At 61.7% G+C, this 56,754-nt stretch carries 57 protein-coding genes and 1 pseudogene (1 of these 58 only partly in view); 31 read left to right on the top strand and 27 right to left on the bottom strand.

The features are described 5' to 3' along the window. On the top strand, nt 1-782 hold the 3' portion of the coding sequence (locus HBA54_RS23370; RefSeq protein ID WP_205944869.1) for an Acg family FMN-binding oxidoreductase. The gene continues 379 nt to the left of window position 1, outside the view; only the last 782 of its 1,161 coding nucleotides appear in the window; the start codon falls outside the window, past its left edge; the stop codon is at nt 780-782. A gap of 6 nt (nt 783-788) precedes the next feature. Here HBA54_RS23370 and HBA54_RS23365 read toward each other — a convergent pair whose 3' ends face one another. The 4 genes from HBA54_RS23365 to HBA54_RS23350 form a co-directional block, all read right to left on the bottom strand. Beyond that, nucleotides 789-1,721 carry a TraB/GumN family protein gene (locus tag HBA54_RS23365; RefSeq protein ID WP_167229253.1) on the bottom strand — a complete coding sequence of 311 codons (933 nt, stop codon included), beginning with the start codon at nt 1,719-1,721 and terminating at the stop codon, nt 789-791. 255 nt (nt 1,722-1,976) lie between these two features. Next, a complete protein-coding gene (locus HBA54_RS23360; protein ID WP_167229251.1) occupies nt 1,977-2,900 on the bottom strand; it encodes a TraB/GumN family protein in 924 nt (307 codons plus the stop codon). Between the two features lie 2 nt (nt 2,901-2,902). Next, a complete protein-coding gene (locus HBA54_RS23355; RefSeq protein WP_167229249.1) occupies nt 2,903-3,757 on the bottom strand; it encodes an ABC transporter permease in 855 nt (284 codons plus the stop codon). Further along, nucleotides 3,754-4,569, bottom strand: coding sequence for an ABC transporter permease (locus HBA54_RS23350; RefSeq protein WP_167229247.1), 816 nt, complete (start codon nt 4,567-4,569; stop codon nt 3,754-3,756). Before HBA54_RS23350 ends, HBA54_RS23355 begins: the two co-directional genes overlap by 4 nt. Before the next feature lie 99 nt (nt 4,570-4,668). Between HBA54_RS23350 and HBA54_RS23345 the strand changes: the two genes are divergently transcribed. The 3 genes from HBA54_RS23345 to HBA54_RS23335 all read left to right on the top strand — a co-directional run bounded on the left by HBA54_RS23345 (nt 4,669) and on the right by HBA54_RS23335 (nt 6,611). Further along, nucleotides 4,669-5,265, top strand: coding sequence for a regulatory protein RecX (locus tag HBA54_RS23345; protein WP_167229245.1), 597 nt, complete (start codon nt 4,669-4,671; stop codon nt 5,263-5,265). A gap of 129 nt (nt 5,266-5,394) precedes the next feature. Beyond that, nucleotides 5,395-5,964, top strand: a complete 570-nt coding sequence (locus tag HBA54_RS23340; RefSeq protein WP_167229336.1) for a glutathione peroxidase — start codon at nt 5,395-5,397, stop codon at nt 5,962-5,964. Nucleotides 5,965-6,140: 176 nt separating this feature from the next. Next, the gene (locus HBA54_RS23335; protein ID WP_167229243.1) at nt 6,141-6,611 is read left to right on the top strand and encodes a tetratricopeptide repeat protein; all 471 of its coding nucleotides are present in this window, start codon (nt 6,141-6,143) and stop codon (nt 6,609-6,611) included. Here the strand turns inward: HBA54_RS23335 and HBA54_RS23330 are convergent. Then, nucleotides 6,608-8,317 carry an adenylate/guanylate cyclase domain-containing protein gene (locus HBA54_RS23330; protein ID WP_167229241.1) on the bottom strand — a complete coding sequence of 570 codons (1,710 nt, stop codon included), beginning with the start codon at nt 8,315-8,317 and terminating at the stop codon, nt 6,608-6,610. The two genes, HBA54_RS23335 and HBA54_RS23330, sit on opposite strands and share 4 nt — an antisense overlap. Nucleotides 8,318-8,585: 268 nt before the next feature. On the opposite strand from HBA54_RS23330, the gene HBA54_RS29515 reads away from it, so the two are divergent. After that, nucleotides 8,586-8,891, top strand: coding sequence for a DUF1289 domain-containing protein (locus HBA54_RS29515; protein ID WP_205944868.1), 306 nt, complete (start codon nt 8,586-8,588; stop codon nt 8,889-8,891). A 38-nt stretch (nt 8,892-8,929) separates the two neighbouring features. Here HBA54_RS29515 and HBA54_RS23320 read toward each other — a convergent pair whose 3' ends face one another. After that, on the bottom strand, nt 8,930-9,262 hold the full coding sequence (locus HBA54_RS23320) for a hypothetical protein (protein WP_167229238.1): 333 nt from the start codon (nt 9,260-9,262) through the stop codon (nt 8,930-8,932). A 193-nt stretch (nt 9,263-9,455) separates the two neighbouring features. Then, nucleotides 9,456-9,674 carry a hypothetical protein gene (locus HBA54_RS23315; protein ID WP_167229236.1) on the bottom strand — a complete coding sequence of 73 codons (219 nt, stop codon included), beginning with the start codon at nt 9,672-9,674 and terminating at the stop codon, nt 9,456-9,458. Nucleotides 9,675-10,194: 520 nt separating this feature from the next. On the opposite strand from HBA54_RS23315, the gene HBA54_RS23310 reads away from it, so the two are divergent. Beyond that, nucleotides 10,195-10,443, top strand: a complete 249-nt coding sequence (locus tag HBA54_RS23310) for a hypothetical protein (RefSeq protein ID WP_167229234.1) — start codon at nt 10,195-10,197, stop codon at nt 10,441-10,443. A gap of 274 nt (nt 10,444-10,717) precedes the next feature. On the opposite strand, the gene HBA54_RS23305 is transcribed toward HBA54_RS23310, so the two are convergent. Next, complete coding sequence (locus HBA54_RS23305; RefSeq protein ID WP_205944867.1) at nt 10,718-11,413, bottom strand: TetR/AcrR family transcriptional regulator; 696 nt, start codon at nt 11,411-11,413, stop codon at nt 10,718-10,720. 254 nt (nt 11,414-11,667) lie between these two features. On the opposite strand from HBA54_RS23305, the gene HBA54_RS23300 reads away from it, so the two are divergent. From HBA54_RS23300 to HBA54_RS23265, 8 genes are all read left to right on the top strand, one after another. Beyond that, nucleotides 11,668-12,531 carry an FAD binding domain-containing protein gene (locus HBA54_RS23300; protein WP_167229232.1) on the top strand — a complete coding sequence of 288 codons (864 nt, stop codon included), beginning with the start codon at nt 11,668-11,670 and terminating at the stop codon, nt 12,529-12,531. A gap of 3 nt (nt 12,532-12,534) precedes the next feature. Then, on the top strand, nt 12,535-13,020 hold the full coding sequence (locus tag HBA54_RS23295) for a (2Fe-2S)-binding protein (protein ID WP_167229230.1): 486 nt from the start codon (nt 12,535-12,537) through the stop codon (nt 13,018-13,020). Next, on the top strand, nt 13,017-15,398 hold the full coding sequence (locus tag HBA54_RS23290) for a xanthine dehydrogenase family protein molybdopterin-binding subunit (RefSeq protein ID WP_167229228.1): 2,382 nt from the start codon (nt 13,017-13,019) through the stop codon (nt 15,396-15,398). Before HBA54_RS23295 ends, HBA54_RS23290 begins: the two co-directional genes overlap by 4 nt. Nucleotides 15,399-15,475: 77 nt before the next feature. Beyond that, a complete protein-coding gene (locus tag HBA54_RS23285) occupies nt 15,476-16,750 on the top strand; it encodes an ABC transporter substrate-binding protein (RefSeq protein WP_167229225.1) in 1,275 nt (424 codons plus the stop codon). A gap of 118 nt (nt 16,751-16,868) precedes the next feature. Then, nucleotides 16,869-17,756, top strand: coding sequence for a branched-chain amino acid ABC transporter permease (locus tag HBA54_RS23280; RefSeq protein WP_205944866.1), 888 nt, complete (start codon nt 16,869-16,871; stop codon nt 17,754-17,756). Beyond that, nucleotides 17,753-18,745, top strand: coding sequence for a branched-chain amino acid ABC transporter permease (locus HBA54_RS23275; protein WP_167229223.1), 993 nt, complete (start codon nt 17,753-17,755; stop codon nt 18,743-18,745). The genes HBA54_RS23280 and HBA54_RS23275 overlap by 4 nt, the downstream gene beginning before the upstream one ends. A gap of 12 nt (nt 18,746-18,757) precedes the next feature. Continuing rightward, nucleotides 18,758-19,525, top strand: coding sequence for an ABC transporter ATP-binding protein (locus HBA54_RS23270; RefSeq protein ID WP_205944865.1), 768 nt, complete (start codon nt 18,758-18,760; stop codon nt 19,523-19,525). Continuing rightward, nucleotides 19,525-20,232 carry an ABC transporter ATP-binding protein gene (locus tag HBA54_RS23265; RefSeq protein ID WP_167229221.1) on the top strand — a complete coding sequence of 236 codons (708 nt, stop codon included), beginning with the start codon at nt 19,525-19,527 and terminating at the stop codon, nt 20,230-20,232. The genes HBA54_RS23270 and HBA54_RS23265 overlap by 1 nt, the downstream gene beginning before the upstream one ends. Nucleotides 20,233-20,455: 223 nt before the next feature. Here the strand turns inward: HBA54_RS23265 and HBA54_RS23260 are convergent, their stop codons facing one another. Together HBA54_RS23260 and HBA54_RS23255 are read right to left on the bottom strand one after the other, a co-directional pair. Next, nucleotides 20,456-20,680, bottom strand: coding sequence for a hypothetical protein (locus HBA54_RS23260; RefSeq protein WP_167229219.1), 225 nt, complete (start codon nt 20,678-20,680; stop codon nt 20,456-20,458). Between the two features lie 191 nt (nt 20,681-20,871). Then, entirely contained in the window at nt 20,872-21,444 is a 573-nt protein-coding gene (locus HBA54_RS23255; RefSeq protein WP_167229217.1) for a hypothetical protein, read from the bottom strand. Nucleotides 21,445-21,765: 321 nt separating this feature from the next. Between HBA54_RS23255 and HBA54_RS23250 the strand changes: the two genes are divergently transcribed. Then, nucleotides 21,766-23,484: an ABC transporter ATP-binding protein gene (locus HBA54_RS23250; RefSeq protein WP_167229215.1), complete on the top strand. Its 1,719-nt coding sequence runs from the start codon at nt 21,766-21,768 to the stop codon at nt 23,482-23,484. Nucleotides 23,485-23,517: 33 nt separating this feature from the next. On the opposite strand, the gene HBA54_RS23245 is transcribed toward HBA54_RS23250, so the two are convergent. The 5 genes from HBA54_RS23245 to HBA54_RS23225 form a co-directional block, all read right to left on the bottom strand. Next, the gene (locus HBA54_RS23245; protein WP_167229213.1) at nt 23,518-24,264 is read right to left on the bottom strand and encodes a hypothetical protein; all 747 of its coding nucleotides are present in this window, start codon (nt 24,262-24,264) and stop codon (nt 23,518-23,520) included. Further along, nucleotides 24,258-25,115 (bottom strand): FkbM family methyltransferase, encoded by an 858-nt coding sequence (locus HBA54_RS23240; RefSeq protein WP_167229211.1) that lies wholly within the window; start codon nt 25,113-25,115, stop codon nt 24,258-24,260. The genes HBA54_RS23245 and HBA54_RS23240 overlap by 7 nt, the downstream gene beginning before the upstream one ends. A gap of 30 nt (nt 25,116-25,145) precedes the next feature. Continuing rightward, complete coding sequence (locus tag HBA54_RS23235) at nt 25,146-26,549, bottom strand: hypothetical protein (protein WP_167229209.1); 1,404 nt, start codon at nt 26,547-26,549, stop codon at nt 25,146-25,148. 227 nt (nt 26,550-26,776) lie between these two features. Next, nucleotides 26,777-28,141 (bottom strand): hypothetical protein, encoded by a 1,365-nt coding sequence (locus HBA54_RS23230; RefSeq protein ID WP_167229207.1) that lies wholly within the window; start codon nt 28,139-28,141, stop codon nt 26,777-26,779. Between the two features lie 2 nt (nt 28,142-28,143). Beyond that, a complete protein-coding gene (locus HBA54_RS23225; RefSeq protein WP_167229204.1) occupies nt 28,144-29,304 on the bottom strand; it encodes a mitochondrial fission ELM1 family protein in 1,161 nt (386 codons plus the stop codon). 137 nt (nt 29,305-29,441) lie between these two features. Between HBA54_RS23225 and HBA54_RS23220 the strand changes: the two genes are divergently transcribed. The 4 genes from HBA54_RS23220 to HBA54_RS23205 all read left to right on the top strand — a co-directional run bounded on the left by HBA54_RS23220 (nt 29,442) and on the right by HBA54_RS23205 (nt 33,118). Then, nucleotides 29,442-30,200, top strand: a complete 759-nt coding sequence (locus HBA54_RS23220) for a 2,3-bisphosphoglycerate-dependent phosphoglycerate mutase (RefSeq protein ID WP_167229202.1) — start codon at nt 29,442-29,444, stop codon at nt 30,198-30,200. Nucleotides 30,201-30,301: 101 nt separating this feature from the next. After that, nucleotides 30,302-31,066: a sterol desaturase family protein gene (locus HBA54_RS23215; RefSeq protein WP_322096101.1), complete on the top strand. Its 765-nt coding sequence runs from the start codon at nt 30,302-30,304 to the stop codon at nt 31,064-31,066. 85 nt (nt 31,067-31,151) lie between these two features. Then, entirely contained in the window at nt 31,152-32,309 is a 1,158-nt protein-coding gene (locus HBA54_RS23210) for an N-acetyltransferase (RefSeq protein ID WP_167229200.1), read from the top strand. After that, nucleotides 32,306-33,118 carry a nucleotidyltransferase family protein gene (locus HBA54_RS23205; protein WP_167229198.1) on the top strand — a complete coding sequence of 271 codons (813 nt, stop codon included), beginning with the start codon at nt 32,306-32,308 and terminating at the stop codon, nt 33,116-33,118. The genes HBA54_RS23210 and HBA54_RS23205 overlap by 4 nt, the downstream gene beginning before the upstream one ends. Here the strand turns inward: HBA54_RS23205 and HBA54_RS23200 are convergent. Then, nucleotides 33,101-33,874 (bottom strand): phosphocholine cytidylyltransferase family protein, encoded by a 774-nt coding sequence (locus HBA54_RS23200; protein ID WP_167229196.1) that lies wholly within the window; start codon nt 33,872-33,874, stop codon nt 33,101-33,103. The genes HBA54_RS23205 and HBA54_RS23200 overlap by 18 nt on opposite strands. 58 nt (nt 33,875-33,932) lie before the next feature. On the opposite strand from HBA54_RS23200, the gene HBA54_RS23195 reads away from it, so the two are divergent. Further along, nucleotides 33,933-34,901 (top strand): metallophosphoesterase family protein, encoded by a 969-nt coding sequence (locus HBA54_RS23195; RefSeq protein WP_277345422.1) that lies wholly within the window; start codon nt 33,933-33,935, stop codon nt 34,899-34,901. Nucleotides 34,902-34,936: 35 nt separating this feature from the next. On the opposite strand, the gene HBA54_RS23190 is transcribed toward HBA54_RS23195, so the two are convergent. Then, nucleotides 34,937-35,479 carry a DUF2141 domain-containing protein gene (locus HBA54_RS23190; RefSeq protein WP_205944864.1) on the bottom strand — a complete coding sequence of 181 codons (543 nt, stop codon included), beginning with the start codon at nt 35,477-35,479 and terminating at the stop codon, nt 34,937-34,939. 114 nt (nt 35,480-35,593) lie between these two features. On the opposite strand from HBA54_RS23190, the gene HBA54_RS23185 reads away from it, so the two are divergent. The 6 genes from HBA54_RS23185 to HBA54_RS23160 all read left to right on the top strand — a co-directional run bounded on the left by HBA54_RS23185 (nt 35,594) and on the right by HBA54_RS23160 (nt 41,669). Further along, entirely contained in the window at nt 35,594-36,052 is a 459-nt protein-coding gene (locus HBA54_RS23185; RefSeq protein WP_322096100.1) for an HIT family protein, read from the top strand. 27 nt (nt 36,053-36,079) lie between these two features. Beyond that, the gene (locus HBA54_RS23180) at nt 36,080-37,294 is read left to right on the top strand and encodes an LptF/LptG family permease (protein ID WP_167229192.1); all 1,215 of its coding nucleotides are present in this window, start codon (nt 36,080-36,082) and stop codon (nt 37,292-37,294) included. Further along, nucleotides 37,291-38,379, top strand: coding sequence for an LptF/LptG family permease (locus HBA54_RS23175; RefSeq protein ID WP_167229190.1), 1,089 nt, complete (start codon nt 37,291-37,293; stop codon nt 38,377-38,379). Before HBA54_RS23180 ends, HBA54_RS23175 begins: the two co-directional genes overlap by 4 nt. Nucleotides 38,380-38,570: 191 nt before the next feature. Next, nucleotides 38,571-39,713, top strand: a complete 1,143-nt coding sequence (locus HBA54_RS23170) for a CDP-alcohol phosphatidyltransferase family protein (protein ID WP_167229188.1) — start codon at nt 38,571-38,573, stop codon at nt 39,711-39,713. 2 nt (nt 39,714-39,715) lie between these two features. After that, entirely contained in the window at nt 39,716-40,708 is a 993-nt protein-coding gene (locus tag HBA54_RS23165; RefSeq protein ID WP_167229186.1) for a diacylglycerol/lipid kinase family protein, read from the top strand. A 4-nt stretch (nt 40,709-40,712) separates the two neighbouring features. After that, the gene (locus tag HBA54_RS23160) at nt 40,713-41,669 is read left to right on the top strand and encodes a hypothetical protein (RefSeq protein WP_167229184.1); all 957 of its coding nucleotides are present in this window, start codon (nt 40,713-40,715) and stop codon (nt 41,667-41,669) included. A gap of 18 nt (nt 41,670-41,687) precedes the next feature. On the opposite strand, the gene spt is transcribed toward HBA54_RS23160, so the two are convergent. The 4 genes from spt to HBA54_RS23140 form a co-directional block, all read right to left on the bottom strand. Then, nucleotides 41,688-42,902, bottom strand: a complete 1,215-nt coding sequence (spt, locus tag HBA54_RS23155; RefSeq protein ID WP_167229182.1) for a serine palmitoyltransferase — start codon at nt 42,900-42,902, stop codon at nt 41,688-41,690. Next, nucleotides 42,886-43,158: an acyl carrier protein gene (locus HBA54_RS23150; protein WP_167229180.1), complete on the bottom strand. Its 273-nt coding sequence runs from the start codon at nt 43,156-43,158 to the stop codon at nt 42,886-42,888. The genes spt and HBA54_RS23150 overlap by 17 nt, the downstream gene beginning before the upstream one ends. Nucleotides 43,159-43,267: 109 nt before the next feature. Next, nucleotides 43,268-44,227 carry an NAD-dependent epimerase/dehydratase family protein gene (locus HBA54_RS23145; protein ID WP_167229178.1) on the bottom strand — a complete coding sequence of 320 codons (960 nt, stop codon included), beginning with the start codon at nt 44,225-44,227 and terminating at the stop codon, nt 43,268-43,270. 87 nt (nt 44,228-44,314) lie between these two features. Next, nucleotides 44,315-46,099 carry a fatty acyl-AMP ligase gene (locus HBA54_RS23140; protein WP_167229176.1) on the bottom strand — a complete coding sequence of 595 codons (1,785 nt, stop codon included), beginning with the start codon at nt 46,097-46,099 and terminating at the stop codon, nt 44,315-44,317. A gap of 665 nt (nt 46,100-46,764) precedes the next feature. Between HBA54_RS23140 and HBA54_RS23135 the strand changes: the two genes are divergently transcribed. Continuing rightward, nucleotides 46,765-47,484, top strand: coding sequence for an IS6 family transposase (locus HBA54_RS23135; protein WP_205944863.1), 720 nt, complete (start codon nt 46,765-46,767; stop codon nt 47,482-47,484). Between the two features lie 106 nt (nt 47,485-47,590). Here the strand turns inward: HBA54_RS23135 and HBA54_RS23130 are convergent, their stop codons facing one another. From HBA54_RS23130 to HBA54_RS23110, 5 genes are all read right to left on the bottom strand, one after another. Continuing rightward, entirely contained in the window at nt 47,591-48,691 is a 1,101-nt protein-coding gene (locus tag HBA54_RS23130; RefSeq protein ID WP_167229174.1) for a mandelate racemase/muconate lactonizing enzyme family protein, read from the bottom strand. Next, complete coding sequence (locus HBA54_RS23125; protein ID WP_167229172.1) at nt 48,691-50,184, bottom strand: tripartite tricarboxylate transporter permease; 1,494 nt, start codon at nt 50,182-50,184, stop codon at nt 48,691-48,693. Before HBA54_RS23125 ends, HBA54_RS23130 begins: the two co-directional genes overlap by 1 nt. A 49-nt stretch (nt 50,185-50,233) precedes the next feature. Further along, nucleotides 50,234-50,740 carry a tripartite tricarboxylate transporter TctB family protein gene (locus HBA54_RS23120; protein ID WP_167229170.1) on the bottom strand — a complete coding sequence of 169 codons (507 nt, stop codon included), beginning with the start codon at nt 50,738-50,740 and terminating at the stop codon, nt 50,234-50,236. Continuing rightward, on the bottom strand, nt 50,740-51,735 hold the full coding sequence (locus tag HBA54_RS23115; protein ID WP_167229168.1) for a Bug family tripartite tricarboxylate transporter substrate binding protein: 996 nt from the start codon (nt 51,733-51,735) through the stop codon (nt 50,740-50,742). The genes HBA54_RS23120 and HBA54_RS23115 overlap by 1 nt, the downstream gene beginning before the upstream one ends. An 86-nt stretch (nt 51,736-51,821) precedes the next feature. Further along, entirely contained in the window at nt 51,822-52,541 is a 720-nt protein-coding gene (locus HBA54_RS23110) for a GntR family transcriptional regulator (protein WP_205944862.1), read from the bottom strand. A gap of 226 nt (nt 52,542-52,767) precedes the next feature. Here HBA54_RS23110 and HBA54_RS23105 point away from each other — a divergent pair, with 226 nt between their 5' ends. The 4 genes from HBA54_RS23105 to HBA54_RS23090 are packed head-to-tail and all read left to right on the top strand — an operon-like array spanning nt 52,768 to nt 56,456. Continuing rightward, nucleotides 52,768-53,916, top strand: coding sequence for a CaiB/BaiF CoA transferase family protein (locus HBA54_RS23105; RefSeq protein WP_322096104.1), 1,149 nt, complete (start codon nt 52,768-52,770; stop codon nt 53,914-53,916). 15 nt (nt 53,917-53,931) lie between these two features. Continuing rightward, the gene (locus HBA54_RS23100; protein WP_167229162.1) at nt 53,932-54,717 is read left to right on the top strand and encodes an enoyl-CoA hydratase; all 786 of its coding nucleotides are present in this window, start codon (nt 53,932-53,934) and stop codon (nt 54,715-54,717) included. After that, nucleotides 54,714-55,178: a PaaI family thioesterase gene (locus tag HBA54_RS23095; RefSeq protein WP_167229160.1), complete on the top strand. Its 465-nt coding sequence runs from the start codon at nt 54,714-54,716 to the stop codon at nt 55,176-55,178. Before HBA54_RS23100 ends, HBA54_RS23095 begins: the two co-directional genes overlap by 4 nt. 27 nt (nt 55,179-55,205) lie before the next feature. Next, a complete protein-coding gene (locus tag HBA54_RS23090) occupies nt 55,206-56,456 on the top strand; it encodes an aminotransferase class V-fold PLP-dependent enzyme (protein WP_167229158.1) in 1,251 nt (416 codons plus the stop codon). A gap of 183 nt (nt 56,457-56,639) precedes the next feature. On the opposite strand, the pseudogene HBA54_RS23085 reads toward HBA54_RS23090, so the two are convergent. Next, nucleotides 56,640-56,754, bottom strand: a pseudogene (locus tag HBA54_RS23085) (IS5/IS1182 family transposase); the annotation flags it as partial.

The raw sequence follows: 56,754 nt of genomic DNA, 5'->3' as shown, positions 1-56,754 counted from the left end.
GCGCTGCGGAAAACCTGGCCATCGCGGCAAAAGCCAGGGGCATGGCCGGCGACGTCATCTTCGAGAGCATTGGACAAGGCCATATCTCGGTCGACCTCTCGCCAGCGCCGCGCGAAGAGACAGGCCTCTTCGCGGCGATACCGGCCCGGCAGTGCAGCCGCGCCGCCTATGACGGCAAAGCGGTACCGGGCGCGATACTGGATCGGCTCCCCCTTGCGGCGAAAAGATACGCGGTGGAGACGATCCTGCTTACCGATGACAAAAGCCGAGAGGACATCCTGGCCCTGGTCATCGAAGGCAACAGCCGCCAGATGGATGACCCGGCCTTCCTGGCCGAACTGAAGCACTGGATCCGCTTCAATCCCGGCCACGCCCTTGCCGCAGGAGACGGTATTTACAGCGCGACCTCAGGCAATCCGGAATTGCCGCGCTGGATCGGGGCGCCTTTGTTCGACCTGTTTTTCGACAAGGATTCGGAGAACGACAAATACGCCGCACAGATCCGCTCCTCCGCCGGCGTCGCCGTTTTCGTCGCGCGCACCGACGACCGGGAAGGCTGGTTCAATGCCGGCCGCGCTTATCAGCGTTTCGCCCTGCAGGCAACCGCGGACGGACTGAAGCAGGCCTTCGTCAATCAAGCCGTCGAGGTTCCGGCTGTGCGCGGCGAACTGCAGACACTGCTCAGGATCGGCGGTCGGCGGCCGAACCTCGTCGTGCGTTTCGGCTACGGCCCGCGCCTGCCGAAATCGCTACGCCGCCCGTTGGAGGCCGTGATCGCCTGACAGTCGTCAGTGGAGCCGCGTTACCCGGTAGCCCTGCTGTTCCAAGAGGTGGAGAATGCCCTCGTCGCCCGGCATATGCAGGGCCCCGACGGCAACGAAGGCCTTGCCGCGCTTCAGTAACGGCAACATACGCTCGACCATGGTGCGGTTGCGCAGATCGAGGAAGGCCTCCTTGAAGGCGCGGGTGCCGGGTTCGCTATCCTCCCACGCCATCTTTTCGACCCGTCGGTAGGCCATCGCCATGTTGCCGGCCAGATACTGTTCCACCAGGGCGGCATGAGCCCCCGGATCTTCGTCCAACTGCGCCAGAACCTCGCGCAGCATCGCGGTCTGATCGCTGGACTGGGCGGACTCCAAAGCGGCGACCTGCTCCTCGACTTTCTCCAGGGCCACGACCTGCATGCCGAGGTCGTAAGCCCACTGGATGAGCCAGCGGTCCAGGATGAGGTCGCCATCCAGGCGCCTTTTGGCTTCCTCCGGCGGTGTCTGAAAGAGCAGCGCCAGGGCCCAAGGCTGCATGCGCTCCAGATCTCTTTTCGCGATGCCATACTGCGCCGCCAGGGAAACGACTTTCTCGTAAGTCTCCCGGTCCAACAGCTTGGCCAGCGGCTTTTGCGCCGGCAGTTGCTGGGCCCGGCTGATGGCCTGGCTTTCCTCCGGATCGAACAGCAGCTCAAAGGCGGCTTGCTCGGAGGACTCAAAGGCTTTGCGGATCGGCGCCGGCAGATCACGCACCCGCGGATCGGTGACGTGGATGGTGCCCATGACATGGCTTGGCGGCGCGTCGGCACGCTCGATCCGCCAGAGGCGGCCCTCGCCATGCCTGACCGGATGGTCGTCGGAAGCGGCGGCCAGACCCGACCAGAACACCACGAAAAGTGCCAGGAACGGCGCGCCGAAGGTGGTGCAAAGCGGCTTTACCGGTCGATTTCCAGTCATGGCGGATTCCCGATTGTCAGACGATGCGCAAACCCGGCGATCGATCCCCCGGGATCGTCCGCCGGTTACACCCAGTCTGGGCCGGAAATCTTAAGATTCGGGCAAACCGTTTAGGGCCTCTGGAACGTTTTCGACTTACGTCGAAGCGGTTCCAGTCCGCTCCCCTCGCGGCCACCCCCAATATCCCATGGGTCGATTATCCCAATGGGTGGCCGGGAGGGGGAGCGGGCCGGTGCCGTCTAAATCGAAAGGACTCTAGTAGACCCGCGTCACCCGGTAGCCTTGCTTTTCCAGGAGGTCGAGAACCCCGCCCTCGCCCGGCAGATGGGCCGCGCCGATGGCGACAAAGGCATTGCCCTTGGTCAGATAGGTCTGCATGCGCGACACCATGGTGACATTGCGGTCGTAGATCAGGCGCTGCAGGAAGCGCCGGGCAGCCGCCTGGTCACTGACCCCCGACATGTCGTTCATCTGGGCAAAGATCGCGCCGATATCGCTCTTCATGTAGGCCTGCAGGAGTTTTGCAAACTCCGCTTCCGCCTTGGCGCTGTCGGCCACCAGATCACGCACCATGGCGACCTGCTCAGCCTCGGTCATTCCGTTGAATACCGCGATCTGTTCGCGGAAGCTTTCCAGACCGTGGACTGCTTTGCCGCGGCGCTGCGCCTCGCTGCGCAGCCACTCATCCAGGCTTTGCTCGCCCTGGGCCTTGCGCGCCAATTCGGCAGGCGGCGCAACCAGGAACACGCTCAGCGCCCAGGGTTTCAGGGGCCTGAGAGCCTGGGGCGCCAGTCCATAGCGGGCCGCGGCCCCGACCACCTGGGCGAAAAGGTCCGGCCCCAGGATATCGTCGAGCCGACGCCCGTCGGACAGGATCATGGCCTGGGTCATGAGCGCCGGGCCCTCAGGATCGTCCGGCAGTTCGAAGACGACATCGTGCGCCGCGATGAAGGGCTGGCGGATCTGTTCCGGCAGCTCACGCAGGCGCGGATCGCTCAGATGTATGGTTCCGAAAATGTGGCTGGCCGAGGCGCCGTCGCGTTCGACCTTCCAGAAGACACCTTGGGTGAAGCGCGGGTCGCTGGCGGCATCTGCCAGTGAGGCCGCCAGGAAGACGGCCAGAAACAGGGGGCTGAGCGCCAAGCGGACCGCACCGGAAGCCAGCAGAGACCGAAACAAGATCAGGGTTTGATCTTGTAACCCACTGCAAAAAGCCGCCAGCCAAGCAGGGCCAGCCCCAGGATCAGTCCGCCCAAAACCGCGAAACCAACGCTGTGCGAGCTTTCCGCGTGGCCGATGAGTCCGGCGCGAAATCCATCGATTGCGTAGAAAACGGGGTTGTAGAAAATCCATTCCCTGAATGCCTCCGGCAAACGCTCGATCGAAAAAAAGGTCCCTGACAGCAGGCCCAGCGGCACCACGACAAAGCCTTCCACCGCAGAGTAATGGTCCCATCGCTCGGCCCAAAGCCCGACGACGGTGCCCAGCAGACCGAAAAACAGGGCCGTTGCGACGGCAAAACCAAGAACCAAGCTTGCATCGAAAGATGAAAAATCCACAAAGATCGCCGCCGCACCGCCGACCAGAAGACCGACCGAAAGACCGCAGGTCGCAGAGGAAAGCGCATAGCCCGCCAGCAGTTCCAAGGGGCTGAGCGGGGCCATCTGCACATCGGTGATCATGCCCTCCATCTTCTCGAAAACCAGCATAGCCGCCGCGTTCTCAAAGGCCGTGTGGGCAATGCCATAGAGAATAATGCCCGGCACGATGAACTGGATGAGATCGATTCCCGGCACCATGGCGGCGCGCTCGTTCTGAGCCACCGCGAAAACCATGACGAAAAGCAGGCTGGAAACCAGCGGCCCGACCAGCAGTTCCAGGCCGAAACGAAAAAAGCGCAGCACCCCGCGATGATAGTAGTGGGTCCAGAAGCCGCGCCCATTGAAGCGGCGATAGGAGGGCGGACGCCAGGCGCGGAACGACAGCAGCGCTTTGGATGCGACGGTTTGGGGTGCGACCGTGTGGGGTCCGCTCATGGCTTCAGACGATAGCCCGTTGCGAACATCCGGTGAGCCACGGTCCAGAGGAAGAGATTGAACAACGCCATCACCGCCAGGCCGATCGTCAAGGACCCGTCGGCGTGACCTATGAAGCCGTAGCGGAACCCGTCGATCATGTAAAAGAAGGGATTGAAGTGCGCCACGGTCTGCCAGACCGGGGGCAGGCGTTCAATGGAGTAGAACGTGCCGGAGAGGAACGAGAAGGGCGTGATGACAAAGTTGGTGACGGCTGCGATGTGATCGAACTTTTCCGACCAGATGCCGCCGATCATGCCCAGCAGCGCCAGCATGAGCGAGGCCATGACGGCATGGAAAAGGATGAACAGCGGCGCATGAATCTGCAAAGGTACGAAGAACAGCATCCCCAGCCCCACCGCCAGCCCGACCATCAGGCCGCGGGTCATCCCGCCGGCGGCGATGCCCAGGGTCAGTTCGGCCGCCGACAGCGGCGGCATCAGGATATCGACGATATTGCCCTGAACCTTGGCGATTACCAGCGAGGAGGAGGTGTTGGCGAAGGAATTCTGTACCATCGCCATCATGATCAGCCCGGGGGCGAGGAAGACCGCAAAATCGACTCCGCCGACCTGGCGCCCGCCGCCGCCCAGGGCGAGACTGAAAATGGCAAGAAACAGAAGGGTGGTGACCATCGGCGCCAGCAGCGTCTGGGTAAAGACGTTGAGGAAACGCCGGACTTCCTTCATGTAGAGGGTCCAAAGACCACGCCAATTGACCGGCCCCATGTGGCGGACCGAGGTGGAGGCAAGCGAGACGTTTTGGTGTTCCATGGGCGATGACATAATCCCAGCCGCCTTCCGGCGCAAGCGACGCAAATGTTGCTGCATCTGCGAAGAAGCCGGCCCCTGCCCGGCGGACCAGGGCCTGCGATGACCGAGGACGAGTCCGGCCAGGGCCCTGAAAAGCGCCGGAAAAAGCGGCGTCAGCCGCTGAAGGCAACGCCGAAGGCGCTGGAGCGATCAGCCCTCTACTATCTCGATCGTTACGATACGGCGAGCGGCCATCTGAAGCGTCTGTTGATGGCCAAGGTCACGCTCTCAGCCCGGCTCTACGGTACCGATCCCGCCGAAGGCGCTGATGCCGTGGAGCGGTTGATCCAGCGCTTCCTCGCGGCGGGGGTGCTCGATGACAGTCGTTTCGTCCGGGAGCGGCTGCGCAGCCTGCGCGCCCGCGGCACCTCGCAAGCGATGATCCGCGCCCGCCTGCGGGCCAAGGGGGTGGCCGCGGCGCTGATCGACCAGGCGTTCGATGCGCAGGAAGCTTCGGGCCCGAACCCGGATCTGGCCGCGGCCCTGACCTACGCCAAACGCCGCCGTCTCGGCCCCTTCCGCCAAGAAGACCGCGCCGGGCGGCGCGACCGCGATCTGGCCGCCCTCGGCCGCCAGGGTTTCGACTACGAGATCGCAAAACGGGTAATCGATTGCGAAGATCCGGCCCAATTGCTGAGCGAATACGCTTCGGACTGATCGCAATCCACCCCTTTTTCCAACATCCGCTCCCAGACATCTTGCGTACAATAGATCATGTATGGTTGCGCGAGACGTCCCCTGATGCAGAACAACGCCCCTGCCGAGCCTGCCGGAAGGTCTCTTTTTATGCGCCTGCGCGGTCTTGCCCTTGCCACCCTCGCCGTCGCCGGACTGCTGTCCAGCGGCCCGGCACCGGCCGGCGCAACCTCGGCGCACGACTTCGGCTTCACCTCGATCGAAGGAGAGGCCCTGCCGCTCTCTACCTATGCGGGGAAAGCCATCTTGCTGGTAAACACGGCCTCGCGCTGCGGTTTCACCCATCAATATGCCGGCCTGCAAAGCCTATGGGAGCGCTATGGCGAGCGCGGCCTCGTGGTTCTGGGCGTGCCATCCAACGATTTCATGAATCAGGAGCCGGGCAGCGCCAAGGAAATCAAGGAATTCTGCGAGGTCAACTTCGGCATCAACTTTCCGATGACGGAAAAGCAGCGGGTGATCGGGCGCGAGGCCCATCCGCTCTATCGCTGGATTGAGGGGGAGTTGGGCCGCGAAGGTCGGCCACGCTGGAACTTCCACAAGTTCCTGATCGCGCCCGATGGCGCGGTGGTTGCGGGATGGAGCACCCGGACGCCCCCGCTGGACCGGAAAATCATCGCCGCCGTGGAGCAGATCCTGCCCGTCCCACCCGGCAAATAACCAAGGCGACGGCAGCACCCTTGCCTGGAACGCCCCGCCGATCAACGGCTTTTGACTTGGTTCCGCCGGGAGTCCTGGCCATATTGGTGACGCGCCGTGTGAACGACATCGGGAAGGAAGGTTTCTGCGCAAGCAAAACCCCTTTCTTGGAAGATGCTGGAAGGATTTGAGACGCGATGAATAGATTCACCCGATTGATCACGCCTTTTGCCCTCACTTTTGCCCTCGCCACCGGATCGGCGCTGGCCGCAGGCAGCGATTCCACGCCGGATAAGCCGTTGGATCCGAACTACACCCGCGCCAAGCAGATGATCGACGACGGCCAGTACGCCGGCGCCATCCCCCTGCTGGAACAGGTCGTCGCTTCCGACAAGGAAAATGCCGACGCGTTCAATCTGCTGGGCTACAGCAACCGGCAGCTCAAAAACAACGACGTTGCGCTGAGCCACTACGAAGCGGCGCTGAAGCTGAAACCGAAGCATCGCGGCGCCAACGAATACCTGGGTGAGCTTTATCTGACCCTGGGCGACCTGGCCAAGGCAGAAGAACGACTGGATGTTCTGGACGGGGCCTGTTTCTTCGGTTGCGAGGAATACACCGAGTTGAAGAACGCGATCGCGGCCTACAAGGCAAAAGCGGGAAGCTAGATTTTTTCCGCCTGACTTGCCTTTGCTTGTATTGCCTCGACCGGCACGGCCCCTGTTGGCAAGGCCCGGGCGTCGTCCAGCACATGAATGTCGAGCGGTGCTGAGCGACCGCGTACATCGATCTGGTGGCTGGCGAAGGCGCTGAGATCCACACCCGCGTGACCGGCCAGGGGCGCCGACACGATGAGTTGTGCGTTGAAATCCTTGGTCAGGGCCTCCAGCCTGCTGGCGGTGTTGACCGCATCGCCGATCGCCGTCACCGAGGTCGCGCGGCCATAGCCCATCTCACCCACGATCACCGAGCCGGAGTGGAGACCGATACCGATGCGCAGAGGCTGCGCCAAGTCTGAGGCGAGGCTTTCGTTCAGTTCGTCCAGATGCTGGGCCATGCGCCGCGCCGCCTCCAGGGCGTTACGGCTGCCGATGACGACCCCCCGCTCGATCCCAAAGAGCGCCATCACGCCGTCGCCGATGAACTTGTCGATGCGCCCTCCAGCCTCTTCCACGGCCGTGCCCATGGCGGTGAAATACCGGTTGAGCACAAAGACCACGTCGTAAGGCAGGCGGTCTTCCGACAGTGTCGTGAAACCCCGCAGATCGGCAAAGAGGATCGCTATCTCGCGTTCGTCGCCCTGCAGATAGCCCGGCCGCGGCCTTGCCTGGCGGGGGCCGGCCGCCGCCGGCAGCAATGGTATCACCTCGCAGTCGGCGAAGACCGCTGTCTGGCAGGCCAGTCGCACGTTTGGGGCGGCCCCGACCCGGGCCAGAACCCGGCGCTCGTCGGCGTCGGGCGGCGGCAGCGCGACCCCGCCACGGCCAACGCGCACCCGGCAGGTCGAGCAACGCCCGCGGCCGCCGCAGACCGACGCATGGGCGATGCCGCCGATCCGGCTGGCCTCCAGCACCGTCGTGCCCTTGGCGACGGCGACCTGGCGGTTGCCGGGATAGGTCAGCCTGGCCATGCCGCGCCGCTGCTTCCAAAAGCGCCACGCCAGGCGCAGCAGCACCGTCGCCAGCAGCAGGACGAAGAAGCCGATCACCAGGAGGTCGCGCAGGCCCAAGACTTCGGCGATCTGCTCGCGCGAAAGCGCATTGGCCTCCTGCATCACGGCCGACAGCCAATCGCTGTCCTGGGCGAGGCGCAGGACGTCCCGGCCGGACACCAGGTATCCGCCCAGGGCCAGGGTCGGGATCAGAACCGCAAACGCCAAGCCGGGTGCGGCGACAGCGCCATACCAGCCCTTGAGACGCAACCAGAGATGCAGGCCGATACAACCGTGCAGCCAAACGACGAGGACCAAGCTGGTTTGCTGTATCGCGGTGGTGATATCGAAGGCCCACTGCACAGTGACGATATAGAGGTAGCTGTCCGCCACGCCGTAGATCTCATGGGCAAAGCGGGTGCCCAGAACATGCAGCATCGCCAGCGGCACGATCAGCACGCCCAGCAGATAGCGCAGCGCCTCGACCGTCGGCATGGCCCAGCGCTCGCGGGCAAAAATGGCATAGAGCGCCAGGACCAGATGGACCAGCAAGGCGCCATAGAGCAGCCCCGTCAGAGGCCAGGAGCGCCAGAACGCGATGAAAACCGCGCGCCCCGCCTCCAGGGCGTCAAAAGACACCAAGCCCAAAACCAGGTTCAAAAGATGGGTCAGCACATAGCAGAAGAGAATCAAGCCGCTGATCAACCGCAGTCGCCGGACCATTTCGTTCCCTTCAACACCCAAGCCAATGATCCGTTCCACCTCAAACAGTAAGCGCAGATTTACCTGCTAGATGGATCGCCCCAGGCAATTTCTTAGGGGTGATCCTATCCGACCAGGATCTGCTCTAGACGGCGCAAGGCGGCGCGGCGCGTAATCATAGGCGGGGCTTTGCCGCTTGAAAACGGCCATGAGCCTCTGCTATTGGGCTTGAGAGGAAACTAAACGCGACGTCCGAGGGGCGGCGCCACAATCCCGGATCGGAACCGTCTTGAGCGAAGACAAGCAAACGAAGACCCGTTCTATCCCCGCTTCCCGGCCTGACCCCGGTGTGTCGGCGGGGGCGGATGAAGAACGTGCCGCGCGGCGGGCAAGAAGGCGCGCCCGCGCCCGCCAGCAGCTCGATACCTCCGTGCCCTCGCCCTGCATCACCGTCTGCCAGATCGATCCGAAGGACGATACCTGCATCGGCTGCAGCCGTAACATCGACGAGATCAGGGATTGGCCTATTCTCTCGGCGGACGAGAAGCGGGCGGTGCTGGCGCTTCTGCCGGAAAGAAGAATCTCAAAGATCTGAGGAAAACGGTCAGCGGACTGCGGTCGCCCGGAGCGCGTTCAGACGTGAAGAGTGGCGTTTTCGCGGGTGCTTTCGGCGCTGCCGTCCTGATTCCGGGCCGCCCGCGCAAAGATTGTCGACATGATCTGCTCCTGGATCTGAATGTCCAGGCGGGTGAAGACGCCGGCCAGTTCCCGGCGATCCCTGTCAACCCAGACCACCACAGCCTGGCAGGCGAAGACGAGCGGCTCCTCATCCAGATCGACACGCACCGTCATCTCGACCTTGTCGCCGGGATAGTGCTCGGCCCTGTAACGTGAGGCGGAGAACCCGCGTCGCGACCAGTCTTTCAGGGGATAGTCCCGGCCGTCGATCGAGACCAACCCACTCATACGCGAGCCACGCGGTTCGCTGCGGCGATCAGAACGGGGACTGGAGAGACGCGACAAAAATCCGAAAACCATGACCTACTAATGCCCCATCAGCCTGAAGCTTTCGTTAACGATTCTGTGAAATTGCGGCAATTTGCGAGGATTCGCGCAAAAGCCCAGCCCTTCAGGCCAGAGGCCGGTCAACCAGTGGCGGTCAGGCCGGGCCCAGCGGCCGAAAGCGGCTGCGGTCCATCAGAACGGAACAGGAGAGGGTCACCCGCCGTGACGGATCCAGGGTGTCGCGCAGGGAGACGTGATTGATGGCGCGGGCATCGGTGAAAAACGATTCCACTTCCCACTGCCGTGCGGTCGCCCGCATCTCCTGGAAACGCTCACCGACCCGCACCGTGGCTCCGGCCATCATTCGCGACATGTCCCAATCCCCATTTTGGCGGGGCCTTCTCAAGACCCGGCCCAAGGCCGCCATCGACAGCAGCCATCCGCCGCCTCTCCGGACGGTTCCATAGGCCCATTATCGCAGCCGATGAAAGCGGTTCAACTCTTCGAACCCCTTGAGAGCGTGTGAAAAATAGGGCGGTATCAGCGGGCTTCGCCTGGTTTTCCGGCAATTCGTCAACTTGAACGTTCTGCGGTTGAGCAACGACCCATAAGAGGAACAATTCTGTTCAGGAAAGGGAACAAAGATGTCACGGTCATGCAGATCCAAACGCCGGTCGCTCGTCCTTGTCCTTGCGGCCCTTGCGTTGGTCCAGGTTACATCGGTTCACCTGGCCTCTGCCCAGGCTCGGCGCCTCGTCGATCCCATGATCGATGCACTTCGCCAGCTTTAAGGTCACTACGGCTGGAATCAGAGCAGGGGTGTTTACGCCTTCTCCGAACGGTCGGCCCTGGCAAAACTGGCTGATGACGCCGAACCGGAGCGGCACCTGCCATTGCTGGTGCACTGCCTGGACGCGGACACGCCGGCCAAGGTCTCTCTGGCCGGGAAACCGGTCCCTCTCGGCCAGCTCTGCTACGAGCTATTGACCCTGATCGCCTATCACGAGCCTATCGACAGTCAGGGCGACATCGTCGCCAACTGGCCCGGGCACCTGGAGCCACAGGCGGGGCCAGCTGCGCGGGCCGCCGCCAAGACAGCCTGGCAAGGGGTGCTGCAGGCCGGCAGCTATAATCTGTACTAGATAGAGTCGCTTTCGAGGCAGGCGGTCCCAGCCGACTTCGACGCCAGTCGAAAGACTCCGGAACAAAAGGTTCTGAAGCAAATGACCACGGAGCCGATGCCGGCAAGCGCAAACAACCCGTCCTTTTCTCCAGAGAGTTCGGCAGATCAGACAGATCTTTAGGTAAGTCCATACATCCAACCCTCGCCAACGCTAACGCCCATCGGTCAGACAGATGATTGCTTTGGACGATGATTGCTTTGGACAAGGTGATGGAACACGTAAGTGTGGCTGGCTACGAATCCTGCTTGTCTTGCGCTTCCACCAGTTGCCGCTGAACCGGCCCGACGCCGGAAAGGAACACCCGGACTTCGTTCTCGATCGCGGTGTCGCTGTCCGCTGTTGTCGTCAGATTATAGATATAGCGGCGGATCGCACGGTAAAAGAAACTGCCGTGCAGGCCCCAGGCGAGTTCGAGTTCCTGCTCGCCGATGGGGACTGCGCCCGGCGTGGGGAGCCCATTGGCATGGCGCAATTCCCCACACACCGGGCGCAATACCTTTTCCTTGATGCCTCGAAGATAGCGGTCGTTGATGTCCACGCCCTTGAGGCCGGAATAGACGAACATCCTGACCCAGACGTAATCGTACACGGCGCGCGAGTACTCCTTGTAGAACCTGCAAAGACGATCGGGCAACGGGGCTCGCCTGTCGGTGATGAGATCCTCCCACGCCGGGTTCCAGCGCTGCACGTAGACCTCCTGATAGACCCGTTCGATCAGGCTCTCCTTGCTGGGGAAATAGCGGTAGAGCAAAGGCTGGGTGATGCCGATGCGCTTGGCGAGGTCGCGGGTCTTGCCCTCGAATCCATGCTCGGCAAAAAAAAGCACAGCTTCGGCGACGATGTGCGCTTCCCGCGCGTCCGGATTCATCCGCTTTTTTTGCGGCCTTTCGGGAGCGGATTTTGCTTGGGGTTTCGGGCTGTCGAGCATCCGGTCTATCCGCCTACACGCTTTGTCACTAGTGCCGGTTCCAAGGAGCGGAATCCTATCGCTGACCCAGATTAGAGCTTCGCTGACGGGGCGCAAGGCATGACCCTTGCGCGGCCCCCTCCGCCTCGGCCCATCCAACTGGGAGGTGTTATTTGTTGACAGGATAATTATCAACCGATAGATATTTAATAATCAAATGATAAATAATGAGGCATCCCGCTTAGGATGCCCTTGTTGACAGGGGGAGGATGCGCTTGAAGCCGCGCGCATTCGAATACGTTAGGGCGAGATCCCTGCAGGATGTCTTCAGCGTCCTCGACGCGCATGGGGACGAAGCCAAGATTCTCGCCGGTGGACAAAGTCTGGTGCCGGCCCTGAACCTGCGCCTGGCGGCCCCCGAGATCGTCGTCGACGTAAGCGCCGTGGAAGCGCTGTCCGGAATCACCGTGGTCGACGACGTGCTGCGGATCGGCGCCATGAGCCGCTATATCGAGGTTGCCACCTCCGATCTGGTCGCTCGCCACGCGCCTATGATCGCCCGTGCCATTCCCTACATTGCCCACACGGCGATCCGCAATCGCGGCACCTTCGGCGGGTCGCTGTGCAACGCCGACCCAGCCTCGGAACTGCCCGCCTGCGCCTTGGCATTGAAGGCGGTGTTCAATATCAGCAGTTCGGCCGGAGAGCGGAAGATCGCGGCGAGCGACTTCTTCCTCGGCACCTACACGACGGCCCTGGAGCCCAACGAGGTCCTGGTGTCGGTGGAAGTTCCGCTGACCGGACCAGGCAGCCTCTTCTACTTCGACGAGGTGGCGCGCCGCCAAGGCGACTATGCGATGGCCGGGCTGGCGGCCCGCGCCGAGGTCCGCGGCGGGGTGCTGGCCGATGCTCGGCTGGTCTTCTTCGCCGTCTCGGATATGCCCCTTGCGGCTTCCGCAGCGTCTGCGCTGCTGGAAGGCAAGGCGCCCGGCAGCTTCGACGCAGAGGTGGTCTGCGAAGCCCTGGCGCAGACCATTGTGCCCCTGGAAGACCTCACCACGTCGAGCGCGACCAAGCTGCATCTAATGAAGGTCCTGACGCGGCGTGCGCTTACCGACTTTGCCGGCAAGGAGGCCTGAGACATGACGGCGCCGATAATCGTCACCCTTACTGTCAACGGGGAACCGGTCAGCCAGGCTGTGGAACCACGGCTCACCCTGGTCGATTTTCTGCGCGAGGCGATCGGCCTGAAGGGTACCCACGTCGGTTGCGAGCACGGCGTCTGCGGCGCCTGTACGCTGCGCCTCGACGGTGTCACGGTACGTGGCTGTCTCACCCTTGCCGTACAGTGCGAGGGCGCCACGGTCGAGACCATTGAAGGCATGACCGAGAGCGGTGCGATGAAAGATCTTCAGGATGAATTCGTCGAACGCAATGCCTTGCAGTGCGGCTATTGCACCCCGGGAATGCTGATGAGCGCGGCTGAACTGCTGGAGCGCAACGCCATGCCGAGCCGCGAGGAGATCCGCGAGCAGCTTTCGGGCAACTACTGCCGCTGCACTGGTTATCAGGCGATCGTCGACGCCATCGAAACGACGGCGCGCAAACGCGGAGCCCTCGGGCGATGAACGACCGTTCCGCCATGTCGGTGCTCGACAAACCGAATTCCTACATCGGCCGCAGCGTACCACGGCCCAACGCCAAACGCCTGGCTCAGGGGCGCGCCACCTATGTCGACGACATCGTGTTGCCGCGAATGGTGCACCTGGCGTTCTGCCGCAGCCCCTATGCTCACGCCGAGATCCTCTCGATCGACAGCACCGCTGCCTTGGCTTTGCCGGGCGTCCTGCGTGTCGTGACGATGGCGGACCTCCAGGACTACTGCACCCCCTGGGTCGGCGTGCTCGATCACTTGAAGGGAATCAAATCGGCGCCGCAATGGCCGCTGGCCAACGGCAAGGCGTTCTTTCAAGGCGAGCCGATCGTGGCCGTCGCCGCCACCAGCCGCGCGATCGCCGAGGATGCCGTCGACCTGATCGAGGTCGACTACAAGGAGCTACCGCCGGTTACCGACATGGAAACGGCGTTGGACCCGGACACACCGGTGATCCACCCGGAGCTTGGCGACAATCTCTGTTTCGAGCGCAGTATCGATTCCGGCGATGTCGATGCGGCCTTCGCCGAGGCGGCGGTGGTGGTCGAGGAGACTTTTCACTTCAATCGCCATACCGGTGTCACTCTGGAGCCGCGCTCGATCATCTGCGACTACAATCCTGCCGACGAGACGCTGACGCTGCACATGTCCGTGCAATGCCCGCACATGTCCAAAAACCTCTATGCCAAGCACCTCGGCCTCGACGAAGACAAGGTGCGGGTGATCTGCAAGGACGTCGGCGGGTCCTTCGGCCTCAAGATCCACACCTATTCGGACGAGATGGCCGCCGGCGCGCTGACCGTCATGCTCGGCCGGCCGGTCAAGTTCATCGCCGACCGGCTGGAGTCCTTCACGACCGATATCCATGCCCGCGACCACCGGGTGACCGCCAAAATGGCCTTCACCCAGGACGGCGAAATCACCGCCGTCGAGATGGACGACATCACCGGCATCGGCCCCTATTCGGTCTATCCGCGCACCAGTGGCATCGAGATGAACCAGGTGGCCAATCTCACCGCCGGGCCCTACAAGCATCTCAATTACCGGGTACGGGCCCGCGTGGTCTTTCAGAATAAGGGTGTGATGTGCCAGTATCGCGGTGTGGGTCATCCGATCGCGGTTGCCGTCGGCGAAGCGCTGATCGACAAGGGCGCCGCGGCGCTGGGCATGGACCCCGCAGAGGTTCGGCGCCGCAGTTTCATCCCCGATGACGCCTACCCCTATACCTCTCCGTCCGGGGCGATCTACGAGCGTCAGTCCCATCGCCAGAGCCTCGACAAGCTGGTTGCGGTCATGGACTACGAGGCACTGCGCCGCGAGCAGCGCGTACTGCGCGAGCGCGGAATCTACCGAGGCATCGGATTCGCCAGTCTGATCGAGGTCACCAACCCCAGTCCCGCCTTCTATGGGGTCGGCGGCGCCCGCATCGCCTCGCAGGACGGCTGCACCATCCGCCTGGACCCCACCGGCGGCATCACCTGCGCCACCGGCGTGACCGAGCAGGGACAGGGCACGGAAACCATCATTGCACAGATCGCGGCATCGGCCGTCGGCGTCGCGCCGGGGCAGGTGCGGGTGATCACAGGAGATACCGACGTGGTGCCCTACGGCGGCGGCACCTGGGCGTCGCGCGGCGCGGGCATCGGCGGCGAAGCGGCCCTGCAGGCCGGCAAGGAACTGCGTCGCAACATTCTTGAGGTCGCCGGCGCCATCCTGCAAAGCGCGCCTGAGAGCCTGGATATCCGCGACGGCGAGATCGTCGACGCCAAGAGCGGCAACGAACGTATGCCTTTGGCCGAGCTGGGGCGGTTGGTCTACTTCCGGGGCGATACGCTGCCTGAAGGCCTGCAGCCGGAGCTGGTCGCCACCAAGCACTACGTTTCCCGCAGCTATCCCTTCGCCTTCACCAATGCGGCACATGCCTGCCTGCTGGAAGTCGATGTCGAGACCGGCCTGGTGAAGCTGCTGAAGTATTGGGTGGTGGAGGACTGCGGCACGGTGATCAATCCGCTGCTGGTGGCGGAGCAGACCCGTGGCGGCGTGGTGCAGGGCATTGGCGCTGCCCTCTACGAGGAATGTCTCTACTCGCCGGAAGGCCAGATGATCAACGGGTCGATGGCGGACTACCTCTTGCCGATGGCGGCCGAGATGCCGGAAATCTTCGTCGATCACGTAACAACACCGACCGAGACGAGCGAGCTCGGCGCCAAGGGCGTGGGCGAGGCCGGCACGGCCGGTGCGCCAGGCGCGGTGATGAACGCCATCAACGATGCCCTTGGACCTTTGGATGCGCGGCTGTCTCACATGCCGTTCACGCCTGACAAGATCTTGAGGGCATTGGGCAAGACCTAGCAGAAAAGCAACCGGGCAAACCACAACACCACAACGAAGCCCGGCATTGGGAATGAAATCAGTCCAAGGAGGGAAAGATGGGTGACAACGTGAAGAGCAAGCTGAGTAGCAAGCTGCCAAGAGTAAGTCGGCGTTCAGTTCTTAAAAGCGCTGCCGTGGGGGCGACGGCGATCGGCGCTGGCCCGTTGATGTTCAACATCGCCAAAGCGGCGGATGAGCCGATCCGAATCGGTTTTCCGGTACCCTTAACCGGCCCTTACGGTTCCGAAGCCCAGGAGCAGGCCCGCTGTGCCCAGATCGCGGTCGATCAGTTCAATGCCGCCGGCGGCTTGAATGGCCGAATGGCCGAGCTCTTGGTGCGCGACGACAAGCTCAAGCCCGGCGAGGCGGCAACCCGCACGCTGGAGCTGATCGAGAAGGACAAGGTCCACTTCGTATGCGGTTCCCTCTCAGCCTCGGTGCAGTTGTCCGTCAACGCCGTCACCAAGGCGCGCGGGATCATCTACGTCTCGATCTCACAATCCGACGCCATCAATGAGGCCAAGGACTTCTCCAAGTACACCTTCCACGAGGCGATGAACCCGCATATGACCGCGGGTGCCGTCGGTCGCTATGCCTTTCCCAAGTTCGGCAAGCGCGTCGCCTTCCTGATCGCCGACTATGCCTATGGCCACGAGATGGTGCGCGGCTTCAAGCGGGCCGGCGAAGCGCATGGCATCGAAGTGGTGGCAGAGGTAACCCATCCACTTGCGAGCAAGGACTTCTCGCCCTTCCTGCCGCAGATCCAGGCGGCCAGGCCCGACGTCCTCTGCCTCTGCAACTTCGGCTATGACCAGATGAACTCGCTGAAGCAGGCGACCGGCTTCGGCCTGAAACAGCAGATGCAGATGCTGGCCCCGGCTCTGCTGTACAATCAGCGCCGGGCCGGTGGCGCCGCGGCCTATGAAGGCGTGATCGGTGGCACCAACTACCACTGGACCCTGGAGAATTCGGTCGCCAGTGCCAAGGCGTTCAACGACGTCTACCGCAAGGAGAACAAAGGTGCGCCGCCGTCAGATTACGGTGCCTATGGCTACGCCGGCGTCGGTGCCCTTCTCGACGGCGTCATGAAGGCCGGGACCACGGATAGCGACCCGGTGATCGCGGCCCTGGAAGCGCTCAAGTACGACAAGTACAAAGGCACCCAGTACTACCGGAAGTGCGATCACCAGTCGGTGCAGTCGGTCTTCATCATCAAGTCGAAGTCGAAAAAGGATATGGCGAACGAGTACGATGTCTTTGATATCGTGCATACCGACGAAGCCTCCGAGACCGTCTTGCGTTCCTGTGCCGATTTGGGTCATGAGGCATGACCGGATTTCCCGACCGGCTCCCGCTTCGCCGCGTTGTGCGCTTGCGGGGGGCCGGTCGGGGTCTTTTCTCCGGCTATGGGAACCCCAGGATGCGACCGGCAAGAGAGAGTAGCGGAAGGTGATAGGTGGTTTTCCCATCGAACTGCTGGCGCTGCAACTGTTCACGGGCCTTGCCCTCGGCTCCGTGTTCGTCCTGCTCGCCGTCGGCCTGTCCCTGATTTTCGGCCTGCTGACCGTGGTCAACTTCGCACACGGGGCTTTCTATATGCTGGGCGCCTATGCCGGTGTGTTCTTCATCGGTTACCTGGGCAACTTCTGGCTCACCCTCGCGGTGGTCCCTTTCGCCGTCGGGGCCGTCGGCCTGGGGGTCGAGCGCTGGCTGGTGCGGCCGCTCTACGGGCGCGGTATCGACTATCCACTGATGCTGACCTTCGGCCTCGCGTATATCCTGGTTGAGGTCGTGCGTATCCTCTTCGGGGCGGAGGGCATGCCATTCGACGCGCCGGACGCGCTCATGGGCGCGGTGAACATCGGCGTCGGCTACTTTCCGGCCTACCGCCTCTTCGTCATTGCCGCCACCGCCGTTCTGGTGATCGCGATCTGGTTGTTTCTCGAAAAGACTTCCTACGGCTTGGTGATTCGCGCCGGCGCACGTGATTCAGAGATCGTGCGGGTACTCGGCATCGACATCTCGCAGGTGTGGCTCCTCGTCTTCGGCCTGGGCACCGCCGTTGCCGGGCTGGCCGGTGTACTCTCCGCGCCCATGCGCAGCGTGTTTCCCGATATGGGCACCACCGTGCTCGTGGAGGCTTTCGTTGTGACCGTCGTCGGCGGCATGGGGTCGCTGGCAGGCGCCGTAGTAGCCGGCCTGCTCGTCGGCATCGTGGTCAGCATGACCTCGCTTTTCGCCCCCGCCATGGCCGAGGTTTCAATGTTCGCCCTCATGGCCCTGGTGTTGTTGGTGCGCCCGCAGGGACTGTTCGGCAAGAAAGGGCTGATGGGATGACCCTGAGTAATCCCCAGGAAGAGCTCAACGTCTCGGGGCGGCGCCTGGCCGCCGCGGTCGCCCTGATGGCGCGTCACCGTGTGGCCGCGGTGCTCGGCTTCCTGTTGATTTTCCCCTTTCTGCTTCCTTATGAGGCGCTCGCGGTCAACATCCTGATCTACGGCCTCTTCGCCCTCGGCTTCAACATGGTGTTCGGCTATATGGGCGTCCTGTCTTTCGGCCATGCCGCCTTCTTCGGCCTGGGCAGCTATGCCACCGGCATCGTTATCGTTCACTACGGGATACACTGGCTTCCTGCCATTGTGATCGGCGTCGTTGCCGCCGGTATCGGCGCCGCGGTCATCGGTGCGCTGGCGACCCGCACCCGCGGCATCTACTTCGCCATGGTCACCCTGGCACTGTCCCAGTGCGTCTACTACCTGGTCTATCAGTTGGAGGACCTCTCTGGCGGTGAGAACGGCCTGCGCGGGGTCGATGTCTATGACCTGGGCCTGCCCGGACTCGAACTCACGCTGCTTGACCCGCTGACCAAATACTACTTCGTCTTTGTCTTCGTGGCGCTGGCGGTCTGGATGTTCTCGCGCATCCTCGCTTCGCCTTTCGGCGCGGTGCTCGAGGCGCTGCGTGAGAATGAGAGCCGCGCCCGTGCCTGCGGCACCAATGTGGCGATGTCGAAATGGCTGGCCTTCGTGATCTCCGGCCTGTTCTGCGGCCTTGCGGGCGCGCTGAACGCCATTCACCTGACCATCGTTCCCATCGAATCGCTGCACTATCACACCTCCGGTCTGGCGGTGATGATGTCGCTGCTCGGCGGCATGGGCACCTTCTTCGGGCCCTTCGTGGGGGCCTTGACCTTCCTGGTTCTGGAAGACGTGATCACCCTGGTGACGGTCCACTGGCAGCTCTTCGTCGGCGCTCTCTTCGTGTTTTTCATCCTGTTTTTCCCGCGGGGGATCTGGGGCACCCTCCTCCGCTGGGCCTCGCGCTAGGGCCGGCCCGGAATGACCGATATGACAGCCGGAGAAAGCCACATCCTGCGCGCAGACAAGATCTCCATGCGCTTCGGCGGCTTCACCGCCTTGAACGATGTCTCGGTGGCCTTTCCGGAGGGGCAGTTGACTGCGATCATCGGACCAAACGGCGCGGGCAAAAGTACCTTCTTCAACATCATCTCCGGCGCTTTCCCGCCGAGCGAAGGGCGGATCTTCTTCCGCGGGCGCGAGATCACCGGCACGCCCCAGCACCGCTTCGCGCGCCTGGGAATTGCCAAGTCGTTCCAGATCACCAACGTCTTTCCCCAACTCACAGCGCTGGAGAATGTGCGCTTTGCGATCCAGTGCATGAGCCAGCGCTTCAACGTCTGGACGCCGCGCAGCCGTTACCGCGCCATGGAGGAGCAGGCCGCCGCCTTGCTTGAAATGGTCGAACTGCACCAGCACCATCACCGCCTTGCCATGAACCTGGCGCATGGCGAGCAGCGCGCGCTGGAGATCGCCCTGGCGCTGGCTTGCGACCCCTCGTTGTTACTGCTCGACGAGCCGACGGCGGGTATGAGCCCGGAAGAGACCACGGTGATGATGGATCTCATCATCCGGCTCGCCGGGGAGCGCACGGTGATCCTGGTCGAACACAAAATGAAACTGATCATGGGCATTTCCAACCATCTCATCGTGCTGCACCACGGCGAACTCCTGGCCGAGGGGACGCCGGACGCGGTGCGCGCCAACGACGAGGTCCGCCGGGTCTACCTGGGCCAAGGCGACCACTGATGCTGACAGTCGAAAATCTGCACGCCTGGTACGAGCACAGCCACATCCTTCAGGGCGTGAGCCTGGAGGCGAAAGCCGGAGAGATCGTGTCGATCATCGGCCGCAACGGGGCCGGCAAGACAACCACCCTGCGCAGCATTATGGGCCTGGTGAAGAAATGCCGGGGCAGCATCGCCTTCGACGGTACGCCCGGGCTGCTCGATCAGCCGGCGCACAGCCGTTACCGCCTGGGCCTCGGCTACGTACCGGAAGACCGCCGCATCGTGCCCGGCCTGACGGTACGCGAGAACCTGCGTCTCGGCCTCGTGTCATCGCCCCTGAAGAGACGCGAGACCGAGATCATCGACCGTGTTGCCGAGACCTTTCCCCGCCTCAAGGAACGCCTGAACCAAATCGCCGAGACATTGTCCGGCGGCGAGCAGCAGATGCTGGCGATCGCCCGTGCCACGGCATCGCAGCCCCGCATGGTGATGCTCGACGAGCCGTCGGAGGGCATCATGCCGGTGCTGGTCGACGAAATGTTCGAGCTGTTCGCCCGCCTCAAGGAGGAGGGCACGACGATCCTGCTGGTCGAGCAGAACGTCGAGCGCGCGCTGGCGATTTCCGACCGTGCCTATATTATGGATCACGGCCTCATCGTCCACGAGGCGCCCGCCGCCGCTCTCCTGTCGGACAAGGCAATCCAGGATCGTTATTGCTCCGTTTAGCCGGGTGTCGCCCTCTCGTGCGAATCTCCCTCTGTTCAGTCTCAGAAGGTAGGGAGAGTTGTCAAGCGTATCACGGCCCGTCACGTCGCCAGATTGGCGCCAGGTCCACAACTGACACATCTCAGGCCTTCTGAGCTGCAGGTTTTGAGAGCCTGCCTCAGCCCCGAAACCAGCCATTCACCAAGAAGGGACACATCATTCGCCGCAAAAAGGGCGCCGGCTCTCAGAGAGCAGGGGTAGCTTTCGTTGCCTTGGAGAGATGCTCTGCGACAATGCGTTCGAGCTGATCCGCGCACCAATCGACCGAATGGAGCACGGTTTCCGGATCACGCCGCTCCATCTTCAGCGCCCGGCCTATGGCGCGATGCAGCCCCCACGCAGAGGTGAACCATAAGCCCTGCGGATGGGTCTCAACATAGGCGGCCTCCGACCATGCCACGAAGGGCACCCCCATCCGTCCTGCGATCGCTGCTTTGATGTTCGACTTCCAGCTGCGTGACAGCTAGATCGGATCATGTTTTGACGGAACCACTTCGTGGTTGCGCCAAAACATGTGAATCCGATCGCCATCAAACAGTTAGAGCAGATTCACCCGGTCGATGGATCGCCTTCGGCGATTCCATCCGATCGGGATCTGCTCTAGGTACCGTGACGGCCGGCGCGGGCCGCCAGCATGACATCGGCCGGCGCCGGTTGCGGGCCGTTAGAGGTTTTAAAATCGGCTCCATAAATCCAGCATGAAATCCGCGCAGCCAGCTTCCAGCGGCCAAGATGCTTGCGCTTGCCATGATAGAGGACGCACTTGCGTTCACCGCCGGCGGCTTCGCTGACGACCATCCGCGGATCAAAGTGATGATAGAACACCTCGGTCTTCCACCCCAAGGGCGCCAAGTCACGCTTCATCGCTTCAGTCGGGCGGAGAACCCTGTCCGGGTCGATGCGCGCAAAAACAGGTTTGAACAGATCTCTCGCTGCATCGGCGCTGGCGATATTCAGGGCGGGGTTAGGGTTCTCCCGGGTGCTCGGCTGCTGAGACCAAAAATCAAGAGCGTCATAGATAATCGGCCCTCCCCAGATTTTCAGTTCGCTCAAGCCAGGGTCCGACACATGCTTGACCACAACAACGGCGTCGAAACCTTCGCAGTCGTCTTTCGTGGCGTTCGCTACGGCGCGCCAATGTGGCCGCGCCGCCGCCATCTGTTCGCCGCGCATGATCCAAGCGGCGGTACCGCCACGACCGGTAAAAAGCAGCCTCATTCACTTGTATCCAAACGCCATCTCAGAACCGACACCATAGTAGTCAAGCACGTCCGGCCGGGTAAACTTGCACCGCCCCCGGGCATATCGCACAGGCCCTCATTGACGGACCGACTATAGCGAGCGGCCGGCGTCTCAGAAAGCGCTGGAGCAAACAGTGAGCGCCGCAAGGAAGGACGCAAACCGCCTATTTCTGCGGACAACGGCGGAGGGGCCGGCCAAAACGGCAGACTGTTTAGCCTTGACCCTAGGCAGATTCGCGCAAATAGATGAGCGATGATCGGAATTCTGCGTATCTTCTACGGTGCCGAGGGCACGCGGCCCGGGCTCGTTCTCACATGCCTGCTGCTGGCGGGCATTTTTGAGGGTATCGGCTTGGCGTCTCTGCTGCCCTTGCTCTCCCTGGCCATCAACGACGGCGCGGGCGCGACCTCGCCCATTATCGGCTATGTCGATACGGCGCTTGGTTGGGTCGGCCTGGAGCCGGGCCTCGGGGTCTTACTGCTTCTCGTTGTCGGGGGCATCGTCCTCAAGTGCCTGTTGACCATGGCGGCTATGTTCTATGTCGGCTACGCCGTGGCGGAGGTTGCCACAGGCCTGCGCGCGCAGCTCATTACACGCCTGCTGAACGTGCGCTGGGGTTACTTCACCCACCAGCCGGTCGGGCGCATCGCCAACGCCATCAGCGTCGATGCGACGCGCTCCGGTCACGCCTATCTCATGGCGGCCAATTTCCAGGTAAACATCATCCAGACGGTAGTCTACAGCCTCATCGCCGCGCTGGTCTCCTGGCAGCTGGCCCTGGCAGCCCTGGCACTCGGCGGAACGATTGCATTGTCGCTGCATGTCCTGGTTCGGGTCAGCAAAAAAGCCGGCCGCCGCCAGACTGAGCGCACCTCGGAGCTGGTTATCTATCTCAGCGACGCCCTCAGCAACATCAAGCCGCTGAAGGCCATGGCCAAGGCAGGCAAGTTCGCCAATCTCTTCGATCGCAAGATCGGCCAGTTGCGGCGCGCCCTGCGCCGTCAGATTGTCAGCCAGTATGCCCTGAAGAACCTTGAGGAGATGCTGGTCGCCATGGCGGTCGGCGTCGGTTTCTTTGTCGCGATCAGCAACTGGAATGTGCCAGTGTCGCAACTGCTCGTGATGGGCGCCCTGCTGTTCCAGACGGTTTCCAGTGTCGGCAAGATGCAACGCCAGTTCCAGAAAGCCGTCTTGCTTGAAAGCCCCTATTGGTCCATGCGTAAGCTGATCGATGAGGCCGAGGTCGCCCGGGAGCCCAATCCGGGCAGCACCGTTCCGACTCTGGAGCAAGGCTGCCGGTTCCAGGACGTTAGCTTCGCCCATGTTGGTGACAAGGTACTGGACCGGGTAACCCTAGACATCCCGGCACGCGGCTTGACGGTAATCACCGGAAGCTCCGGATCCGGCAAGACCACGCTCACCGACCTCCTGCTGGGGCTCTATCAGCCCTTGGAAGGGCGTATCCTGGTCGACGGCATCGCGCTCAGCGAGATCGACCTGCAAGCCTGGCGGGACATTATCGGCTACGTCCCGCAGGACCTTATCCTGTTCCATGACACCATCCTGGCAAACGTCACGCTTGGCGACCCCCGGATCGGCGAAGAGGAAGCAAAGCAGGCCCTGCAGGCGGCCGGCGCCTTGGATTTCGTTGAGGCTCAGCCGGAAGGTCTGCAAAGCATTGTCGGAGAAAAGGGCGCCAAGCTCTCGGGCGGACAGCGTCAGCGTATCGCCCTGGCCCGTGCCCTGGCCGGAAAGCCCAAGCTGCTGATTCTCGATGAAGTAACCTCGGCACTTGATCCGCGCACCGAGCGCGACATCTGCCGCAACATCGATGCGTTGAGCCGCGACATGACTGTTCTGGCCATTACCCACCGGGAGGCCTGGACCGAAATCGCCGAGCGGACCTATCGCCTGGACGGCGGCAGCATTGAGCTGGTGAAAGACGGCCGGGACTTCAAACGGCCGGCCTGAATCTGCCCGGTCCACGCGTCTGTAGAAGACCGGTCAGCTGCTCTCGATGTTGATTGTCAGCGTGCGTCGCAGGATCGACGAGTCGTTGCCTGTCATTGGCCAGACCGCATGCCAGGAATTGTAGGTCTTCACAAAGACCAGACACTGATTGGGCTCAAAAGGATAGGTCCTGACGCAGTCGACCTCGTCGAAGTCCATATAGGCGTTGGTACGGTTGTAGCTGCGGGTACGGTCCTTCGGCCAAACCACGCTGGTGCCGCCACCGTAGTCATCGTTCCACTCGTTTTTCCGGAGGATCGGGATCACCATGGTCACGACCTTGGAGGGTATGTCGGTGTGCGGGCGGATGCTGCCGCCGGTCACCGGCATGGAGGAGAATTCAAACTTTGAGCGTAAACGCGGTAAATGGGGTTGCGGCTTTCCTTTCACGAGCGCCTTCAGGCGCTTGCGGGCGCGTTCTCTGGTGGAGATGTTCGCAAGACCCAGATTGATGTGATGGGCCGCCAGCATCGTCATGGTATCGGCTATGAAGCTTTCGCTCTTGATGTAATTGTAAAATCGGCCCCAGGCAGCATTCTTGCGCAGGTGTTCGCGATAGCCCGGCTCGTTATTGTGTTGCGACAGGGAATGCTTAACGCCGTTGAAGTCCATGGAGACGAAAGCATCATCGTCGGGAAAGGTATCGACCAGTTCTTCGTAGAGGTCAGGCGCCAGCGCACCCCGCGCCCGGCCGATGGGATAGGGGTCATAGTCGAACTTGATATCGTCGAAATTCAGCATGCCGCCGCAACGATCTCAGCTGGCTTGAAAACAGCATTGTAGGCAATCATTTCCGGATCGGCCCCCGCCCTGATCCGGCGCAGGCCGCCCATGGTATCGTTGCGTCCTGAAAAGGCATAGCCTTGCGATTCCATGAAGCCGAAGAGGGCCGCCTTCTCGCGTGCATTGACCTCCACGCTTATAACCCGAGGACGGTGGCTGCCAGCCAGCAAGCTTTGCATTCCGCGCAGGATGCGCGCCTCGTTGCCGTCAACGTCGATCTTGATAACAGTGGGTGCACGTGTGCTGCCGCTGCGGATCAATTGGTCGAGGCTGGTTCCGTATTTCATCTCGGTGACCAAAGGCAGATAGCGGGCCTCGTCGACGTCGATGGCTTCATGCAACTGGCTGCCGGAGGAGCCCGGCTCCGTACTAAGATAGTGGAAGGGGAAAACCCCCGGGCCATCGGTCAAGGCAAGCGAGAAGGGCGTGATGCGGTCGCAGTAACCGTTCAAACGGATGTTCTCTACCAGGCTGGCGAAATTGGCGGCCAAAGGCTCAAACGCGTAAACCTGTCCGGATGTCCCCGTCCGCGCTGCCGCCATCAGGCTGTAGAGGCCGATATTGGCGCCGATATCGCAGAACACATCGCCTTCACGCAACTCGCTGCGGATTAGCTCGACCGTACCGGTTTCCTTCAGATAGATGCTGCTTATCCGCCAGAGTTCGCGGAAGGATGCCGGATCGAAGCGGTAAGTATGCCCTTCGTCATGCAGGCGATAGCGGCCCATAAGCCGGCGCGCCAGGCTGAAGCGCAGCTTAGCAGCGCGTTGCCGCGCGCCCTTGAGTTTTGCGTGCCCCAGTTCTGCCATTGTGTTTCGCCGGTTCAGTGACGTTGCGGGTCAACCACGGAAGACCCGGTCGCTTTTCCCCAGTCTCCCCTTCAGTTGGGCGCAGAGCTGCCACTTCTTCCCCGGGTTGCGGCGCGCAGCAGCTTCCAACTGTTCTCGCCACCACTCCGGCGGCTGTAGCGTGCAATGGGCATTCCGGCCGTCCGGCAGGAATTTTTTCGCCGGATAACAGGCCGCAACCGCATAAACGAAGTACCGCGCATGTCGGAACAGCTTATCCAGAACCCAGGGGATATCCTCTTCGGTGATGTGCTCCAGCACATCAGTGCAGATAACACCGTCGTAAGCCGACTCGATCAGTCCTGAAAAGGGCTCATAGCCAGGGTCATAGCAGGTGACCCTGGTATCACCCCATTCCTTCATCGACTTGAAACGGGAGCTGACGTCCTCACCCGGGAAGGGAGCATAGAATGTGGCTTTGCCGGCGCCGTAGTCCAGCAGTTCTCTGGTTCCCGTCTCTTCGATGAGCGTGGCAATCGGCCCGACATGTTCGATCAGCGACTTCCCAGAAAAGGTTTTTTCCGGCGGCCGGCCGACCTCAGGCGAACCTTCCTGGTGCATGGTCTTGTACATCTCGACCATCTTGCGGTAGCGGCCGCTGGGCCGTTCTTCGGTGAACAGAGTGAAACCGGCAGCATCAGCCGCACGTTCCATTTCGAACCAGATCTTGCCGTTGGGATTTTCTTTGTATTTCAGCACCTTGGGGAACGGCCGCCAGGGCTGCATCTGCAGCGTGGTATAGTGCAGCAGCTTGGAGACGCCGGGCTCATATTCGTGGTCCCGGGCGTTCCAGACCCCGGACAGTCGGCCCCACATCCCGTCAATGGCCTGCACGCGGCGGCGAAAAAACTTGTGGCGCTCGCTGCGTTCGGCATCCTCGCGATGCCAGATCTTTGCCATCTTCTCGCAATCCAGCAGCATCACCGCCGTTTCTTTCTCGGTAATGCAAAGCTGGCCGCAGCCCTTCATGTCCATATCGAAGAGTTCAGCCGGATCGGCCAGATAGATCTGGTCGACATCATTGTAGATCGCCCGGCCTGTCTTACCGGCGAAATCCGGGATGCCGTAGCGGTAGGCGGTGAAGCCGGTCTTCCATTTCAGGCGGTCAAAGCCCTTCAAATCCTTCATCAAGTATATTTCATAACGGCGCGCCGGGTCTCGCACCTGCAGGATCGACCAGACGAAAATCCGCTCGGCGCGGTGTTGCGCCGGCTCGGAGCCAAGGAAAATCCGCACCGGCGGCTTATCGCTGGGCGTGATGCCCGGTTCCGGCTCGATCGCCATCAGCTCCGGCTCTTCGCGTGTCCCTGGCGGTCTGTCACGCTCCAGACGCAGCAGGTGTCCGATGCGCTTGTGGTAGTACTTGGTTTTGAAACTGGTTTGGACAGCGGGCAAGGACTCTACTCTCTCACCAGAGGGGGGGCTCAACGGAAAAGCGGCATATCAAAGGTTAACCCTTCAGCGTCGGCACCGGCAACAACGGCGGGCGACGATAGCACCGGCCGGTATATCCCCGGCCGAAATCCAGTGCCAACCAAATGCCTTTAAATCAGACCTGCTCCCCCTAGACAAGACACAGCTGGACGAAGCTTGCCGGGACCGGCGGTTGCCGCAATCGGGCATCATATCGACGCCTGCCGGCTTCGCGTGGCCCGGTGCTCGTCCCATCGGGCTTTGAGAGCGGGGCTGAGGATAGTCAGTTCGCCCTCATAGCGGCTCAGGGCTTCCAGGAGCAACGCCAACTCGGATTCGGCTTCATGCCCCGGCGAGTAGGCGTTCGGCGTCGCCGTGTCACCCGGGTAGGTTCCCGCCGGATGACTGAAGAGATCAATACCCGAAATCACCAGGCGCGGCGGTTGCAGGGCCACGGCCGTTGCCAGCATCGCGGCACCGTTGGTCGGCCTGATGCCCTGCCAACGCGACTCTGAGAGATAAAGGCCGAAGCGCTCTATGGTGGCGTAGCGCACCCGTCTGAACCGCGGCCGCAGCAAGCGGGTCACCAGCAGCCTCGCCTCTGACTTGACGCTTTGCAGGCCGAAGATCGGTCCCTTGACCAATGACAGGGTGACCTTGGCCCCGGTAAAGACCATATCCGGTCCGGTCAGGAAACCGCGGCTCAGCCAGACGTGATTGACCCTGAACAGACAATCATGCTTGACGTCAGCCACCTCTGGCGCTTCCGAGGAAGGCCCGTTTCCCAAACAAAGAAGGACCTGCGGATTGCCCAGCGTCTTGCGCAACTCCGCAACACTGCCGATGCGCTCCACCCTGGCGGCGAGCAGTTGGCGCAGGCGGGGTTGCGCCATGCACCATAGCGCCAGGCTCTCAAGCCGGCGGCGGATTGGCCGCTCCCTGCTTCGAATCAGCTTCAAGTCCTGCGTCAGCAGATGGGCAATCACGGTCATGAAGGTCGCGCTACGGGCCAGCGGCGCGCTCTCAAGCCGCGAAATCCGCTCGATGGGAATGCCGGCCTCAACCAGACAGTCCTGCGCGGCAGATGTCGTAACAAAGTGATGTTCCAAACGCTCGGCAACGGCGCCAAGGGCGGATGCCGCCGGCACAGCCCTAGCCTGGCTTGTGATATCAGGGACTGTCGCCTGGACAATAGCCGCCGGCGCCGCCCGCCGGTTGGCGGCGCGCAGGATAAATCGGTCGCCCGGCGCCAGGTCGCCGACAAACATCAGGGCACGAACGTTGAGGTTTATCAGAAAACGGTTGGCCACATAGCGCGACGCCAAAGGGGGCGGCAAAACAAGAGCCTTCGGAAAGCGGCTTCGCAACCATTGGCGGACCGTCAACTCCGGTGCACTGAAGACAATATCCAGACGTTGATACTTAGCCATCAGTCCTTCGACCAGATCGCCTGCCGACTCAAAGTCCTGCTGCTTCCGGCCGATGATCCAAAAGCTGCGCTCGCCCAGGCCCCTGACGCGGCCGCAGCGCGCGAGAAAGCCCTCGTTGGCTGAACTGGCAGCATTTCTGGGCAAGGCTAGCGCACTTCCAAAAGCAGACGAATTCGCTGGATGAGATCGCTCAGGCCGGGCCCCGGCTCGGTGGCGGCGGGCGCCGGCGGGCTGCCAAAGCGCTGGGCGATACCAGCCTCGATCATGCCGCGGTGCATGAGGTTGAGGTCGCGTGGCGGCACGACCAGACCGCCATGGATAAGCTTCCGGCAGAAACCGGCCAATACGCCATCGCCGCGCGAAGCCGCCGAGACTTGCCCGGCAAGACGGTCTCGTAGAGAGGCCGGACGCGCCGGAATCGGATAGATGTACAGCAGCCCCGCTGCATCGGCGGCTTCCGCCAGCATGGACTCGCTCTCGCCGGTGACCACCAGGATATCGGCTTGAGCGAGATAACCCAGATAGGGGTTTTCACGCGCGTCCCGACGCCAGAAATGCTGACGCGCCTCAGGCGCTCCCTTCTTTAGGGCCTCTTCCACCGCCGCCCCGCTGCGCCGGCTGGTCACGCAGATCAGCGTGCCACCAAGCGACTCAGCGAAGGCCTGGACCTCGACGGCCATGCGCTTTGCAGTCTGTGGCGTCAAACGATGGTGTGCCGTCGTACCACCGATCAGCATCGCGATTCTTGGCCGCGGGCTGTCGCCGAAGAGGCCGGGCCACTGGTCGCGGGCTTTTTTCAAGCGGGCCGTCGTGACCTGGGTGGGGGGCAAAAGAACGTCGATTCGCCGAGGATGCGGGGGTAGCTGGAAGTGCGCGCAGGCCACCGCAAGATCGAAATCGCCGGCAACATTAGCGGCCTTGCGCCCTAGCTGCACCAATCGTGTTCGGTTGCCGCTCTGCCGCTTCACCCAGCGGGCGATCGGCGCTGTACGACGCCCCATCGCGATGACGATGTCCGGCCAGGGCGGCGCTAGTTCGGATGAGCGACCGGTGTCGAGCGAGAGGCGCTTGCTTGCAAGCAAGCGGTTGCTGATCCGATTCAGGAAATTGAAGTACAGCGCTTTGCTCTCATAGTCCCAGCCCAGGGCCTCCGCCAAGCCGACAACCTGGGTTGTATGGCCGGGGCGATCGTCCAGCAAAAGCCAAACCAGGGGAGATCGCAGCTGACCCTTGTCCAGGGGCAGCGAACCGTCGGCCACCTCGGCGTGGGGCTGCATCAACGACATGGAGTTTGGCAAACGTGTCACCTTCGGATCAAAGGGTCGGCGCTGACCGCTCCCGCACAGGGACAATTGCCGACGACCCGTTCTAGGGTTTATATCCCCTGGCCGACGCGGTAAAGGGCCCGCTTGTCACGGCGCGCTCTTGGGAAACAGGGGAGATAATGCCTACACTCGTTTTGGTGCGGCACGGCAAAACCGAATGGTCCAGCCAGAACCGTTTCGCCGGCTGGGCCGACGCACCCCTCAGTATGGCAGGCCGCCGCGAAGCCCAGGCTGCCGGTCGGCTCGTCGCCGCCATGGGTCTGCGCTTCGACCTCTGTGCAACATCTTATCTGGAGCGCGCGTCAGAGACCCTGGAACTCGTTCTTCAGATAATCAATCAACCGTCTATCTCGACAGTCCACACGTGGCGGTTGAATGAACGGCACTATGGCGCCCTCCAAGGCGAGAATCGGGCCAAAATGGCACTGCGGTACGGCAATCAGCAGGTCGCCCGCTGGCGGCGCAGCTTCGATGCCGAGCCGCCACCACTCGGCGACAACGATCCACGTCTGCCTTGCAAGGACCCGCTCTATGCGGGCATCGATTCGCATCTTCTGCCACGCAGTGAGAGCCTGCAGCAGGCCAGTGCCCGGGTCGCGCCCTGGTGGCACGACACCCTGGCGCCCCGGCTGAGCGATGGCCAGAACGCCCTGGTCACTGCCCATACCAGCAGCATTCGCGGCCTTGCCAGGCAGATCGAGGGCCTGGACGATGCCACCGCCGCTGCTTTTCGGATTGCGACGGCAACCCCCCTGGTGTATCGGCTGGACGATAGCCTGAAGGTGCTGGAAAAGCGCGAACTGACGGCGGGCTGGCGCGGACGGCTGCGTCAGCTGTTGAATCGCCACAAGCCGGGCAAAGGTATTTCCTGGATCTGATCCTGCTTGGAAGATAGAGGAATGCTGGCCGAGACATTGATTCTTAGGCTTCTTGGTCCTAGCTTTGTCTCGATTCCTGTCAATTTGGAAAGCAAGTTATCGTGCTGTTTGGCAGAACGCCCTGGTCAGATCGAAAGTATTTTCTCGACAAGATGACTCTCCGGGATCTGGTCTGGGCCTACGTGACCTACCCGGCCATCCAGGCTTACGCGCTTTTCAGTATCGCTGGGATCGTACTTGCGGCTTACTGGGGCGCTCATCCGCTTGCAATGATCGGCGCTGTCGCTGCCACAGCCCTCGTCTACCCTGTCGTTTGGTATCTGCTGCACCGGTTCGTGCTGCATGGGCGCCTGCTCTACAAGTATCCGCAGACGGCGGCGCTGTGGAAGCGCATTCATTTCGACCATCATCAGGATCCCCATGACCTCGGGGTGCTGTTTGGCGCCCTCTACACCACACTGCCGACGATCCTGGCGGTTGCCGTTCCGATCGGCTGGCTGATCGGCGGACCGGGCACGGCGGCCGCGGCGGCGGCCACCGGCGTAATCATCACTTGCTTCTACGAATTCTGCCACTGCATCCAGCACTTGCCCTTCAAACCGAAGACAGCTTTCCTGCGGCGGATCAAGCGACACCACCTGGCGCATCATTTCCATAGCGAGCATGGTAATTTCGGCATCACGAACTTCTTCTGGGACCGGGTTTTCAATACTTTCTATGCCGATGCCAAACAGGTTCCGCGCAGCCAGACGGTATTCAACCTGGGCTATACAGGCCCGGAGACGGCCCGCTTTCCCTGGGTGGCTCTGCTCTCCGGCCTCGCCGCCGACGGCAGCACAGTACCGCGGCGCAGCAGGAGTGAATGACCCGCTGCGCAAAGCGACTGTCGGCAGGTCCCGCGCCCTATCCGACAAGCCCGCAGTCTGACCGGCCGACGAAAGACGAGACGGCATGAACAGCGATTCAAAACAACCGCTGGTCGTCAAGGCTGTGGAGTCTGCGGCCGACAGGGAAGCCTTCATCCGTCTGCCCTGGACGCTCTACCGCGACGACCCCGCCTGGGTTCCGCCGCTGCTTCAGGAGCGCCGTGACCATCTGAACCCCCGCAAGAACCCCTTCTTCGATAGGGCCGAGGCGCGTTTCTGGCTGGCTCTGCGCGGCGGCCGGGCAGTCGGCCGCATCTCGGCCCAGGTCAACCAGGCCCATTTGGCCAGGCATCACGACGCCACCGGCCACTTCGGTATGCTTGAAGCCGAGGATCGAACAGAAACCTTCCGGACGCTCCTGACCACCGCCGAGACCTGGCTTCGCGGCCATGGCATGCAGCAGGCCGTCGGCCCCTTCAGCCTGTCGATCAACGAGGAATCCGGCCTTCTGGTGGATGGCTTCGAATATCCACCCTCATTGATGATGGGACATGCCCGCCCCTACTACGCGGCACAGCTGGAGGCCTTGGGATATCGCAAAAACAAGGACCTGCTGTGCTACCACTACGATGCGAAGAACGAGCAGCCCGCCGCCGTTGCCGTTCTCCTGCGCAAGGCCGACACAACGGAGAAATTGACGGTCCGGTCACTCGACATGCGCCGCTACGCGCAGGACCTGAACAATATCATGGAGGTCTTCAACGATGCCTGGGCCGAAAACTGGGGCTTCGTGCCCATGTCCCAGGCCGAGATTCACCGCCTGGCCAAGGACCTGAAACCCATCATACGCCCCCAGTCGATCGCCATAGCCGAACTGAACGGCGCGCCGGTCGCCATGGCAATCGGGGTGCCCAACGTGAATGAAGCGATCACCGACTTAGACGGCCGCTTGCTGCCATTTGGCTGGGCCAAGCTGCTTTGGCGGCTGAAGGTGAAGACGACCAAGACCGTCCGCGTGCCGTTGATGGGGGTGCGCCGCGAGTATCACGGAAGCATGCTGGGCGCGACTTTGGCATTCGCGGTGATCGACAGGATTCTGCAGGCACAGAGATCCCTCGGCGTGGAAAGTGCGGAGCTGTCGTGGATTCTCGAAGATAACCAGCCAATGCGCCGTTTGATCGAGCATTTAGGCGGTGTCGTCTACAAAACCTATCGCCTCTATCAGCGCGAACTCAGCCCATGACGGCGGAGGCGAATGGCCCCGACGGGCGCTTCACCGCATTGGTGCTGGCGGCTGACCGGGGCCCGGACGACCCGGTATCGCGCGCCGCAGGGGTCGATCACAAGTGCCTGGCGCCGGTTGCGGGCAAACCGATGCTGGAACGGGTGATCGAGACCCTGGCGGCGAGCCCTTGGATAGGCTCGATCGCCGTCTCTCTGCGTGATCCGGCCCTGATCACACAGCTCGAAGGGCTTGTCCGGCTCTGCGACAGCGGGCGCGTTGTGCCGCTGCAGGCAGAGGATACGCCCAGCCAAAGCGTGCTGCAGGCTGTCGCCGAACTGAACCATCCCCTTCCCTTGCTGATCACAACGGCGGACCATGCCCTGCTGACCACCGAGATGATCGATCATTTCTGCACAGAGAGTCTGCGTTGCGATGCCGATCTCACGGCGGGCGTGACGGCCGCCGAGGTGATTCTGGCTCGCTATCCACACACCAAGCGCACCTACCTCGCTTTTCGCAACGAACGTTATTCCGGCAGCAACATTTTTGCCCTGAGGGCCGAGGCCGGTGTTGCGGTCATAGAGCTGTGGCGCAAGGTTGAGCAGCAACGCAAACGGCCTTGGCGTATCGCCGCCCTCTTTGGACCCGCTCTCCTGCTAAGCTATCTGCTGAGGCGGTTCAGCCTTGATACCGTCATGGCGCGCGTTTCTGAGCGCCTCGGCGTCTCGGTGGCGGCCATCAAGATGCCGTTTGCCGAAGCGGCAATCGATGTAGACAAGCCCGAGGATCTGGAACTCGTCGAGAAGGCCTTAAGAGGACATGACTGAAATCAAGGTGTCGTCCGGCTTGCGCCGCCAGGACGCCACCATACGGCGCGCGGTCTGCAGATCCACAGGATAATCGATCTCACACCAGTCGTGACCGCTGATGGTCACCGCCTGTATTTCGATCTCCGACGCCAACGCCGCGATCACGGAAAGATACCACTGCCGGATCGCCCTGGGTTCGAGCATGGCCGCTTCCAGGGCTGCGACGAAACGCTGCGGGCCTTCGCCGCGAAAAAACAACATGCCGATGGACTCGCCCTGGACCCTCTCGGGCGGCAGGGTCTTGCCGATGTCCAACAGCCTGGCCCCCTGCAGTTCGACCTTCATGTCATCGTCGTCGTATTTGGCTTTGTGATCCACGGCCAAGCTGATCGGCGCGGATGGGCTGGACAACAGCGTCTGAAGCACCGGCTGACTGAACAAAGTATCACTGTTCAGCAGCAGAAAGTCGCTATCCATCTCCTGTCGGGCCATCCAACAGGTCGCCAGGTTGTCGGCGACCCCGTAGAAAGGATTATAGACCGCACGGAAATCCGTTTGCGGCCAACGCGCCGCGAAATGCTTAAGGGCGCGCTCGACCGCCGGCAGGTTGAAGCCGGCCAGAAACACGATCTCGTCGACGCCACAGTCGACCAGTGCTTCGGCCTGCCACGCAAGCAGGCTTTTGCCGCCAACGTTGAGAAGCGCCTTGGGCTCGATTTCAGTGAGCGGGAGCAGGCGCCGGCCCTGGCCGGCCCCGATAACCAATGCTTTCAACGCAGAAAGAACCCCTTGCGACGATTTTACCTTTGACCCTGAAGGCCGTTTTGATCACATGTTCCAACTGTCACGTCAACCACTAGCGCAGCCAGCCGGGACCGACGCCTTGGCAAGCTTTACCCTTGCTCATCTATCAGATCCCCATTTGGGTCCCCTTCCGCCCATCCGGGTGGCGGATCTGCTGAACAAGCGCTTTTTCGGCTACCTGTCGTGGTTGCGCCGACGCCGCGCGCTGCACCGCCCGGAGGTTCTGGCGGCGCTGGCCAAGGACCTTGCGGTCTCGAACGCCGATCATCTGGTGATCACCGGTGACTTGACGAATATCGCCCTCATTGAGGAATTCGCCCAGGTCGAGGTATGGCTGCAGAGCCTGGGCAGTGCCGACCGGGTCACCGTGATCCCCGGAAACCACGACGCCTATGTGGCCGTTCCCTGGGAAACGACACTCGCCAAATGGCAGGCCTTCATGGCCGACGAGCCGAATGCCGGTGGGCAGCCCAGGCCGCCGACTGGGCCCGATGCCTTTCCCTTTGTGCGCTTTCGTGGACCGGCCGCCATCCTCGGCCTGAGTTCGGCACAGCCGACGCCGCTGTTCTGTGCCCACGGCACCCTGGGAGAAGCGCAATTGCACCGCCTCGGCCAACATTTGCAAAAATTAGGCCAGGAGGGATGGTTCCGGGTCGTGCTGCTCCACCACCCCCCGAGCCTCGAGGGCATCGCCCGGCGCAAACGCCTCGTCGATGCGGAGCCTTTCCGCAAGGTCATTGCCGAACACGGCGCCGAACTGATCCTGCATGGTCACGACCACAAGTTCGCCGACGTGCGAATCCCTGCCGGCAGACAGTCGGTGCCAGTGCTTGGCGTCCCCTCTGCGTCGGCAGCCCACAGCGGCAAAAAACCCCAGGCTCACTATCAAACCTACGCGATTGCGCGTGAGGACGGCCACTGGCGCATTGAGGTTACCGCACGCGGCCTCGACCCTGTCAGCGGGCGCTTCGCAGAGGCCCGGCGCTACACGATCTAGAGGCAGGGGCCAGAAACAAGAGCCGGAGATAGCGGCTAGAGGTAGAGGATCGAAATCCGCAGGCTGGTCGGGCCATCTTCAACGATTGTGAACAGCGTTTCCTTCTGCTCTGGCTTGCCGAAGCGGAAACCGGGGTTGTTCGAGAAACCATAGCCTTCCGAGGGAATCCCAAGGAAATTCCGATCGAATTTCTTGTTGCCGTTCTCATCGTGATAGAGTGCGATCGAATAACGCCCCTCGACCGGTGCCTGCAGGCAGAGGAGAGTCTCGCCCTCTTTGGCTGCTACCCTTATTCGATCCAGCCGCTGTCCCCTCTTCAGGAATGCCTCTGGGTTGTCGCCGTACAGAACCGCTGTTATCAACCCTTTGGAATTGCGTACATTTTCGACTTTTACCTCAATCGACGCGGCGGTCTCCGCAGAACAGGCCGGTTGGTCCGCTGCAACAGCGCGGCCCGGCAGCAGCCCCGCGGAGACGAGGCCCAGCGTAAACGCAAGAAGTATGACCAAGCTTGCGCATCCCAACCTTGTCTTTAAAAAGCGGAGAGCCGTCATCACATCGCCCTTTACATGTTCCAACACAAGGTTGCTCGTCCCAGGCAGCGTCGGATAGTACGAACGAAGTGGCAGAGATATCCCCATTTACCGCCGCCAGCGTGCGTTACGCCAATCTCAGCGAGGTATGACCCTACCGTGAGTTTGTCAAGTCCACCCAATGCCACGATGACGAAGTTCGGCTTCCCCGAAACCCTGGTCCGCGACCACCGGCACTGGGTCGTTCTGCTACGCCCGCATCAAGCGACCCTGGGGGCCTTGGTTCTGGTCTGCAAGGACCATGCCCGAGCTTTCGGCGATATCAGCGCCGCCGCCTTTGGCGAACTGCAACAGGTTATCCAGGATATCGAAGCCGGACTCAGCGCTTTTCGACCCTACCAGAAGATGAACTACCTGATGCTCATGATGGTCGACCCGGATGTACACTTTCACGTTCTGCCCCGCTACGACAGCGACCAGCTGTTCGACGGAACGGTATACCAAGACGAAGGTTGGCCCGGCGCGCCGCTGCTATCGTCCGGAACGACACCGGATGCCGCCACGCTGGCCGACCTCGCCGCCGCCGTAAAAGCGGCTTGGCCCGACGCATCGGCCTAGAGACACGGACCGCAAACGAGAAGGCCCATGTCGACGATCAGCAGCTATCTTCTAAGACAGACCATGATGCCCCTGCTGATCAGCATCGGCATTGCGCTGCTGGTGCTGCTTACCGAGCGGATGCTGCGACTGCTCGACTTGGTACTGGATTCCCAAGGCGGCTTGACCGTCCTCTTACAGATGCTTGCTTATCTGATCCCTCACTACATGGCTCTCGCTCTGCCGGCGGCCTTCTTTCTCGGCGTGCTGCTCGCCTTCAGCCGGCTGCACCAAGGTCGCGAGCTGGATGCGCTGGGGTCGGCCGGGATCGGCCTTGCACAGATGCTGCGGCCGATCCTGCTTCTCGCCCTGGGCCTCACCGTCGTCTCAGCCGTCAACTTCAGCATCGGACAACCTTACGCCCGCTATACTTACCGCGCCATGGTGCACGAAGTCGCCGCGGCAGCCGTGAATACCTATCTGCAGGAACGCACCTTTATTGAGGTGAACGGCGCCACCTTCATGGCCAACACAGTCCGGCGCGGCAGCCGCGATTTCGGCGGCGTATTCGTCTACGAGGAAACCGGCGATGGCGGCACCATTGTGACGACGGCGGACCAGGGCAGCCTGGTCGTGGCGCCCCAGGGCGAGCGCTCGACCCTCGTCCTTTCAAACGGTGTTCGTCTGGAGGTGGATGCTCTCGACAAGACCAAGAGCGAAAGGCTGCCGAACTTCGACGTCCTGAGCTTCAGTCAATTGCAGATCCCCACCAATCTGGTTGGCCAGGAAGCCTTTAGGCCCCGCGGCGAAGACGAACGCGAACTGACCCTTCACGAACTCTGGGAGTACCGCTCGACCCCGCCACCCGGGGCCACTTACGACCAGATGGTTGGCGAGTTTCATGACCGGCTGGTGCGGACCTTCTCGCTCCTCTTCCTTCCCTTTCTGGCCGTATCCTTCGCGATCGGTCCTCGGCGCACGCACCAAGCCTACGGCATTGCCGCCGGCCTGCTGATCCTGATCATCTACAATCAGGCACTCAGCGTCGGCAAGTCGCTGACGTCGACCGGAGAGATTTCGCCCCTCATCGGACAGTGGTTGCCCCTCGCGCTGCTGGCCACTGTCAGCACCGCGCTGTTTTACCGGCGGGCCTTTCAGGTTACGCGCGGCATTGGTTGGCCTTCTCCCACGGATATCTTCAGGTCATTGCTGCAGACTGTCCGGCCCGGAACCAACGCCGCCGGGGGGCAGCGTCCGGAATGAGCCTGCTCACGCGATATCTGATGCGGCTGCTGCTGATACGCTTCGCGCTCCTGCTCTGTGGCTTGACGGCATTCCTGATCGGGCTCGATCTGATGGCCAATGCGAACGCCGTAATAGCGCACGACGACGGTGGGGTCCGAGCCCTCGTCCGCTACGCCCTGCTCCGCTCGCCGACCATCGTTTCCGACCTGATCAAGATCGCGACCCTACTGGCGGGCCTCCTGACTCTCACTTTCCTTATCAGGCATGGCGAACTGACAGCGATTTGGAACTCGGGTGTTTCACAGTTCGGTCTGGTGGGCCGCCTGATCCCTTTGGCTGTTGTGCTCGGCGGCCTGCAGTTTGTCGTCGACGACCGGCTCGTCCCCGCCAGCGTGGATGCCCTTCGTGAATGGGGGGGCGTGAACGATACCGGCAGACCAGGCCCACAGAAGGCCGACGGGATAACCTGGATCCACCTTGGCGACGACATCGTCCGCATTCCCTCTGACAACATCGGGGTCGATAGCCTGAGCGATTTCACGCTCTTTGACCGCGACACGCGGGGCCGGCTGATCGCACGCCTGGACGTCGGTAGCGCCCGCTATCATGACGACGGAACCTGGCAGCTCTTCGACATCACCACTATGAATTCCGCCGGAGGGCGGGCGGTCCATGAGGACACACGCGACTGGCTTGTCGATCTGGATACGTCCAGCCTGAAGCACTTGCTGGTACATCCAAGAGAGCTCTCGCTCAGTCAGACCCATCGTTTCACCGGCGGCCAGGGTCAGGGTACCTGGGCCCCCTATCTCTATGAAACCTGGCTCTATGCAAAGCTGGCTCAGTGCCTGGTTCCTTTATTGATGCTGAGCCTGAGCGTGGTCCTGGCGCAGCAGTCGCAGCGCGCCGGTCGTTTGGGGATTCTTCTCCTGGGTGGTGTCGCCATCGGCTTCTCCTTTTTCATCTTCAACGGCATTACCTTGGCGATGGGAGAAGTCGGCTTGTTGCCGCCGCTGATCGCTAGCGGCGCGCCCCTCGCCGTGTTCGCCATGGTTGCGGCCAGCATCGCCTACTGGTACGAGCTGAAGCAGCGTCCGGCCTAGACCATGATCAGACACAATCCATACCAGCCACCGCCCCGCCGCGGTCCGCTTGAAAAGGCGGGGCAGGTCCGACCGGTGGAGCGCTACGGCCGCTCCCGCGCCCACAGATAACGACGAAGAGAATTTAAGTGCGCGCTGAAACCAACCCACGGACGTCCCAAGAGAGTTCCTCGTCTTCGAGCGGCTCTCAAATGCCCAAGACCGCCTGCCTGATTGGACACGGCGATCTGGTGATCTGGTTCGAGGGCTCGGCAGAGCGCCTGCGGCGAAGTTTCGCTGCAGTGGGCATCACCCAATTCATCGATGAACAGGCACTCCCCGATCAGCGTGGACCCGTGATACTGGTCCGCGCCGACGCCGTCATCGATGGTCCCCTCGTAAAGGCGCTGCTGGAAGCACCGGGGTCGGTTCTGCTCGCCAACGGGCCTCACCAAGGCACGCCGCTGGCCGCGCACGCCACCTCTGACTTCCCCGCCGCGGCGGCGGTGTTGCGGGAAGAACCCGGCGTCGCGATGCCGACGGGCCTGCAACCGGTCCGCGCCGCCGAACTGGGTGCGTCTTACTGGAAGGCGCTGCGCAAGCGCGAAGAGCCTTACGCCCTGCTGCCAAGCCCCCACGATCTCGCACAGACCGAGTGGCGCATGTTCATGGGCACCTACAAGGGCGCTACCGACTTCGTTACAAAATGGTTATGGCCGCGCCCGGCCTTTTACGTCACAAGGCTCTGTGCGCGGCTCGGGATCACACCCAATCAGATAACAGCGCTCAGCCTGGTATCGGTGATTGCCGCCTTCTATTGGTTCTGGCAAGGCAGTTGGTGGCTCGGCCTGCTGGCCGGGTGGCTGATGACATTTCTCGATACCGTCGACGGCAAACTGGCCCGGATCACACTCAGATCCAGCAAGTTCGGGAATTTCTTCGACCACTCGATCGATCTCATCCATCCCCCTTTCTGGTACCTGGCCTGGGGCATCGGTCTCCAACAGGGCCCGCTCGCACTTGCCCCGGACGACCTGGCGATTGTGCTCACGGTCATTGTCGGCGGATATCTGCTGCAACGGGTTATCGAAGGGATTTCCATCTGGCGCTTCAGGCTTGAGATTCACATATGGCGACGCGTTGATACCTGGTTCCGCCTGGTGACCGCGCGACGCAACCCAAACCTTGTTCTCCTTACCCTTGCCACTGTCGCCGGATGGCCGGATGTCGGGCTTGCGGCGGTGGCGGTATGGACTGCAGTCTGCCTGCTGCTGCACGGCCTGCAGCTGGTACAGGCTTGGTGGGCGACCCGTAACGGCCAGAAGCTGCGATCCTGGATGACAGAGCCCGATTGAGCATGGCAAAAACCGGCGTTATCACCAATCCAAGAAGCCAGAAAAACAAACAAGGCCTGGACCAGCTCAGCAAGATGCTGGCCGACGCCCCTCAGGCGCGCCATGCCGTTCTCGACTCCGTGGCGGACATTCCGGAAATCCTGGCGGACTTCGCCCGACAGGAAATAGGCATCGTCGCTATCGCGGGCGGAGACGGGACGGTACAGGCCACACTCACCGCTCTGTTGGGCCACCGCCCCTACGAGATACAGCCGCACCTGGCGGTGGTCCCTTGCGGGATGACCAACATGATCGCCAACGACATCGGCCTGCGCGGAAACCTGAGCGGCCTTGGTCGCCTGTTGGGCAAGGCAGACGATGATGAACTCGACAGCGCCACACTGACGCGGCGGGTGCTGCGACTCGAGAATGCCCACGGCAAAGACCCGCAGTACGGCATGTTCTTCGGCGGCGCTGCCATCTATCGCGCTATTATAGCCTGCCGCGCCAAGGTGCATCCTCTTAAGATCAAGGCCGATACGGCCGCCGCGGTTACCCTGGCCGGTATCCTGGGGGGGTGGCTGCTGCGTGGCGGGCGTTCACACGAGGATGCCGGAGACGACGGTGAAGCCACCCAAAAGATACTCTCCGGCGACAGAATAGAAGTCGCGTTCGACAACCAGGCGGCGCTGGAGCTCAACAGCTTGGTGATCCTGGCAACCACCCTGGAACGACTGGTGCTTGGCAGCCGCCCCTTTTGGAACGGTGGCGAAGGACACTTTCGGTTCACCAGCATCGCCTATCCGCCCGAGCGCATCTTTCGCTACGCCTGGCGCCTGCTCTACGGCAAGGAAAACCGCAGTCTTCCGTCAGACAGCTATCTCAGCCGCCGGGCAGACCGCATCGCCCTCACAATGGACTGCCCCTTTACCCTGGACGGCGAACTCTTCGAGCCCGAGCCCGGCAAGCCGGTCATCCTTACTGCGGATGACCAGGCAAAGTTCCTGAGGATCTGAGCCGGTGTCTGACGACGACCTGGGGCCACTGCTGCGCGCGGAGATCGCCCAACCCGTCGGGGAGCAGATCGCGGCCATCGCCGCAGCCGCGGAGCACCGTCACGGCGCTGTTGCGGCTGTGTTGTTCTATGGCTCCTGCCTGCGCGAAAGCAGCGTCCAGAACAAGGTGGTCGACCTCTATCTGATAGTCGACAGCTATAAGGAGGCCCACGGCGGACGCCTGAGTGCGCTGTTCAACCGGGCACTGCCACCCAACGTTTACTACCTGGAGACAGCTTACGGCGACGCTGTCGTCTTGCGCGCCAAGTATGCCGTATGCTCTCTCGCCGACTTTGCAGCCGGCGCCGGCGGGCGTTGGTTTCATCCTTATCTCTGGGCTCGTTTCGCCCAGCCGAGCAGACTGGCGTATTGCCGGAACGAAGCGACCCGAACGGCCATAACGGCGATCCTGGCAAGGGCCGCAAGGAAGATGGTAGAAGAGGGCCTGATGCTGATGGAGCAGAACTTCAGCACCCGCGACCTCTGGACCGCGGTGTTTCGGGAAACGTACCGGACCGAGTTACGGGCAGAAGCGCCCGATCGGGCCGATAAGCTTTACGACGCAAACCAGGGCTATTTTGAGCAGGTCGGCAACGCGGTGCTCGCAACCCTGCGGGTGCCGGCGGCGGCCACTGCCGCCCCACCTGCAGGGCCGTCGCCCCTGCAATGGATGCCGCTGGAGCAGGCGCGCACGGCGGTTCGGGCCAGGTGGCTGCTGCGCCGCGCGCAAGGCAAGCTGTTGTCGGTGCTGCGCCTGATGAAAGCGGCCTTCACATTCGTCGGAGGCCCCGACTATTTGCTGTGGAAGATTGAACGGCATTCCGGGGTCGCCGTGACCCTGACACCCTGGCAGCGGCGCCACCCAATTCTCGCCTCAAGCTTTCTGTTCTGGCGATTGTACCGCAAGGGAGCCTTCAAGTAAGCCCGCCGGCAAAACCCGCTACTCAGCCGCCGACTGCGCAGCCTGCCAGCCTTTAAGGGCGTGAAGGGATTGTTCAAAGACCTCACAGATCCGCTTGACCTGCTGGGGCGTGTGCGACGCCGAGAGACTGCACCGCAGCAGACAGCTGCCGTCCGGCGTGCCCGGTGGAAGGGCCAGATTGACGTAGACGCCCGCTTCCAGCAGCGCATTCCACATGAAGACCGCAGCGGTTTCGTTCGGCATCTTAAGGGCAATGATGGGGCTGGCCTCCGCACAGACAGAAAAGCCGAGATCCATCAGACCCTTATAGAGCGCCCGCGCATTCTCCCATAGCTGTCGGCGCAGTTCGGGGCGGGAGCGGACCTTTTCGAGGGTCGCCAACACCGTGGCGATGCTCGACGGCGAGGAGGACGCCGTGAACATGTAAGGCCGGCTCGTATAACGCAGTCGCTCGAATCCAGGGTTGTCGGACGCCCCGAAGCCGCCGACGGCGCCCAGGCTTTTGCTGAAGGTACCGACGACGTAGTCGACCTCTTCCTCGACGCCTGCCGCCTCTGCAAGGCCTCGACCGCGTTCACCGAACACGCCCAGAGAATGCGCCTCATCGACCAGAAGCTCTACACCGTGGCGCTGCTTGACGTCGACAAACTCGTCGAGCGGCGCCTGATCACCAAGCATGCTGTAGATGCCCTCAACCACCACAAGCTTGCTTGCCGCCTCGCCATCGAGGCGCTCAAGACGCTTGTCCAGATCGGCCGGGGAATTGTGCCGAAAGCGGACAAGGGTGGCGCCGCTCAGCCGGCAGCCGTCGTAGATGCTGGCGTGAGAGTCCGCATCAAGCAGGATGATATCTTTGGGACCCGCCAGGCCGGCCAGAATTCCGAGGTTGGCCTGATAGCCGGTGGGAAAGACCATCGCCGAGCGCCGCCCCAGAAATGCGGCGATCTCCTCCTCCAATTCCCGGTGGCTCGCATAGGTACCGTTAGCGATACGCGACCCAGTCGTGCCGGTACCTTCACGGGCCAGCGCATCGGCCGCGGCGGCGATACAATCAGGATCGAAGGTCAGCCCCAGATAATTGTTGGTACCGACCAGGATGACGTCTCGACCGCCAATAATCGCCTCTGTCGCCGAGACAATACGATCCATACAGACATCAAAAGGGTCCCGGCCAAGGGCTAAAAGCCGCTTGTGACGCGCGGAAACCTGATCGTATTTATCTAATAGGCTCATTGGTCTGTTTCTTGTTGAGCTGAACAAGCACCACGTCCGCCAAATCCTGCAGCGAATTCACGTCTGGAAGCAGGCTGATGGGAATGTCGATTTCAAATCGGTCTTCGACCTCCATGACCAGATTCATGGCCGCGACGGAGTCCATAAAGAGATCCTCGGAAAGATCTGTTTCCGGCTTTAACTCGACACCTTTCGGATTAAAAGGCTCAAGCAGCTTTACGACCTCCACATGGACCTGTTCTGCAGCCCACTGCATATATCCCCACCTCTTTGCGTGATCTGGCTCAGAATGAAAGCCCGGGACTCATCGCCTGACGTTAAACGAAACGACTATGCGGCGTTCCTCTCCACTCACGACCGGTCCGTCAGAGCCAGCCTGCAGCCTTATACCATGCGAGAGTCTTTGAGAAACCCTCCTCGAAGCCTACGCGCGGCTGCCAGGAAATTAGCTCATCGAGCAGTTCATTCCGACAGACCCAGTCCGGATGAGCAATTTCGTTCACCTTGCCCTGGGAGAGGATAGGCGCGCTGCCGGTTACAGCAGCGGCAAAAACGCTGGCCGCCGCAACCAGCCGCTGCAGAGGGCGCGGTACGGCAATGCCACGCAACGGGCGACCCAATTGATGCTCAGCCATAGCAAGCATCTCGTCCCAGCTGTAACCACCCGCCCGGCCATCATGAACCTCCGCAACACAAGATCGCAAACCGCCATCCTGCAACAACGCCACCACGCCCGCGGCAAGGTCCTCGACATAAATCATCGAAAAACGTCCATCGCCACGCGGCAGCAGGGCAAATCCCCGGGAAAGCTGGCGAAATAGGTCGAAAGTCGCCCGATCCCCCGGCCCATAGACCACCGGCGGACGCAGTATCTGCCAATCCAGACCTTCCCCCTGCCGCCGCAGGCAATCCTCACCCAACCGTTTGCTCTCGGCGTAGGGCGAGACCTGTGGTTCGCGCGCGGCCAGAGAGGAGATCAGAACGAATTGCGGCGATTTGGTGCCGGCTGCGGCAACATCGACCAGACGCGCCGTTCCAACCCGGTTCACCGCATCGAAATCGCGCCGGCGACGCGCCGCCACCAATCCGGCACAGTGCACCACCGCATCGACATCAGTCACCAGTTCGGTGAGCGCTGCCTGCGATTCGAGCGACCCAACCACCGGCGTCACAGCAGACCCGAAGTCCGCCAAGCCGTCGCTACGCCGCGTCAGTGCCTTGACCCGCCAGCCGGCATCGACCAATTGCCGCAGGATATGTCCACCGACAAACCCCGTGGCACCGGTAAGAGCAACGCATCCTGCCACAGGCGTGGTTCCGTTCATGGCCTCTCGGGCTTCTCGTGGCATCCCGACAAGAAACCCTATTGCAAGCGGGTTGGACGGTCTACTTAGCCAGCGCGCGTTCTCAGATCAATCGCCTGACTGCGCGGCAGCAGAGCCGGTAAGTGGTTTTTGATCGACCGGGTAGCTTACATCGAAGATTTCGCCGGCGATGTAGTCCTGGCGCACAGCCGTGCGGCTGAGCTTGCCGGAAGAGGTGAACCTCAAGGTCTTCGGCGGCACCAGGACAATACGGCAGTCGGCACCACAGGTTTTACGGACCGTCGCGGCCGCCTGTTTGCGCAGGTTTTCGCGCGCGGCCGGATCATGCAGTCGGCATTGCAGGACAGCAACCATTTGCTCACCGCCGTCGGGCCCGATGACCGAGAAGCAAGCGACATCGCCGTCCCTGACGTCCTCAAGCGCCTCCACAGCCCACTCCACGTCCTGCGGCCAGATGTTGCGGCCATTCAGAATCACCAAGTCCTTGCGGCGACCGGTCACGATCAGGCGCCCTTCGGCCATGTAGCCAAGGTCGCCGGTATCCAGCCAGCCATCATCCGTCATCACCGCTGCAGTCGCCGCCGGATCGTTGAAGTAGCCGTCCATAACACTCGGCCCCTTGACCACAACTCGGCCAACGTAGCGATCCGGCAGCATATCGTTCTTCTCGCTGCGGACCTCCACCGCATGACCGGGCAGTGCGGTCCCGCAGTTCACAAAAGATCGCACCGCCCGATTTGATCCGTCAGGGTCGCGCCTGACCGTCGTCACGCCACCATTGGACGCGTAATGATCCTGGTTGACACGGTCGATCTCTGCTCCCTTGTCCAAGGCGGCAAAGGTTACCGCCAAGGTCGACTCCGCTAAGCCATAACTTGGCAAAAAGGCCTTGGATGAGAACCCCGTTACGCCAAAAGTATCGGCAAAGCGCTTTAGGATCTCCGCACGCACCATATCGCCGCCGATACCGGCAATGCGCCAACGCTCGAGATCGAGGTCCTTGGCCGAGCCGTTGAGTCCACGGCGTACACAAAGCTCGTAGCCAAAGGTTGGGCTGAAGGAAATCGTTCCGCCGTACTGTGACAACAGTTTGAGCCAGGTGAGCGGCCGCAGCGCGAAACTCTTGGTAGAAAGGTAGTCAACGGTGATCTGGCTCAACATCGGCGTGAGGCAGAAGCCGACCAACCCCATGTCGTGATAGAGCGGCAGCCAGGAAGTGCTGCGATCGCCGCTACGCAGTTTCAAACCGTGCCGGCTGATGCCGCGCGCATTGGCGGTGATAGCCCGCTGGGAGACGAAGACGCCGCGCGGTAGGCTGGTACTGCCGGAGGAGTATTGGACGTAGCAAGGCTCATGCGCGGCCAAAGGCCGGAGATCACCGCCCGCGTGCGGCAGCGCGTAAAAGTCCGCCGGCGTGCCGATCATCTTGAGGGTACCGGCCGCCTCGGTCAGGTAGTGGATCATCTCCGGCGGACCGACAGCGACCTCCGCCCCCGCCCTTGTAATCATGGAACGCAGACGCTCGACATAGGCCTCATGGCTGCCGAGATGGATCGGTAAAGGCAGGGGAACGGGAATCAGGCCGGCGTACTGGCAAGCGAAAAAGAAAATCGGGAAATCTGGAACCGTGTCGGCAACAATCGCCACCCGGGCGCCAGGCTGCAATCCTGCCTTGTCGAAACGCTGCGCAAGCACAACCGCCCGCTCTCGCAACTCTCGATAAGTTAAAGCCTGTTGAAGCTCACCTCTAGATGAGAAAAAATTATAACCAGTCCGCCCTTTAGCTGCATAATCCAAACCTTCGACCAAAGATTCAAAGTCTGACACAACGATAGGCAAGTTCTCATTTATGGATTCTGCGGCGTTCACCATATAAACTCTTGCATCGGCCTATTTTTATTTGGACAGTTGAGCTGTTTTTACTCTTCTGAAAACAACTATAACTCTCACAAAACACTCACCACCCTGCACTACTGGGCGCGCATTGATACTGTGTATTTCCAGCGGACAGAAAGGGACCACTGAGAAATTCGAGATAGTCCGTTTAGTTCGGGAAGTCCCAGCCAAATGACCGCGTCGCGCCCCTCAACCTCTCAAAAGCAGCTCTATATGCATTTAGACGGGCGAATCCCGTTCTTTTGAACGTTGCTGCAAGCAGTCGCCTGCACAGCCTATAAAAGGATGCCGCACTTGCGGCGAAAGTTTCAATCCTGTGACATATGATCATAGCCTTTGAAGATCAATAACTGTTTGGACAAAGTTCCACTGTAGCCTGCCGGCGCGGGGCGTGCCGGGAACAGCGCCTAGCGGCCGGACTGTTATACTACGTGCCTTGACCCTGTAAACAGAGCGGCTAGGGGATGGATCTGGCCTTTTCGTCGGATCGCTCGATGGAATGGAGCCTCTTTTCTCAGGGAAAGGTGCGTTCGCCTACCGTTGTAGTACTCGGCGTAAGGCAGTGTCAGAGCAAATTGCTTGAGCGTCGAAAGCGCGTCTCGTAGCGTCCTCGGATGAGAAATCCGTTCCGATACTCCAAGATGTCGCCCGAGGTCATCCCCCTGGCAGTGATGATGATGATGTATATCCGTTATCCGCTGTCGCTGCGGCAGGTCGAAGATTTGCTGTTCGAGCGTGGCATCGATATTTGTCATGAGACTGTGCGGTTCCGGTGGAACCGGTTTGGGCCGATGTTCGCCGCGGAGATCAGAAAGCGGCGCGTTCATCAACGATTGTATTCGCATTGGTGCTGGCATCTGGACGAGGTGTTCGTGCGGATCAATGGGCAGACCCATTACCTTTGGCGCGCCGTGGACCACGAAGGCGAGGTGTTGGAAGTCTTTGCCTCGAAGCGTCGGGATCACAAGACTGCTCTGAAGTTTCTTAAGCGTTTGATGAAACGTTATGGTCAGACGAAGGCAATCGTGACAAACCGGCTTCGATCTTACGGCGCAGCGATGAAAGCTATGGGAATTGTGGCGCGGCGGGAGTGCGGCCGTTGGCTCAATAACCGGGCTGAGAACTCACATAAACCGTTCCGACGACGAGAGATGGCGATGACCAGGTTCAGGGACGTTAGGGCGCCCCAGAAGTTTGCCGCTGTCCACGCCTCGATCCACAATCATTTCAATCAGGACCGCCATCTCAATCGCCGCGACAACTTCAAAAAGAACCGGTCTGATGCCTGGCGGAGTGGCGCCAGTTGGCGGCCTGAACGCCTCGGATCGGCGCCGCTCACTGGCCGAATCAGGTTTGTCTGACAGTGCCGTCCAAAGCCAAGCTGCTGAAGGTGCGGTCGCTGCGCGGTCGCGACAATCCGACCACCGCAAGATCGCCGAAGAAGGATCTACCCTTCGTTCCCCTGCCTCATAGGGCACAGGCCGCAAGCGCAGCTTCATCCGGTAAAAGACCCAAGCCCATCCCACCCGGCGGGGCAAGACAGCCATCGGCGATCGGCAACGATGGCGCCCCTCCCCTCAGCAGCCTCGTGATGCGGTTTTGCGCGCGGTGCAACTCCACCGGCCCCTGATCGACGGCGCCGCACATCCAATGGATATTCACGATATCCCAGCCGCCGGCCGGACTGACCGTCCTGCCACTCCGCCGGGCTTTTTGGGCCACCGTGATCGCGGCCCCGATCCCACCGGCGAACACCGCGTTCGGCTGCAAGACAGAGACCCCGGCAACCTCCAGCTGACGAAACCGCTCCATCGACTGCTCCATCTGCCCGGCCCCGATCGGATGGACCCTGTCCGCTGCCAACGCCGCCAGCGCACCCGGGTTATTGCCGTGTACCGGTTCTTCGAACCAGGCCAGTCCCAGATCGGCCGTCCGCCTTTGAAAGTTACGCGCAGCATCGAGATCATAGCCGCAATTGGCGTCGACGATCAGATCGGCCCGGTCTCCAATCGCCGCCCGTACCGCGCGCACCCGATCCGCATCTTCCGCGACGCTGCGCCCCCTGGCGGCAACGAGCACTTTTACACCGGCGGCTCCGCCCGCTATCTCTTTTGCGCAGGCGGCGGCCAGCGCTTCGGTGCTGAGAGCCGGAAACCCGCAGGTCACGTGCACAGGCGCCGCCGCCCGACGCCCACCGAGCAGGGCCGCAAGCGAGACACCCGCCGACTTGGCGCGCAGATCGTGCAACGCAATATCGAGCGTCGAGAACGCCGACACCACGACGCCGGTCATCTGCCGTGGATTGAAACGCCGCATGAGGTTCGATGAAAAATTCGGTTCGGCCAGCGGATCACATCCGACCAGCGCCTCTGCGACCGACCCGTTAAGGAAATGCGCCACTTCGGCGGCCAAAAACCTACCAGTATAGCCCTCGCCTTCGCAGCCGTCCGACAGACGCAGCCGCAGCCGCACGAACACGAAACTATCAGCGCCCGCATAGGGCTCGGGATCTTCAGCCGCCGCGGGGGGCCTGTGAACCCTGGCCTCGACAGCCGCAATGCCCGGCATTACCGTTCCGGCGCCGTCCGCCGCCGGCGGGCACGCATTTCACTGATGAACGGCAGCGAGATGGAGAGCATTGTCAAAAACAGGAAGGTCAACACGATCGGCCGCTCGAGAAAGCCGAACCAGGAATGATCGAAAATGATCAGCGACTGCTTTAGCGTTCCTTCGACAAGCTTACCAAGGATCAGCCCCATGATAATCGGCGCTGCCGAAAATCCGAAGCGCTGCATGATGAAACCCAGGACCCCGGCGGTGATCATGACCCAGATATCCAGCATCGCCTGTTCAAGGGCATAGGAACCGACGCAGGCAAGGATGAACACCGCGGGCCAGAGGTATTCGGTCGGGATCAGGGTGATGCGCGCAAAGACCTTGGCCCCGAGGAATCCGAAGGCCGCGAAGGCGAAATTGGCGATCAGCATCGCCAGGAAGATCGAATAGAGCAGCGCCGGCTGCTCGGTGAAGAGATGCGGACCCGGACGCAGCCCGTGCACCAGGAGCGCTCCGAGAATGATGGCCGTCGTGGCGCTGCCGGGGATGCCCAACGCCAGCGTAGGCACCATCGCCGCGCCGGTTGCGGCGTTGTTGGCCGCCTCGGGACCCGCGATTCCGCGCAGGTCGCCTTTGCCGAACTGCGACTTGTCCTTGGCAAAACGCTTGGCCTCATTGTAGCCCATCATTGCAGCCACCGTGCCGCCTTCAGCCGGCAAAAGCCCGATGAACGAGCCGATACCGCAAGACCGTGCGATGGTGCCCAGACAGTATTTGATATCCTGGCGCGTGGGCAGCTTTACGGCATTCAAAGGCACACGGAAGCGCTTTTGATCCAGCTTGCCGGATTGCTTGATGAACTCCGCACCGGCAAAGAGGCCGATCATCACCGGGATAAAGTGGATACCCTCCGACAACGCCCAATTGCCGAAGGTGAAGCGCTCAATCCCCGTGGTAAAATCCATGCCGACCGTTGCGATCAGCACGCCGATGGCGCCGCCGATGAGATTCTTGAGCGCGCTTTCGCCGCTGATCGTGGCCAGCATCGACAGGCCGAACACCGCCAGCGCAAAGTATTCCGGCGGGCCGAAGTTATAAGCAACACGCGACAGCAGCGGCGCGGCGACAATCAACACGATGACTGAAAAAATGCCGCCGATCACGCTTGATACGGCGGCCAGGCCCAGCGCCTTCCCGGCATAGCCTTTCTGGGCAAGCGGATAGCCGTCGAAAGCCGTGGCCGCCGCCGGCGGCGCACCCGGCGCGTTCACCAGGATCGCCGTGATCGAACCCCCGAAGGTCCCGGCGCAGTAAAGTGCCGACAGCAGGGCGATTGCCGGGATCGGTTCCATGGTGAGCGTGAACGGCAGCAGTAGTGCGGTCGCCATGGTCGAACTCAGCCCCGGCATCGCCCCCACCAGGACACCGCCAAGGGTTCCGAGGATCACGACGCCCAGAAGATAGGGATCGGAAAACGCCGATAGTGCTGTAAGAAAAGCCTCCATCCGGGCTGTCGTCCTTGTTCTGCCGGCACCATTCAGTCGGCGCCGAGTTTCAGAATATTGAATCGATGAGATTTTCGATCACACCGGGTGGAAAGTAGACGCCGAGCCCGACATCGAAGATCAGATACACCGCCAGCGGAAAGGTCAGCGCATAAACGACAAGCTTTGCCGACGGCTTTTCTCCCCAGACGATGGGCATCACCAGGCAAAACAGCATCATCGCCGCCAAGGACCCGAGCGTCCCGAAAGCGATGACGAAGGTGATCATGAGTGCTCCCGTCATCAGCATGACGAGTTTCGGTGTGCGCCGGGCCGGTTCGGTCTGGCCGAATCCCAGGGCCATCATCAACATCGTCAGCACGGCAATAATCGTCAGGACAAGCCTTGGAAAGGTTGCGGGCTGCACGTTCTGCGCAAGAGCCGCCGGCGCTTCCGCGATCCCCAACGAGGCCCAGTACGTGACAGCGCAGAAGGCCAACAGCACCACGCCGACAAGGAAGTCGCGCGGCAGACGGCCCGTTTCCACAGGCCGCCCGCTCTCGGTTTCCGCGCTCATCAGATCAGGCCGAGTTCCTTAAGAGCCGTCTCGCTCTCAACAAAAATACGCTCGATATGGGCGTTCCATTCGTCCATGCCAACGACCGAACTCGAGGTCATGCCGCCACTTTGAAGATAGCTCTGATAGGCCGAATGGCCCATTGCGGCGATGAGGCCTTCTTCGAGGACCTTCATGCGATCCTCCGGCACGCCCGACAGCGCGGCGAACCCCCGCACCGTCGAGGCATAGGCAGCGATCCCCTGCTCGGCCGCCGTCGGAACGTCCGGGATGCCGGAAATACGCTCTGCGGACAACGCAACGACTGGCTTTAGATCGCCTGCAGCGAACTGGCTTTCCCCTTCGGCATAGTTGAGGATCGCAAGATCGACATTGCCGCCCACCAGGCTGGTGACGATATCGCCACCGCCCTGGAACGGCACGATCGTGTAGGGAATGCCTTCGGCTTTCTTGCAGAAATTGTGGATGCCGACATGGTCCGCTCCACCGGCAAAGGTCGTGCCCCACTTCAGACCGCCACTGGCTTCGGCGGAGGCGCGGATCACATCCTGCAGCGAGCTGATCGGACTGTTTGTCGGTACCGCAATCACCGTGGGATCATCGGTCGCGCGTGCAATGCCCGCGATCTGGTCGATGGTCAAAGGCACCTTCTTCTGAATGATCTGGAAGATGTGACTCTGGGTGATGGTCAGAAAGGTATGGCCGTCGCGCGGTTGCCCGTTGGCGTACATCAGCGCCGCCGCGCCGCTGCCGCCACGCTTGCTGACGACAACCATATCCTGGTCGAAGACGCGGCGCGCACGCAGCATCATCATCCTTGTCGTGATATCGGTCCCGCCGCCGGGTCCGGCATGGGTGACAACGTTCAGTGTCTTGCTGGGAAACGCGTCCTGAGCGAAAGCGGCTGTCGGAAGTGATATACCTGCAGCAACGCTGCCAAGTGCCGCGGTAACGCCAAGGAAATCACGGCGCGTGGGGTTCGATAAGTCTCTCATGTCTTCCTCCCTTAGTGAATGACCGGCCCTTGTTCTGCGAGCCTTGTTTGATCTGCGCGACATGGGTCGGCGCCTTCATTGCAGTCCTAGTTCGACCTCGCGATATCGCTTTTGGGGTGCTCTTCTGCCGTGCTGCCATCGGAAAGGGTCTTCAGGAACCGGTCGAGACCTGATTCGACGTGATGCGTCGCAGCCCTCCGCGCCGCACCTGAATCTCCCGCCGCGATGGCGGCCACGATGTTGGCATGTTCATTTATCGACTGGGCGATATTCGGCGACACGGACAGCCCACGACGGCGGAAAAGATGCATTTCCTTGACCAACCCATCGTAGACGCCCTTGGCCTTCGGGTTCTGCGCACCCGCAAGAATCATGTCATGGAAGGCGATGTTCAAATCGTAGTATGCCGGGCGATCGTCGCGGTCATATGCCTTGCGCATATCCTCAAGATTTTTCTGCAGTGCCGCGATCAGCGCCTCGTCCCACTCGCCCGCCATCCGCCGCGCCACCGCAGCACAGCCCATGGCAAAGATCGCGCCTCGCAGATCGTAGAGATTGCAGATGTCGTCTACCGTGAGCTGATGCACAAAGGCGCCCCGGTTTGCCACCAGGACGATAAGTCCCGAATCCGCAAGCGAGCGAATCGCCTCGCGCACCGTCCCGCGGCTCACGCCCATCACGTTCGCCAACGCAACTTCATTGAGCTTCTGGCCGGGCTCGAGTTCGCCGGCGAGAATCCAGCGCTCGATCTCAGAGCGCACCTCCCCGGCAAGCGTCTCACGGCGGGCGCCGATGATTTTAGACACTGTCATCATGACACCATAGAAAACGCGGCTTGCCTCATTTTGTCAACATTTAACATTTATATTGTCAACATTAATGGCAGTGCCTATTAAATAGGGAAGTCCAAACCACGGCCGGAGCAAGCCGATGACCAACCCAACGGCCGCAAATCAGGCGGAAAACGGCGCAGAGACGGAACCGGCGCGGGCCCCATCCCGGACCCCACCGGCAAGCTCGGCGCTCCAGAATATCCGGGTGCTTGATCTAACCCGCGTGCGCTCAGGACCGACCTGCGTGCGGCAGCTTGCCGATTGGGGGGCCGATGTCATCAAGATCGAGACGCCGGTGGATGCTGCACAGCTGGGCGGCCCGCGTAGCGGTCCCGACTTCCAGAATCTCCACCGCAACAAGCGCAGCCTGACGCTGAATTTGAAATCGCCCGCCGGGAAAGCGGCGTTCCGACGCCTTACCGATACCGCCGATGTGGTGGTCGAGAACTTTCGGCCCAATGTCAAAAAGCGCCTGGGCATCGACTACGACACGCTTGCGGTAACCAACCCCGGCCTCGTCTACGCCTCAATTTCCGGGTTCGGCCAGGACGGACCCTACGCGGAACGCCCCGGCTTCGACCAGATTGCCCAGGGCATGGGCGGGCTGATGTCGATCACCGGAAAACCCGGCGAAGGGCCGATGCGGGTAGGCATCCCGATCGCCGATCTCAGTGCGGGGCTTCTGGCTGCGCAAGGCATTCTGCTTGCGCTGCTCGAACGCGCGGTGTCGGGACAAGGTCAATGGGTTCAGACCTCCCTGTTGCAGGCGCAGGTCTTCATGCTGGATTTTCAGGGTGCACGCTATCTTGTCGACAATGACGTGCCGAAACAGGCCGGCAACAATCACCCCACCTCGATCCCGACGGGCGTGTTCCGCACCGGCGACGGCCATATGAACCTCGCCGTCGCAGGCGAAGATATCTGGAAGCGGTTCGCCAGAGCGCTGGGGCGCGAGAACTGGACAACCGATGAGCGCTTTGAGACCGCCCCTGCCCGGTCAGAAAACCGCGACGCTCTTGGCGCCGAGATCGAAACGATCACACAGTCTAAATCCACCGCCGAATGGATAGAGATCATGAACGCCGCAGGCGTCCCGGCCGGCGAGATCAACGACATCGGTCAGGTGTTTCGCGACCCACAGGTCCGCCACCTGGGCCTGGCTCAGCCGGTCACCAGCCACGAGCGCGGCAACACCCATCTGATCGGCCAACCGATCATCATGAGCCGGACGCCAAGCCGGATCGTCGCCCCGCCGCCCACGGCCGGCCAGCACAGCAACGAGATTCTCGCCGAGCTCGGCTACACAAAGGACGATATCAGGGACATGAAGCGCGATGGCGCGATCTAAATGGGACAAACTTCCATGACCGACAAAGTACTCACGGAACGCAACGGCGACATCGCCCGGATCATCTTCAACCAGCCGGAGAAGCGCAACGCGGTTTCCCTGGAGATGTGGGAGGCCGTCGAGACGGCGCTGGAGGCGTTTGCCGAAGACCCCTCGGTGCGCATCCTCATTCTCTCAGGCGCGGGCGGCAAGGCGTTCGTTTCGGGTGCCGATATCTCAAAATTCGAAACTGAACGCGCAGATGAAAAGGCCGTCGCCCACTACAATACGACCACAAAGCGCGTCTACACTGCGGTCGAGGGGTTTCCAAAACCGACAATCGCGCAGATTGACGGGTTTTGCGTCGGCGGCGGTGTCGCACTGGCACTGTGTTGCGACCTTCGGATTTGCGGCGAAGGCTCGCAATTCGCCATCCCGGCGGCGAAGCTCGGGCTGGGCTATGGTTTTGCCGGAATCAACCGCCTTGTCAATATCGTGGGGCCCGCCTTTGCAAAGGAGATCTTCTTCACCGCCCGCCGCTTCGACGCCGAGGATGCCCGCATCATGGGTCTCGTCAATCGGATCGTGCCGGATGGTGCGGTAAGGCAGGCCGCCGAGGAAACGGCCGCGATGATCGCCGCCAATGCGCCAATGACCGTCGGCTCGGTGAAGTTCATCATCGGCGAAACGCTCAAGGACGAAAGCGCGCGCGACCTCGCCGCCTGCGAACAACGGGTGAAGGAATGCTTCGACAGTTCCGACTACATTGAGGGACGCCGCGCCTTTCTGGAAAAGCGCAAGCCGCTCTTCGCGGGCTCATGATGGCGGTCAGACCCCGGCGGATCGATGCCGACGCGGCCCGCGCTCATTTCGAAACAGCGCTGGCCGAACACAGCCAGGATTTCGAGACGTTCTTTCTGGCGCGGTTTCTCGGCCTTTCATTCGAGTACCTGCCCGAGGACGCTCCGGATACGGAAAAGGAAATCTGCCGTGTGACCTTTCCGGTCAGTGAAATGGTGATGAACCCACAGGGCAGTCTGCACGGCGGCGCGATGGCCAGCGCGATGGATATCTCGATGGGCCATCTCGTCAAAAAAGTGGCCGACGCCGGTGCGACGATCGAGCTGAAGATTCAATTCATGCGCCCGGTACCTCCGGGCCAGGCAACGTGCGAAGGACGCTTCACCCGCCGCGGACGCAGCATCTCTTTCATGGAAAGCCGGCTCTGGGGTGAGGACGGCAAGCTGGCCGCGCTTGCGACGGCCACCTGGAAAATGCCATAACCACGGCACAGCAAGGATTGAGAGACAGTGAATATAGATCCCAGGCTGCTCGAAGAGATTCGCAGCCGCTTTGCCCATGTGGACAGTTGCCCGTTTGACGGCCCACGCGTGTTCTTCGAAAATGCCGGCGGCGCGCTTACCCTGAATGCCGTGGTCACGAAGTCCGCCGAGATGGCCGCCATCCCTGACAATCAGGGACGGGACAATCCGGCATCCCACGCGCTTCAGTCCATGATCGATGAAGCCAAACGCGATACCCGGATTTTCTTCAACGCACCGGAAGGCCAGATCTTCGTGGGCGAAAGCGGAACCGAGCTGTTGTTCCGGCTGATCAGCGCCGCCTGCCTCGGCAGCCCAGGCGGCGGCCGGGTCGTTGGCAGCTCGCTGGAGCATCCGGCCACACGCAGCGCCTGCGACCGCTGGACCCGCGAGACCGGTAAGGGCTATTTCGTTGCCCCTCATGATTCGAACAGCGGATCCGTGGGGCCAGAGGCCTATCTGCCCTATCTCACCCCGGACACCCGCGTCGCCACGATCCTTCATACCTCGCCCGTCACTGGAATGTCGGTGGACGTAGCCGCGATTGCCGCTGCAATCCGCGCTGTGGCGCCGGACTGCTTGATCATCGTCGATGGCATTCAGCACGCAGCTCACGGCCGGCTTAACGTCGACAGCTACGACATCGACGGTTATGTGATCTCGCCATACAAAGTGTTCTCCCGTCATGGCTATGGACTGGCTTGGATATCGGACAGGCTTGCCGCCCTGCCCCATGATCACCTGCTGGACGCCCCGGGCGCGCCCTGGGAACTCGGCACAAGGGACACCGGCGCCTATGCAACCTTCTCAGAGGTCGTGCGTTATTTCGAATGGCTGGGCGAACACTTCACCGCTTCGTCCGACCGGCGAGAGCGCATCCAGGCCGCCGGGGAAGCGATTCATGCCCATGAGAAGCGGCTGACCGACGCGATGCTTTACGGCACCGGCAATCTTAAGGGACTGGCCGACATGCCGCGCGTTCGGATCATTGGCGGCGTCGATAACCCGCGCCGCGAGGGGCTTGTCTCAATGGTCGTCGACGGTGCGGCCTCAGAAGACGTTGTGACGCGCCTGCGCGAGAACGGCATCCGGGTACACACGCGCAAGGCCGACCACTACTCCGGCAACATCCTGCGCCCCCTAGGGCTTGCCTCCTGCATCAGGGTGTCAATGTGTCACTACAACACCGAACACGAAGTAGCGCAGTTCCTGGCCGCGATGCACGATATCGCTGAATAGCCAGACGGAGATGAACTCTTCACCATGATCCAGGTGGCTGGATAAAAAGGCGTACAGTTCTCCGATCGCCACGCCAAGTTCTGCCAGATGCACCTGCGTGCCGTTGCTCATCTCGACAAAGATGTGCGTATCGCCAATGGTACCGCTGATAATTTTTGATTAGATCCGATCTAGGGTCAGGACTCAATTGAGCCACCATGTGATGATTGCGGCGATGAAGACGGCAGATAGGAAAGTATCTGCGCGTTTGTCGTATCGGGTGGCGATTCTTCGGAAATCTTTGAGCCGACAGAACATG

Source organism: Pelagibius litoralis, from assembly GCF_011683915.1.
In the GTDB taxonomy this organism is placed as follows: Bacteria; Pseudomonadota; Alphaproteobacteria; order Kiloniellales; family Kiloniellaceae; genus Pelagibius; species Pelagibius litoralis.
The sequence above is the reverse complement of the archived record's forward strand: the minus strand, read 5'-3'. Positions and strand labels throughout refer to the sequence as shown.

Coding starts and splice junctions, on each gene's coding strand:
- HBA54_RS23245 (WP_167229213.1), bottom strand. CDS start 24,264: ATGCTGAATTTCGACGATATCAAGTTCGACTATGACCCCTATCCCATC.
- HBA54_RS23145 (WP_167229178.1), bottom strand. CDS start 44,227: ATGAACGGAACCACGCCTGTGGCAGGATGCGTTGCTCTTACCGGTGCC.
- HBA54_RS23205 (WP_167229198.1), top strand. CDS start 32,306: ATGACGGCGGAGGCGAATGGCCCCGACGGGCGCTTCACCGCATTGGTG.
- HBA54_RS23345 (WP_167229245.1), top strand. CDS start 4,669: ATGACCGAGGACGAGTCCGGCCAGGGCCCTGAAAAGCGCCGGAAAAAG.
- HBA54_RS23115 (WP_167229168.1), bottom strand. CDS start 51,735: ATGAGAGACTTATCGAACCCCACGCGCCGTGATTTCCTTGGCGTTACC.
- HBA54_RS23175 (WP_167229190.1), top strand. CDS start 37,291: ATGAGCCTGCTCACGCGATATCTGATGCGGCTGCTGCTGATACGCTTC.
- HBA54_RS23170 (WP_167229188.1), top strand. CDS start 38,571: ATGCCCAAGACCGCCTGCCTGATTGGACACGGCGATCTGGTGATCTGG.
- HBA54_RS23210 (WP_167229200.1), top strand. CDS start 31,152: ATGAACAGCGATTCAAAACAACCGCTGGTCGTCAAGGCTGTGGAGTCT.
- HBA54_RS23130 (WP_167229174.1), bottom strand. CDS start 48,691: ATGCCGGGCATTGCGGCTGTCGAGGCCAGGGTTCACAGGCCCCCCGCG.
- HBA54_RS23120 (WP_167229170.1), bottom strand. CDS start 50,740: ATGAGCGCGGAAACCGAGAGCGGGCGGCCTGTGGAAACGGGCCGTCTG.
- HBA54_RS23335 (WP_167229243.1), top strand. CDS start 6,141: ATGAATAGATTCACCCGATTGATCACGCCTTTTGCCCTCACTTTTGCC.
- HBA54_RS23365 (WP_167229253.1), bottom strand. CDS start 1,721: ATGACTGGAAATCGACCGGTAAAGCCGCTTTGCACCACCTTCGGCGCG.
- HBA54_RS23305 (WP_205944867.1), bottom strand. CDS start 11,413: ATGCTCGACAGCCCGAAACCCCAAGCAAAATCCGCTCCCGAAAGGCCG.
- HBA54_RS23250 (WP_167229215.1), top strand. CDS start 21,766: ATGATCGGAATTCTGCGTATCTTCTACGGTGCCGAGGGCACGCGGCCC.
- HBA54_RS23095 (WP_167229160.1), top strand. CDS start 54,714: ATGATGGCGGTCAGACCCCGGCGGATCGATGCCGACGCGGCCCGCGCT.
- HBA54_RS23275 (WP_167229223.1), top strand. CDS start 17,753: ATGACCCTGAGTAATCCCCAGGAAGAGCTCAACGTCTCGGGGCGGCGC.
- HBA54_RS23295 (WP_167229230.1), top strand. CDS start 12,535: ATGACGGCGCCGATAATCGTCACCCTTACTGTCAACGGGGAACCGGTC.
- HBA54_RS23270 (WP_205944865.1), top strand. CDS start 18,758: ATGACCGATATGACAGCCGGAGAAAGCCACATCCTGCGCGCAGACAAG.
- HBA54_RS23100 (WP_167229162.1), top strand. CDS start 53,932: ATGACCGACAAAGTACTCACGGAACGCAACGGCGACATCGCCCGGATC.
- HBA54_RS23320 (WP_167229238.1), bottom strand. CDS start 9,262: ATGAGTGGGTTGGTCTCGATCGACGGCCGGGACTATCCCCTGAAAGAC.
- HBA54_RS23290 (WP_167229228.1), top strand. CDS start 13,017: ATGAACGACCGTTCCGCCATGTCGGTGCTCGACAAACCGAATTCCTAC.
- HBA54_RS23240 (WP_167229211.1), bottom strand. CDS start 25,115: ATGGCAGAACTGGGGCACGCAAAACTCAAGGGCGCGCGGCAACGCGCT.
- HBA54_RS23355 (WP_167229249.1), bottom strand. CDS start 3,757: ATGAGCGGACCCCACACGGTCGCACCCCAAACCGTCGCATCCAAAGCG.
- HBA54_RS23150 (WP_167229180.1), bottom strand. CDS start 43,158: ATGCAGTGGGCTGCAGAACAGGTCCATGTGGAGGTCGTAAAGCTGCTT.
- HBA54_RS23140 (WP_167229176.1), bottom strand. CDS start 46,099: ATGGTGAACGCCGCAGAATCCATAAATGAGAACTTGCCTATCGTTGTG.
- spt (WP_167229182.1), bottom strand. CDS start 42,902: ATGAGCCTATTAGATAAATACGATCAGGTTTCCGCGCGTCACAAGCGG.
- HBA54_RS23340 (WP_167229336.1), top strand. CDS start 5,395: ATGCGCCTGCGCGGTCTTGCCCTTGCCACCCTCGCCGTCGCCGGACTG.
- HBA54_RS23330 (WP_167229241.1), bottom strand. CDS start 8,317: ATGGTCCGGCGACTGCGGTTGATCAGCGGCTTGATTCTCTTCTGCTAT.
- HBA54_RS23165 (WP_167229186.1), top strand. CDS start 39,716: ATGGCAAAAACCGGCGTTATCACCAATCCAAGAAGCCAGAAAAACAAA.
- HBA54_RS23220 (WP_167229202.1), top strand. CDS start 29,442: ATGCCTACACTCGTTTTGGTGCGGCACGGCAAAACCGAATGGTCCAGC.
- HBA54_RS23265 (WP_167229221.1), top strand. CDS start 19,525: ATGCTGACAGTCGAAAATCTGCACGCCTGGTACGAGCACAGCCACATC.
- HBA54_RS23125 (WP_167229172.1), bottom strand. CDS start 50,184: ATGGAGGCTTTTCTTACAGCACTATCGGCGTTTTCCGATCCCTATCTT.
- HBA54_RS23135 (WP_205944863.1), top strand. CDS start 46,765: ATGTCGCCCGAGGTCATCCCCCTGGCAGTGATGATGATGATGTATATC.
- HBA54_RS23255 (WP_167229217.1), bottom strand. CDS start 21,444: ATGCGCGGCGAACAGATGGCGGCGGCGCGGCCACATTGGCGCGCCGTA.
- HBA54_RS23350 (WP_167229247.1), bottom strand. CDS start 4,569: ATGGAACACCAAAACGTCTCGCTTGCCTCCACCTCGGTCCGCCACATG.
- HBA54_RS23315 (WP_167229236.1), bottom strand. CDS start 9,674: ATGTCGCGAATGATGGCCGGAGCCACGGTGCGGGTCGGTGAGCGTTTC.
- HBA54_RS23195 (WP_277345422.1), top strand. CDS start 33,933: ATGTTCCAACTGTCACGTCAACCACTAGCGCAGCCAGCCGGGACCGAC.
- HBA54_RS23285 (WP_167229225.1), top strand. CDS start 15,476: ATGGGTGACAACGTGAAGAGCAAGCTGAGTAGCAAGCTGCCAAGAGTA.
- HBA54_RS23180 (WP_167229192.1), top strand. CDS start 36,080: ATGTCGACGATCAGCAGCTATCTTCTAAGACAGACCATGATGCCCCTG.